The following is a 45,600-nucleotide window of genomic DNA, read 5'->3' on the forward strand; positions in this document are numbered from 1 at the left end:
ACTAATCGATCGAGGACTTAATCTAAACGAAAAAGCGGAGGCACCAAGGTGCCGGAGCTGGATTGAACATGATCCTCGGTATAATCTTCTCTTATCTGGTTTTGAAGGAATGAATTCCTTTAAAAATAAATAGTCTGGTGGCGATAGCGAAGAGGTCACACCCGTTCCCATCCCGAACACGGAAGTTAAGCTCTTCAGCGCCGATGGTAGTGAGGGGCTTCCCCTTGCGAGAGCAGGACGCCGCCGGGCAAAGACAGAACGTGGGGCCAGAAGGCTTCATGTTTTTTTATTTCTAACTGATCCGACCATAAAGAGATTAAAGGGGATCATATGGCATCTGTTTCGGCTCATACCCGTTGGTTCAATGATCATAAAAAGCCCATACCGGATCATAGCTCATTTATTTCCGGTCATAAAACGGCAAACCCGGATCATATTCCTTTGAATCTCATGCTATTTCCCAAACATTCCGTTCAAACCGCCAATTCTGCCCCCATTAAGCGATCATCGTTTTCAATTGACCTTTGGCAAGTTCAATATTGCAATCGTGCAATTCCCCATAAACTCGTCAATCGTGTTTTGTCCATAATTTTTGTTTAGTCTACTCCTTACCTAGGAACCCTAATTTTTCCATCAAGAAATGGTAAATCATCCACGGACATTTTATCTCTGTTATTTCCAAAAATGTATAGATGAATGGGTAAGTATCGTCAGCAGCCGTTTTGATCAAATCGAACCACCACTCAGTTTCATACCTTGCAATCATGCTCAAATTATATAATAGTAAGTAATGGATCATGAGATCCGGAATGCAGCTGATCTGTTCAAGGGAAATATTGATTCCATAAAGTTTTTTAAAAAGGTGGTATCGAAAGGGCGGGTTCAGATTTGATCTGTTCCCATCAATCGCCAATTCACTCGGCTTCCAATGGATGTTCCCACCGTTTTTTTCTTCAAGAAAATATTTCAATCGTTCTTCGCTCATATGATAAGCGTGCGCCAATTCAGCAGGTATGTGCCAATTGCCATTCATATTATTGAACAAAATGATATTTCTTTTCCGGTGAACAAACAGATATAAATCATCCAGCTCCGGAACAAGGGCTAGCAAATCCCCCATTTTGAATTTTTCTCCTTCCAGATATTCCATCTGGAACATTTTCTCTGCAAAGTGTGTACATAGGCCGTTCTTTTGAATTTTCACTTCGTCATCAAAAAATTGGTAATTTCTTTTTTTCTTTTTTCTCGTTGTTACTCCATGGGCCAGGACGGAGGTCGAGCTTGGATAATACGGATCGACGGTGAGCAGCCCGGCCTTGATTAAATGTACAAAACCGTAAAACAGAAGTACGGGCTTTATCGAAAAAGGGGAGCAGGAAGCCTGCTTGTAGTAGGCTTGTGCCTGCTCCAAATAATACATGAAAGGGTAACAATTATCATAGCTCTTCCTCTCGGCTTCAGCGTTATCAAGGTAAAAATAACATTTTTTTAAATAAAATTGCACGGTGGAGGCAGATTGAAAATAACTGTATTGAAGCCATATTTCACGATGTTTCAGCAGAAAAATCACCTCCGAATAATTTGAAAAGTGGAACATAACCTGTATTCCTTGACAGTATTTTAACCAATTGATAACCTACTAATAATATTTTGGGCAGGGGGACGTTAAAATGTGGGAATCTAAGTTTGCTAAAGAAGGGTTAACGTTTGATGATGTTTTGTTAATCCCGGCAAAATCCGAAGTTTTGCCAAAAGATGTCGATATGAAAGTAAAGTTGACTGATACTCTTCGTTTAAACATTCCTATTATCAGTGCAGGCATGGATACTGTAACGGAAGCGTCCATGGCCATATCGATGGCGCGCCAAGGCGGAGTTGGAGTCATTCACAAAAATATGAGCATTGAACGTCAGGCAGAAGAAGTGGACAAAGTGAAACGCTCCGAAAGCGGAGTCATCACCGACCCATTTTTCCTCACCCCGGAACACCAAGTATTTGACGCGGAGCATCTCATGGCAAAATACCGAATTTCCGGCGTACCCATTGTAAATAATGAAGAAGACAAAAAATTGGTGGGTATTATTACCAACAGGGATATGCGTTTTATTCAGGATTATTCCTTGCCGATCACAGATGTCATGACGAAAGAAAACTTGGTGACGGCATCGGTCGGAACCTCATTGGAGCAGGCTGAAAAAATTCTTCAGGAGCATCGGATTGAAAAGCTCCCTCTTATTGATGATGACGGTGTGCTAAAAGGCTTGATCACCATCAAAGATATTGAAAAAGTGATTGAATTCCCGCATTCAGCAAAAGATGACAAAGGCAGGCTCCTCGTTGCTGCCGCAGTCGGCGTATCGAAAGATACGTTCAAAAGGATAGAACAGCTTGTAAGATCACAAGTCGATGCAATTGTGGTAGATACAGCGCACGGCCATTCAAAGGGCGTTATCGATACTGTCCGGGAAATACGAAAACAATACCCAAAACTGAATATCATCGCGGGAAATGTAGCAACAGCCGAAGCAACCCGTGAACTGTACGAAGCGGGGGCTGATGTAGTCAAAGTAGGAATTGGACCCGGATCCATATGTACGACACGAGTCGTTGCGGGAGTAGGTGTTCCGCAAATCACGGCAATCTACGACTGCGCCACTGAAGCCAGAAAACACGGTAAAACCATCATCGCAGATGGCGGCATCAAATATTCCGGCGATATTGTCAAGGCGCTTGCTGCCGGGGGACATGCCGTCATGCTTGGAAGCCTGCTTGCCGGAACCTCTGAAAGCCCGGGTGAAACTGAGATTTTCCAAGGCAGGAGGTTTAAGGTATACCGCGGAATGGGTTCCGAAGGCGCGATGGAAAAAGGTTCAAAAGACCGTTATTTCCAGGAGGACGCAAAGAAATTTGTCCCTGAAGGAATTGAAGGGCGTGTTCCATACAAAGGACCTCTTGCGGATACGCTGTTCCAGCTGACCGGCGGGCTCAGAGCGGGTATGGGCTATTGCGGAGCAGCCAGTCTCCATGATTTCCGCGAAAATGCGCAATTTATCAAAATGACGGGCGCAGGTTTGCGAGAAAGCCATCCACACCAAGTCCAAATTACAAAGGAAGCGCCAAACTATTCATTATCATAATGGCAGGGCGACTTGCCTTCCTAATAGAAATGACAGGACTCTTTAGCGGGTCCTGTCAATTTTTTTGTGAAAAGAGGTATAATTCCAGTTTTTCCCGTAATGGAAATGACATATTTACAAGCTATTCATCCATAACCAACTATGTTAAAATGACAAACGGGTACATAATATTTGGAGGGTCTACTTTTGAAAAAACAAGCGCATAAACGGTTTATAGCTTTCTTCGTCATGGCCATCATGTTCATCAGCACATTGAACATTCCTGCAAAGGCTTCCGCTGAAGATGCACTGAATATTCATGCAGACGCGGCAATTATTGTAGAAGCAAGCACAGGAAAAATTTTATATGCAAAAAATGAAGATACCGCACTCGGAATTGCATCCATGTCCAAAATGATGACCGAGTATTTAATGTTTGAAGCGATCAAAGATAAAAAAATCAAATGGGATCAGGAACAGACGATCAGTGATTATGTTCATGAAGTTTCCGTAGATACAAATCTATCGAATGTTCCGCTTGAGGCCGGAAAAAAATATACAATCAGGCAATTATATGAAGCTATGGCTATTTATTCGGCCAATGGAGCGACAATTGCCATTGCAGAAGCAATTGCAGGCTCTGAGAAAAAATTCGTGGATGTGATGAACGCCAAGGCCAAAGAACTTGGCTTGGAAAATTATAAATTTGTTAATTCTACAGGATTAAACAACAGGGACTTAAAAGGAAAGCATCCTGAAGGAACGGGTGCGGAAGATGAAAATATCATGTCGGCACGGGCCATGGCAAAGCTGGCTTCACGACTCTTGAATGATTACCCGGAAGTTCTTGAAACAACAAGCATTCCGGAAAAGGATTTCCCGGGGATGCCCGGAAAAATGAAAAACTGGAACTGGATGCTGCCATCCCTTATTTTCAGTTATGAGGGTGTCGACGGCTTAAAAACAGGGACAACGGACTTTGCAGGGTTCTGTTTTACGGGAACAGCAAAGAAAAACGACATGAGAGTCATTACCGTTGTCATGAATGCCAAAGGTAAAAACGGGAAAGGTGAATATGAGTCCCGTTTTGTCGAAACAAAAAAAATGTTGGACTATGCTTTCAACAATTATTCAATAAAAGAGGTCTATCCTGATAAATATAAAGTAAAAGGCCATGATGCTCTCCCTGTCGTCAACGGAAAAGAAAAGCAGGCTTCTATCCAATCGGACGCACCCATTCAGGTTGTTGTAAGAAATGGGGAAGAGAAGGCGTATAAGCCTGAATTCAAAGTGAATAAAAAGGTTTTGAATAAGGATGGCCAATTGACTGCACCTGTCAAGAAAGGTGAAAAGGTCGGGGTTCTGGAAGCAAAATATCAAGGAGAAACGGATTATGGATATATCGGAAAGCCTGCTTCCGCCGATATTGTGACAGCCGAAAAGGTAGATAAAGCAAATTGGTTTGTCCTATCCATGAGAAGTATCGGCGGCTTTTTCGGTGATGTTTGGCAAAGTGCCGCCAAGACAGTCAAGGGCTGGTTCTAGTTAATCAAGGCGCTTGCGCTTTTCTTACAGAGTAAGAAAGCATAAGAATTTTTAGCTTTAAAATTTTGAACAAAGCCTTTTGTTGTCTAGCTTCAGCGCCTATCGACTAGCAGACTTCGCACCTCCTCCTACGATAAGTCAACATCGGCTCGTTCCTCGCCGTGTTTCCTTTATCTCGTCGGAGGCACTCCAGTCTGTACGTCGATGGGCAAGGCGCTTGCGCATTTCTTTTAAAAAAATTTGCATTTAAGTAAAGGATATAGTATAGTATCAGAAAATTGATATAAGCGACAGTGTTGAAAGGAAATAGTAACAGGTGAAGCGTCTATCAGAGAGCCGGTGGCTGGTGAAAATCGGCGGCGCAGCCTGTGAATCCCTCCTTGAGCAAAATGCCGAATGCTCCGGCTAGTAAGCATTTTCGGGCCACACCCGTTATCCGATGAAGAGGAAAGCATGATTGCTTTCAATTTGGGTGGCAACGCGGGTAAACTCTCGTCCCTATTGGGATTGAGGGTTTTTTTGTTTTCTATCATAAAAAATAAAAATGGGAGGTTTTATAATGCTGGATATGAAAACACTTCGGGGTAACGTAGAGGAAGTGAAGAGGAAGCTGCAGCATCGCGGCGAAGACTTGGGGGACTTGGATAAATTTGAGCAGCTGGATCAAAGGCGCAGGGAAATGATCGTTGAATCAGAGCAGTTGAAAAGCAGGCGGAATGAAGTGTCAGAGAAAATAGCCCAGTTAAAAAAAGATAAGCAAAACGCTGATGATCTGATTGTTGAAATGAGGGAAGTAAGCCAGAAAGTCAAGGAGATTGACGGGGAGCTTCGTGGTATAGAAGATGAATTGCAAAAACTGCTGATGTCTATTCCAAATATTCCACATGAGAGTGTTCCGGTGGGAGAGACGGAAGACGACAACGTGGAAATCCGGAAATGGGGGGAGGTACGCGAATTTTCTTTCGAACCGAAGCCCCATTGGGATTTGGCTGCGGATTTGGATATTTTGGATTTTGAAAGGGCTGCAAAAGTGACAGGAAGCCGCTTTGTATTTTACAAGGGTCTGGGAGCCCGGCTGGAGCGGGCGCTGATCAATTTCATGATGGACCTTCATGTGGAGGAGCATGGTTATGAAGAGATGCTTCCGCCTTACCTGGTGAACCGGGCAAGCATGACGGGGACCGGACAGCTGCCAAAATTTGCGGAGGATGCGTTTCGTATTGAGAGCGAGGACTTTTACCTGATTCCAACCGCAGAAGTCCCGGTGACCAATTATCATCGGGATGAAATCCTTGACGGTGAACGCCTGCCTTTGAACTATGTAGCCTACAGCGCTAATTTCCGGTCGGAAGCCGGTTCTGCAGGACGTGATACACGCGGATTAATCCGCCAGCACCAGTTTAACAAAGTGGAGTTGGTCAAATTTGTTAAGCCGGAAGATTCTTATGATGAGCTTGAGAAATTAACCGGACATGCTGAAAAAGTGCTCCAGCTTCTTAACTTGCCATACCGAGTTATGAGCATGTGTACAGCGGACCTTGGTTTTACCGCAGCAAAAAAATATGATCTGGAAGTTTGGATACCGAGCTATGATACGTATCGGGAGATTTCTTCCTGCTCAAACTTTGAAGCATTTCAGGCCAGGAGGGCGAATATCCGCTTCCGCCCTGGACCGAAAGCCAAGCCCCAGCACGTGCATACGCTGAACGGCTCCGGGTTGGCAGTCGGAAGGACAGTTGCCGCTATCTTGGAAAATTACCAGCGTGAAGACGGCACAGTGGAAATTCCGGAAGTGCTCCGACCATATATGCGGAACAAAGAAGTGATTGGATAAGGGTAAAAAGTCCATTTTTGCTCGACAATTATCCGGAATATCGCATAATTAAGTAAAAAGCGGCTCCAGCATTAGGGGCCGCTTTATTTGCGGTTAAGAGAATAATAAAAGGTGCTTGCGCTTTTCTTATCTATTTTTTCACGACATTGAAGTTATCCGTAATCAGCAGCCAGTTTTGGGGAAAAGGAAGCCCGAGCTTCCAGTAGCCGACTCCGCGCAGGTTCAGTTCCTTCACAAGATCAAATTTTGCCTGAATGGACCGGGCATCTTCAAACCATACTTCATGCTGTTTTCCATCCTGGTCTGTATAATGGAAAAATGGTGCCTGTGCGATTGTATCATATTCGATTGCAGCGTTGTTTTCTGCAGCGATCTGGATGGCCCTTTGCGGGCTGACGGCTCTTGCTGTCGTCCCTTTTACAAAAGGGAGCGTCCAATCGTAGCCATAAAGATTCTGGCCCATCATCACTTTTTCGGAAGGGATTTCGGTAATGGCATACTCCAGTACCCGCCTTACAGGGCCGATCGGAGATACAGCCATGGCGGGTCCTCCGCTGTATCCCCATTCATACGTCATGATCAATGAATAGTCGGCAATTTCTCCGTGCGCTTTATAATCATGACCTTCATACCATTCACCTTTTTGTGCCGTACTTGTTTTGGGAGCCAAAGCTGTTGAAAGGATATACCCTTCCTTGTGAAAAAGATCCCTTGCCCTGCGAAGGAAATCATTATATGCTTCCCTGTCATCGCCGGAAATTCTTTCAAAATCAAAATGTATATCTGTAAATCCGACCCGTTTCGCCTCACTGACAATATTGTTTAGAAAAGTCGTTTGGATCTGTTCGTTTGTAAGGAGGACATGGACCAATTCCGTATTAAACTGTCCTTCTTCCTGATTGGCCAGCACCATGGCGAGAGATGTATTGTTTGTTTCAGCTATTTCAGGGAACCGGTTCAGCTTTGGGGGATCCAAAGACCCGTCCCGCTTTGGAAAATAGGCAAAAGGAGCGAGGTAGGTCAAATAGGGAGATGCTTGCCTTGCAGCAGATTCAAGCTGCGGGGAAACCTCTCCTGCGCGCCGCGGTTCCACATAGGCTAAAAACTCCCCATTTCTTTTCGGCCGTTGCGGAATGTAAAGCCGCATGCCGACTTGAATCGGATGATTCACATGAATACCGTTAATCCGTGCCAGTTCCTGATAAGAAATCCCAAACTTTTGGGCTATGGCCCAAAGGCTGTCGCCGGGCTGTACCCAATAAAAGCTGCCAAAAATGGGAATCACTAATGCTTGCCCAACGACCAGCTGCTCCCGATTGGGAAGCTGGTTTGCTTCGGCAATAATAGCAGAAGAGATATTATAGCGAGAGGCAATCGAGTTCAATGTCTCATTGGGCTCGACAACATGAATCTGCATGTTTTTCCTCCTTAGGCTGATCAAAATATATTATTCACCTTGTCCCATTGTATGTATTGTGTAAAAATAAAAGACCAATGAATGTTTTTAATTCAGAGTCAAATAGGGAGATACCAATGGAAAGAGAAGAAAGATATATGCAATTGGCGATTGCTGAAGCAAAGAAGGCCGAAAATATGCAAGAGGTTCCCATCGGAGCAGTTGTAGTGCTTAATGGTGAAGTGGTGGCAGCCGCCCATAACAGGCGGGAGACGGATCAAAACGCTGTAGCCCATGCGGAACTGCTGGCCATTGAAGAAGCTTGTAAAAAATTGGGAACCTGGAGACTGGAAGGGGCCGAGTTGTATGTCACATTGGAACCTTGTCCGATGTGCAGCGGAGCCATTATTTTATCACGGATTCAAAAGGTTGTATATGGTGCATCCGATCCGAAGGCCGGCTGTGCGGGAACGTTGATGAATCTGTTGGAGGATGAACGGTTCAATCATCAAAGCGAGGTCATAAGCGGCGTACTGGGTGAACAATGCAGCCGGCTTTTAAGTGATTTTTTTCGTAAGATCCGTGAAAAAAGGAGAAAGTCCTAATTCTTGGAAGCTTTTAACATACGCAGTTCAGACATTGATTTTAAAGTGAAAAAGTAGTAAAATAGGATATGCCGTGCTAGACGGGGAAGTAGCGGAGCCCTGTACCCGAAATCCGCTCCAGCGGGGTTGAATCCCTTCCAGAGGCTGCTGTTTTGTCTGGCCTGCCTCAAGTAAGTGGTGTAGACACCCGGGTCCCGCGCAATGGGAACCCACGAACCATGTCAGGTCCGGAAGGAAGCAGCATTAAGTGGAACCTCTCATGTGCCGCGGGGCAGCCTGGGTCGAGCTAACTGCTTGGGTAACGCAGATGAAGCACTGTCGAAGGAAGGTGCGCGGCATTAATCAATGAAATGGTCAAACCCATTCGCATGAAGCGGATGGGTTTTTTGTTGTCCAGGAAATTATAAAATGCTCAGGTTGTGAGGAACTTATTTGTCACTTAGTGCTGCGTCCGGCTCCGACGGACAGGAAGTCCTAGTCCGCCGGCGCCTATCGACTAGCAGACTTCATGCTTCTTCCTACGATAAGTCAACATCTCTCCGCTGCGCGTGTTGTCCGGCTGCGAGTGCCATCGGTTCGAGGTCATAAGCCAATCGCTGCTGAAGGCAAACTACGCCTTCTACAGCGCTCGTCTTATGCTTGTCGCCGATAAGCAGGCACTCTCCGCACTTCCTTATCCTTTATCTCGTCAGAAGCGCTCCAGTATGTACGTCGATAAACAGGCGCTTGCGCCTTTGTTCTGATTTGAAACCTAATTAGCTTTAAGTCCGTAACCAATATAAGCAGAGTGAGGTGAATAGTTTATGTTGAAAAAATTTATCTTTCCTACTTTAATCTTTTTGTTTTTGGCTCCTTCGTTTGCCTATGCCGTAGATTTTTCAATTCCTGATGTGAAAATTGATGCTTATTTGCAGGAAAATGGAGACATCAATGTCAACGAACGACATACTTATATTTTTGACGGAAAATTTAATGGCATTACCCGGGAAATATTCCCGAAAAAAGGTGCGGAAATAAGTGACTTTATGGCGAACGAGGGTGAAAAAAGTCTAAAGGTGGAAAGAGAGGGGGAACTGTATAAAGTTCACCGCAGCGGCAAGGATGAAACGATCCAGGTAGATCTGCACTATACAATCAAAAATGGGATGGAGAAGTATACCGATATAACGGAATTTTATTGGCCATTTTTTGATGACCGCAATGAAGCCGGCTACGGAAAAATGACTATTGCCATTCATCCTCCTCAACCGGCAGATGGGGCGATTGCATTGGGGTACGACTCTGCTTTTAAAACAGAGAGCGTGGCGGATGATGGAACCGTCGTTTTTTCAATGGGAGAAGTAGAAGCCGGGGAAAACGGGGACGTAAGGGTTGCTTACGACTCGACATTATTTCCTGCTATGACACTGACGTCAGATAGATCGGTGAAAGAAGAAATAGTCAACGAGAAAAAAACAATGGAAGAGAATGCAATCATCTATGCCCAGAATAAAAGGAAAACGGCCTCGGCTGCGATATGGGTTCTGGCTGGCCTAACGGCTTTATTTGTCGTCATTTCCATGAAGGAGTCTAACAGATCCAAAAGGAAAAGGAAGGCTGTCATGGATGATGTTTATAATCAAAAACGAAAAATTCCTGAGCAGCAAATGAGTATGCCGGCGACTATCTTTTTTACTGATTCTTTTCATAATGAAACGATAGCGGCAGCATTGATGGACCTTGTCCGTCAGGGATATGTCAAGCAGACGCGCGAAGGGCATTTTCAGTTAGTGAGCAGAGAAGCTGCTGAGGAACATGAAAGAATTCTGATCAGCCTTCTATTCGATAAGATTGGCAGGAACAATGCTTTCAGTATCGATGACCTGGAAGAATATATGGAGGATAAGAAGAACCACATAAAATACCGTGATGAAATCACCAGGTGGAAAGCAGCGGTTACAAAAGAAACAACGCAGCATAATTTATATGATCAAAGAAAAACGGTGAGAATTGCAGTAGGAATATTAAGCATTTTTCCGTTTTGGTTTATCATCATGTCAGCCAAGTATGATCTTTTTCTATATATGATTTTATTTATCTTCCTGTTTATAGTATATCTTGGATTTTCTATTTTTTATAAATCATTGGCAGAAAAAGGTATGCGCATGCGGGAAGAGTGGCGAAGATTGGTTGATGAATTTGAACAAATATCCGACTGGGACTGGAAGCTCTATAGCGAGGATGACCGGATGCGGGCTATAATTTATTCACTTGGAATCGGAGGCTCAATCTGTACCGAAACGAACAGATTTACAGCTTTCGGGGAATTTGCGGGTGAAGCAGCCGGTATTTCATCAGGCTTTTATCCGGTGCATTGGCCGCTCCTGGCTTCATCTTTTGACACGGCAGGAGAACAGGCAAAAGAAACGGCCGCTTCCCAATCAAGTGGAAGCTCTTCCACAAGTGGAGGGGTTGGGGGCGGCGGTGGCGGATCTGGGGCATTTTAGCCGCCCTGTTCATCTTCCTTTATATCTATTTTCGGTAATACTCTGTCTGTAATTTCCTTTCCGGTTAAGGTATAATAAATAGTAGAAAATTATTACTTAACAAGGAGGCAGAGCATGAGTTACCAAGCGTTATATCGAGTATGGCGACCGCAGGCGTTTGCGGATGTCATCGGGCAGGGACATGTGACGAAGACGTTGCAAAATGCTCTCCTCCAACAAAAAATATCGCATGCTTACTTATTTTCCGGTCCCCGCGGAACAGGAAAAACAAGTGCTGCCAAAATAATGGCCAAAGCGGTCAACTGTGAAAAAATGCCAATTGCGGAACCGTGCAATGAATGTCCCGCCTGCCTGGGAATCACGGACGGTTCGGTTCCCGATGTCATTGAAATTGACGCGGCTTCCAATAACGGAGTGGAAGAAATCCGTGATATCCGTGACAAGGTCAAGTATACGCCCAACGCGGTGAAGTACAAGGTCTACATCATTGACGAAGTGCATATGCTGACTATCGGCGCATTCAATGCTTTGCTTAAAACGTTGGAAGAACCGCCCAAACATGTCATTTTCATACTGGCTACGACGGAACCGCACAAAATTCCGTTAACCATCATTTCCAGGTGCCAGCGGTTTGATTTTAAAAGAATCACTTCGCAGGACATCGCCGGGCGAATGTCGCATATTGCAAATGAAACTTCGTTGGAATATGATGAGAAGGCGCTTCAAATCATTGCGAGAGCGGCTGAAGGCGGTATGCGGGACGCATTGAGCCTGCTGGATCAGGCCATCTCTTTCAGTACCGGGAAAGTCACCGTGGAAGATGCATTGACGGTTACCGGATCCATATCGCAAAACAGTTTGAACAGGCTTGCACGGGCCGTTCATAATAAAGATGTTTCCGAAGCACTCGGCACTCTTGAGGAGCTGCTCATGCAGGGGAAGGATCCTTCCCGGTTCACGGAGGATTTCCTCTTGTATTTCCGGGACCTGCTGCTTTATAAGACAGCCCCGAATTTGGATGAGATAGCCGAGCAAGCGCTTATTGATGAAGAATTTAAAACCCTTGCCGAAGAGATTCAGCCGCAGCAAATTTATGAATACATTGATATATTAAGCAAAACCCAGCAGGAAATGCGGTTTTCCAATCATGCGCGTATTTATTTGGAAGTATGCCTGGTGAAACTTTGCCAGACAGAAAGAATTCCGGCCCAGGCAGATGGACCGCAACTCCAGGAATTATATAAGAAAATTGAAGCGCTGGAAAAAGAAATCAAATGGCTGAAAAACAACAGCCAACCGATTGACAAGACCCAAAGCAAGCCTGCTGCACCTTCAAAAAGACCGGCCAGAAATGCCGGAAAGGAATTCCGGGTCAATGCAGGCACCGTTACCCAGGTTTTGAAGGAAGCTACAAGGAAGCATCTAAATGATGTCAAAAGCCATTGGGGAGAATTTTTGAATATATTGAATCAGCGGCACTTGCCTTCGCAGGTTGCCCTGCTCAATGATGCCGAACCGGCTGCAGCATCGGCTGATGCGATTGTCCTGAAATTCAAATATGATATGATTTGTAAAATGGCCATGGAAAATCAAACATTTATCCAAACAATCTCTCAGATTTTAGAGGAGCAGATGGGAACCGGATATAAAATCATTGGTGTTCCTGAAGCCCAATGGAAAGAGATCCGGGAAGAATTTTTACAATCAGGCAAGAGTGACGGGGGCGAAGGCACTGCAGAGGAGCAGGACCCGATCGTGTCCGAAGCTCTAAAACTCGTTGGGAAAGATCTTTTGGAAATTAAAAACTAATCATGGTGGAGGTCGTACGATAATGCGAGGAATGGGAAATATGCAAGGCATGATGAAACAAATGCAGAAAATGCAAAAGAAGATGGCGCAGGCGCAAGAGGAGCTTGGAGAAAAAAGAATCGAAGGCACAGCAGGCGGCGGAATGGTAAAAGTGATTGTATCCGGCCATAAGGAAGTGCTGGAAGTTCAAATTGACGAAGAGGTTGTGGACCCGGAAGATATTGAAATGCTCCAAGATCTTGTGTTGGCGGCTACCAATGATGCCTTGAAGCAGGCGGAAGAATTATCAAGCCAGACGATGGGACAATTTACAAAAGGATTAAACCTTCCTGGCTTCTAGGAGGTTACCATTATGCATTACCCAGAACCAATATCAAAGCTGATCGACAGCTTTATGAAACTGCCGGGAATCGGGCCGAAAACAGCAGCCCGCCTGGCGTTTTTCGTTCTTAATATGAAAGAAGACACCGTTCTTGATTTTGCAAAGGCCCTTGTCAATGCAAAAAGGGATCTCGGCTACTGCTCAGTATGCGGCCATATCACCGACAAGGATCCATGCTACATTTGTGAAGACCAAAGACGGGACCGCAGCGTCATCTGTGTCGTGCAGGAGCCGAAAGATGTCATCGCCATGGAGAAGATGAAGGAATACAACGGCTTGTATCATGTCCTTCATGGATCCATTTCCCCTATGGAAGGCATCGGGCCGGAAGACATCAATATTCCCGATCTGCTGAAAAGACTTCAGGACGAAACCGTCCAGGAAGTGATCCTGGCGACAAATCCTAATATTGAAGGGGAAGCTACGGCCATGTATATTTCCCGCCTTCTCAAGCCGTCGGGCATCACCGTCACAAGGATTGCCCATGGCCTGCCTGTCGGAGGAGATCTTGAATACGCAGATGAAGTGACTCTCTCAAAAGCGTTGGAAGGCCGAAGAGAAGTTCTTTAAGGAGAGGTCCCATATGTTACGGAAACAAAAAATGCGTAAAGAATTTGATCAAAGGCTAATAGGCCTCATGGGAAATATTAAAAAAGAATGGGATCAAAAAAGCGATTTGCTCAAATTGAGCTATGAGCCGAATGATGAATTGCAGTATCGGTTGCGGCTGGCAAAGGCCAAATATATTTTCCTGTTCAAGGAAGCGAAGATACGAAAAATTTCGATAAAGGATCATTGACTCCCTTGTCAGTTCTTTTCGGACAATCCTCTCATACAATTTAAATAAGGACGAGAGGGCAGGAGGGGGAACATTTGGATTCAATCTTGATCATTTCTTCGCTGATCGGCCTGATCATTTTTTTACTGATGGCGGTAAAACCCGGGAGCGTTTTTAAAGTGATCGGCCAATCATTTATAAAATTGATGATCGGAGCTTTGTTTTTATTCTTTTTAAATGCTTTCGGGAATCAATTCGGGCTGTATATCCCCATTAATTTTGTGACTGCCGCCATTTCCGGGCTGCTCGGTCTGCCGGGGGTTGCGGCATTGTCAGTCATCCAATTATGGATTATTGCGTGAAACATCCGGATTATGCGGATGTTTCATTTTTATTTTGAAAAAATACCCGAGACAAACACGGCATCCGATTTTAGGGCATAGAATGAAACAAATGGTTTCCAACTGCTCAAATGTTGTTAATTGTGTATACAATTGACCGGCAGTGGCCATAATAAAAATGTGTGGAGGTGGAGAGATGGAAAAGTGCATAATTTGTAAAAAAGCACAGAATGCGGGGATTCATCTTTATACATCTTTTATTTGTGCCGGCTGTGAGCAGGAGATTATCCATACAGAGACGGATGACCCGAGGTACAAATATTTTGTGGAACAGATGAGGGTCATTAAAGAAACAAAAATTGTCACATAAAACCGGGCTGCCGCTTATGGAAGCCTGGTTTTTTGTATTTTTGGATCAAAAACAGCCAAACCTGACAATGAGGGCCACTATTTTTATTAGTATCCCGATGTTATACTATACGCTGTAAACATTAGGGATCGGGGGAAGAGAATGGATGAGCGGATTGTTTATCACATTGGAAGGGCCCGAAGGGGCGGGCAAAACAACAATGATTGAAAAACTGGCGGAAGACCTGGCCGATGATGGAGTGGAGGTATTGGCCACTAGAGAGCCGGGTGGAATCGGCATAGCAGAAAAAATCAGGACAATCATCCTTGATAAAGAGCATACGATGATGGACCCGCGTACGGAAGCTTTGTTGTATGCCGCTGCACGACGCCAGCATTTGACGGAAAAAGTTCTGCCGGCGCTCCGGGAAGGAAAAGTTGTCCTGTGTGACCGCTTTATTGACAGTTCCCTCGCCTATCAAGGATATGCAAGAGGGCTTGGAATCGATGAAGTGTATGCCATCAATGAATTTGCCATCCAAGGTGCCATGCCGGATGCGACACTGTATTTTGATATAGATCCTGAAATTGGTTTAAAGCGGATCGCCCGGAATGCAGGGCGGGAAGTGAACAGGCTTGATCTGGAAAAAGTCGGGTTCCATCATAAAGTAAGAAAAGGCTATCATCTATTGCTGCAAAGATTTCCGGATAGAATAATCTTAATCGATGCCTCTGCCCCAGTAGACTCGGTGTACCAGAAGGCAAAAAAGGTGATTGACGGGCGGCTGGTGCAAGCTGGAATACTGAATAAAGATTGACTATTTATAGTACGTGTTCAATCCTCTTAAAATAAATGTCGTTTTTTCGATGGAAAGTGGACGGATTGATACACGAATAACAATGTCACATATTCGATTAGCTGATATAATAAGAATAGTAACAAATTTGTTTTTCACTTTATTACGGGGAGTGAGCAAAATGAAATTAATTATGGCAGTAGTTCAGGACCAGGACAGCAACCGTCTCATGAATGCCTTGGTTGAAAATAATTTCAGGGCAACAAAATTGGCAACAACCGGTGGTTTCTTGAAGTCCGGAAATACGACTTTTATGATAGGTACAGAAGATATCCGCGTCGAGAAAGCGCTTGAGGTCATAAGGGAAAGCTGCAAGTCACGTGAACAGCTGATGGCGCCCGTTTCCCCTATGGGAGGAAACGCTGATTCGTATATTCCTTATCCAGTGGAAGTTTCGGTAGGAGGAGCAACTGTGTTTGTTCTCCCGATCGAGCAGTTCCACCAGTTTTAGGAGATGTCCATGAAGGTCAATGATTTGGCCGGATCAAGAACGGGGCAATTTTCATCCCTTCCCAGATCCGGCAGTACCGGGGCAAAATTTTCCGAAGTCATCTCCCGTCAGGAAGTCCAGCTTTATAAAGATCATCTGGACAGGCTGCTCGCGGATATCCATAAGGCGGGGGAGCGGCTTGGGAAATCAAGGAATTTCCGTGACTTGGCAAAATATAAAACACTCGTGAAGCAGCTTGTAAAGGAAACGGTTGAAACAGGGATGGAGCTTAAGCAGTCGCACAGCTGGAACAGGTTTGCAGAAGGAAGAGTCCATCAGACTGTTGAACTGATTGATGAGAAACTGGTTGAATTGACCGAAGAAGTTTTGAAGGAGGAAAAGCAGTCCATCGATATTTTAGGAAAAATCGGTGAGATAAAAGGGCTGCTGATCCATTTATATACGTAGGCGGGTGAATACCGGAAGATATGAATTGGGATCAATTTGAGCATGAGCAGCCGATTGCGGCCAGGCTCTTAAAAAACAGTCTGGTCCATCGCCGGGTCGCCCACGCCTATTTATTTGAAGGTGAGCGTGGGACCGGCAAGAAAGCAGGCAGCCTGTTAATGGCGGAAAGCCTCTTCTGCGAGGAAAATGGACAAGATGTGAATCCTTGCGGACAATGTGGAAACTGTAAAAGAATCAAAAGCGGAAACCATCCGGATGTTCATCTCGTTGAACCGGACGGGCTTTCCATTAAAATAGATCAAATTCGTTCGCTGAGAACGGAATTTAGCAAATCGGGCATGGAATCGAAGAGAAAGCTGTATATTATTATGGATGCCGAAAAGATGACAGTTCAGGCGGCGAACAGTTTATTGAAATTTTTGGAAGAACCTCATTCCGGAACGACAGCCGTTCTTGTCTCGGAGCAGCCGCAGCAATTATTGCCCACCATCATCTCGCGCTGTCAATCGGTACCTTTCTATCCATTGGGACCTGACATTTTTGCTGAAAAGCTGGAACAAGCAGGTGTGCCGAAAGGAAAAGCAGCCCTTCTGGCCGCCCTCACAAACGATCTTCAGGAAGCCGTAAGACTGAATGATGATGATTGGTTTGCACAAGCCAGAAAAATAGTGTTAAAATTATATGAAGTGCTTAGAGAAAACCCGCTCTATGCGATGACTTCACTTCAAACCGACTGGATGGGGCATTTTAAAGAGAAAGGCCAGCATGATCTGGGACTGTCTCTTTTATTATATATATATAAAGATATACTGAACATACAATTGGGGAAGGATCGGCAGCTCGTCTATCCTGATCAGCGGCAGACGCTTGAAAAGGATGCTCTTCACACCTCAATGGAACGGCTGTCGAAACAAATGACTGCAATTTTGGAAGCCAAAAGAAAATTACACGCAAATATGAATCCTCAGCTGTTAATGGAACAGCTTGTGCTGAATTTGCAGGGGGGACCTTCTTTTGTATAATGTTGTAGGAGTCCGGTTTAAAAAAGCCGGTAAAATATATTATTTCGATCCAATGGATCATCCCGTCCGCAAAGGCGATTACGTCATTGTAGAAACTGCACGCGGCATCGAATTTGGAAAAGCTGTGACCGAAAAGAAGCAGGTCAGCGAACATGATGTAGTGCTCCCATTGAAAAAAATTGTCCGGATTGCAGATGGACAGGACCAGCAGAATGTTGAATCGAACAAGGAAGCGGCCGAGGAGGCTTACCAGGTCTGTTCGGAGAAAATCCTGGAGCATCAGCTTGATATGAAGCTTGTTGATGTAGAATACACATTCGACCGCAACAAGGTGATTTTTTATTTTACAGCTGACGGGCGCGTTGATTTCCGTGAGCTTGTAAAAGATTTGGCCTCCATTTTCAGAACAAGAATTGAACTGAGGCAAATAGGAGTAAGGGATGAAGCGAAAATGCTCGGAGGAATCGGTCCGTGCGGGCGTATGCTATGCTGCTCTACTTTCCTGGGAGATTTTGAACCTGTATCAATCAAAATGGCCAAAGATCAAAATCTCTCCTTAAACCCGACGAAAATATCCGGCTTATGCGGCAGGCTGATGTGCTGCCTGAAATATGAAAATGATGAGTATGAAGCAGCGAAGGCTGCGCTTCCTGATGTGGGCGAGACCATCCATACACCGAACGGTTCAGGAAGAGTGGTCGGCTTAAATATACTGGAGCGCATTATGCAAGTGGAATTGTCTGACCAGGAGCGGGTCTTGGAATATACACTGGAAGAGATCATGAGTGAAAGTGTAACGTCTGTCCAGGCCACGGAATAATGAGGTGGTAAGGTGAAGGATAAAAAGGAGTTCTTCGATTCAGTAAGCAATATGGAAATGCAGATCGGCCAATTGTATCAGCAGCTTGGCGAGTTGAAGCAGTATATGGTCGAGTTGATCGAAGAAAACCATGCGTTGAAGTCGGAAAATGACCAACTGCGCCGACATCTGGATCAAGGGATGGAAAAGCCCGGTCTCATACTGCCTGATGGAGAGGAAGACGAGCGCACTGCTTATGATCAATTGACTGAAATTGATATTGGAGAGGGTTATGATAATCTGGCCCGCCTTTATCAAGAAGGCTTCCATATTTGCAATGTTCATTTTGGCAGCCCGAGAAGAGATGAAGACTGCCTGTTCTGCCTTTCCTTTTTGAATAAAAAATAATTTGCTATATAAGGCCTTCCTTAGAATGGGGAAGGCTATTTTATTGGAGTGTTTGGATATGATTGAATTAATTGGTGACGAGCGCCTGGATTATTTGCTGGCGGAAGATTTGCGTATTATCCAAAGCCCGTCTGTTTTTGCTTTTTCCCTTGATGCCGTGCTGCTGGCCCGTTTTGCCTATGTACCGATCCAAAAGGGAAATATCATTGATTTATGCAGCGGCAATGGGGTCATTCCCCTTTTATTAAGCAGCAAAACAAAAGCAGCCATTACGGGCGTGGAAATTCAGGAGCGCCTGTATCATATGGCGGAAAGGAGCATCCAATATAACCGCCTGGAAGATAGGATCCGGATGATCCATGGAGATGTCAAAGAGATTGCCCAAACGCTCGGCCATGGAAAATATGATGTCGTTACGTGCAATCCGCCGTATTTTACTTCAGCAGAACCGTCCATTATCAATGAAAATGAATATTTGGCCATCGCCCGCCATGAGCTTCTCTGTTCGCTTGAAGATGTCATACGGACAAGCAGCCAACTTCTCCGCCAAGGCGGTAAAGCCGCTTTCGTCCACAGGCCCGAGCGGCTGATGGATATTTTGACGCTTATGAGGCAGTATCGCTTGGAGCCGAAGCGGCTTAGATTCGTTTATCCGAAGGCAGGGAAAGAAGCGAATACGATTTTGGTAGAGGGGATCAAAAACGGGAATTCTGGCCTGAAGGCACTCGCGCCCCTGTTTGTCTATAACGATGAAAACGAGTATACTCCGGAAGTAAGAGAGATACTGTATGGAAAAGAAGAATAAACATTATTTTTATGTGTTGGAATGCAGGGACGGCTCCTATTACGGCGGCTATACAGTGGACCCTGCCCGGAGGCTTTCCGAGCATAACAGCAAAAAGGCATCCAAATATACCCGGACGAGGACGCCGGTATCGATGATCTATGTAGAAGAATTTGAGGAAAAAGGTGATGCGTTGAAGGCGGAATATGCTTTCAAGCAGCTGACGAGGCTAAAAAAAGAACAATTTTTACATGAGGCCGGTGAACGTAATGCGAAGCCAGAAAAGCAATGAGGCAACAGATCAGGGCACGCTATTTTTAATACCGACGCCGATCGGCAATTTGGAAGATATGACCTTCCGGGCAATTCGCCTGATGCAGGAAGCCGATCTGATTGCTGCGGAAGATACACGGAACACAAAAAAGCTGTGCAGCCATTTTGACATTTCAACACCGCTTGCAAGCTATCATGAACATAACAAGGAGACAAGCGGCCGCCAGCTTGTCGAGCGGTTGTTAAAAGGGGACAATATAGCGCTTGTCAGCGATGCAGGGATGCCTTGCATTTCTGATCCGGGTTATGAAATCGTCCGGGCGGCCATCGAAGCGGATATAGCGGTCGTGCCTGTTCCAGGCCCAAACGCTGCGTTGACCGCTTTGATCGCTTCAGGCATCAATCCCCAGCCTTTCTATTTTTGCGGATTCTTGCCAAGAGGGAAAAAAGAGAGGAAAGCGGAGCTCGAAAGACTGAAACGGCAGGATGGGGCGCTCCTTCTTTATGAAGCACCACATCGATTGAAAGATACATTAAAGGATATGGCTGCCGTCTGGGGGGACAGGAAAATTGTTTTATGCAGGGAGCTGACGAAGAAGTTCGAAGAATTTTTGCGTGGAAGGCTTTCCTCGGCGGTCGAATGGGCGGAGAAGGAAGAAATCCGGGGAGAGTTTTGCCTTATTGTGGAGGGCAACAGTGACCCCGATTCCAGTGAAGGGCCGCCATGGTGGGCGCTGCTTGGATTGAAAGAACATGTGGAACATTATATCGAAAACGAAAACCTTACATCAAAAGAGGCCATCAAGCGGGCGGCAAGCGACCGCAAGGTGCCCAAACGCGAAGTTTATGAGGCATATCATATTCATGGCAAGTAGCGTGAGCCCGGGTTAAAAAGGGCTTGCGCTTTTTTTATATTTTCTTGCTTTTTTCAAAAACAAGTGATAAATTAAGTCATAATTCAATTCCGATTATTTTTATATGAAAAGGGTGGATAACATGGCAAAAAATTTCAATGATCTGTTTGATGCCTGGTCCGAAACGTATGATCAAACTGTCGTTGGTTCCGACGTAGAATATAAAGAAGTATTTGCTCATTACGAACAAATTCTTGATGAGGTGGCAAAAAATTCAAAAGGGTTTATTGTTGAATTTGGAGTTGGAACAGGGAATTTGACAGAAAAATTTTAAAAAAATGGGTTTGAAGTATACGGTATAGAGCCTTCTGAAGGAATGAGGAACAGGGCGAAAGGAAAGCTTCCGAATGTTCCGATTGTCGATGGTGATTTTTTGGCTTTTCCCATGCCGGAAAAAAATCCGGATACGATCGCAAGCACGTATGCTTTTCACCACTTGACCGATGAGGAAAAAAGGAAGGCAGTCGCGCTGTACAGCGACATTCTCAACGAGTCCGGGAAAATTGTTTTTGCTGATACGGTTTTTATCAATGATGCTGCCAAACAGGCTATAATAGAAGAAGCACTGCGAAACAATCATCACCGTCTTGCAGTTGATTTGCAGACGGAATATTACACAACTATTCCAGTTCTAAGGAAAATATTTGAAGAAAACGGCTTCCGGATCACATTCAAGCAAATGAATGCATTTGTGTGGCTGATAGATGCCGAGAAAAGGAGAGGGAATCAATGACTGAACAAAAGATGAACGTGGAGAGCTTCAATTTGGATCATACGAAAGTGAAGGCCCCTTATGTCCGTCTGGCGGGCGTGGTGGAAGGAGAAAACGGTGATATCATCCGGAAATACGACCTTCGGTTCTGCCAGCCGAACAAAGAGCATATGGAAATGCCTTCGATCCATTCATTGGAGCACATGATGGCGGAATTCAGCAGAAACCATTCGGATAAAATCGTCGATATCAGCCCGATGGGCTGCCAGACCGGCTATTATTTATCCCTTGTCAACCACGATGACTATGAAGACGTATTAAATATTCTGGAAAAAACATTGAACGATGTACTGGAAGCAACCGAAGTTCCGGCCTGCAATGAAGTGCAATGCGGATGGGCAGCAAGCCACTCATTGGAAGGCGCCAAAGAACTGGCCAAAAAAATGCTCGCCCACAGGGATGAGTGGACGGAAGTATTTGCATAGAAAAGCGGAGGGCGGCGTTAAGCGACTGAGATGTAAGGCGGAAACGCTTGTGTAACGCACCCGAAAACAAAAAAGCCTCTTCATATTGTTGAAGGGGCTTTTAAAATTCTATTAATTATTCACTTTATCAAAACTGAAGGATTCACGGATTTCCTGTATTAATTGCTCGGCTCCTTCACGGCTTAAGACCAATTTCCCACCGGCAAAAAAGGCATTTTCATCGGATACATTGCCTGTAATATGGCAAGTCATGCTCGGTTTATATTTCTTCAGGATAATCTTTTCATCATCTACGTATATTTCAAGTGCGTCTTTTTCTTCAATCCCCAAGGTGCGCCTTAATTCAATAGGTATGACTACCCGTCCAAGTTCATCGACTTTTCGCACAATTCCAGTAGATTTCATACTACTTTTCTCCTCTCAAAGAAACTTGTTTATATCAAAAAACATACTTTTTGTCACATTTATAATCAGATTTATCGTACCAGTCTTTCCTATTCCCGTCAATTAGAAGTTAAAAAAATGTCAATTTATTAGATAGAAATTCCTACGGATTCGTATCCATTCAATTGAATCGTCATTCAAAGGACCGATTTTCATGTTCCCTTAGTAATAGGCACAAGTTGCAGGAATCGTTGATTTCACGTATATTTTTAGTGTAGAAGAGGACAAGATGCAAAGAGTGGGTTTTGATGTTTAACGGCATCCTGTTAGCGAGAGGGAGGAAACATGGTGAAAGAAAAACTCAAAACGTTTTATTTAACAACCCCCATTTACTATCCAAGCGGGAATTTGCATATCGGCCATGCTTATACGACGGTAGCGGGTGATGCAATGGCACGCTACAAGCGGATGCGCGGTTTTGACGTCATGTATTTGACCGGAACGGACGAACATGGACAGAAAATCCAAAAAAAGGCCAAAGAAGAAAATGTTACCCCAAAGGAATATGTTGATCATATTGTCAGCGGGATTCAAAGGTTATGGAAGAAACTTGATATTTCCTATGATGACTTCATTCGTACAACCGAAGACCGGCACACAGTTGTTGTTCAAAAGATTTTTAAGCAGCTGTTGGATCAAGGCGATATTTATCTGGATGAATATGAAGGATATTATTGCACACCTTGTGAATCTTTCTTCACAGAACGGCAGCTTGACAATGGAAACTGTCCTGATTGCGGACGCCCGGTGGAGCTGGTAAAAGAGGAGTCCTATTTCTTCAGGATGAGCAAATATGTAGACAGGCTCCTGCAATATTATGAAGATAATCCCGGTTTCATCCAGCCCGAATCAAGAAAAAACGAAATGATCAATAACTTCATCAAACCGGGGCTGGAAGACTTGGCAGTCTCCAGGACGACATTTGACTGGGGCATCAAAGTTCCCGGCGATCCGAAACATGTCATCTATGTCTGGATCGATGCATTGACCAACTATATCACTGCGCTTGGCTACGGAACAGATGATGATTCCAAATATCTGAAATACTGGCCGGCGGATGTCCATATCGTTGGAAAGGAAATTGTCCGCTTTCATACTATTTACTGGCCGATCATGCTCATGGCGCTTGATTTGCCGCTTCCGAAAAAAGTTTTTGCCCATGGCTGGCTGCTTATGAAGGACGGAAAAATGTCCAAGTCCAAAGGTAATGTTGTCGATCCGGTTATGCTGATCGACCGCTACGGCCTGGATGCAGTACGTTATTATTTATTGAGAGAAGTGCCGTTTGGATCCGATGGTGTATTCACTCCTGAAGGGTTTGTCGAAAGAATCAATTATGATCTCGCCAATGACCTTGGAAACCTGTTGAACAGGACTGTTGCGATGATCAATAAATATTTTGGCGGAGAAATTCCTTCCTACGAAGGGATTGTTACACCGTTTGACAAAGACCTCCTTGGTGTGAACACCGAAACAGTACAAAAATATGAAGAAGCAATGGAAAACATGGAGTTTTCTGTAGCCCTTTCTTCCGTGTGGCAGCTAATCAGCAGGACAAATAAATACATTGATGAAACAGAACCTTGGATTCTTGCAAAAGACGAGGAAAAACGCCGTGAATTAGGCAGCGTGATGGTTCATTTGGCAGAGTCGCTCAGAAGGGCAGCTATTTTACTTCAGCCGTTCTTGACACAGACGCCGAAAAAGATCTTTGAACAGCTAAATATTACGGACGAGCAATTCCAAACATGGGAAAGCCTTGAAACGTTCGGTAATATCCCCTCCCAGACAAATGTCGCAGCAAAAGGAAAGCCGATTTTTCCTAGACTTGAGATGGATGAGGAAATTCAATATATTAAAGATCAAATGAAAGGCCCTGCCGCTCCGGAAAAAGAGAAGAAAGAAGAGAAGGAAGAAAACATAGAGCAGGCTCCTGAAATCACAATTGATGATTTTAGGAAAGTGGAGCTGAGAGTGGGCCAGGTCATCGATTGCGAACCGGTTAAAAAGGCGGATAAATTGCTCAAATTGCAGCTTGATCTCGGCTATGAAAAGAGACAGGTTGTTTCGGGCATTGCTGAATTTTATAAGCCTGAGGAATTAATAGGGAAAAAATTGATTGTCGTTGCAAACCTGAAACCGGTGAAATTGCGTGGAGAACTTTCGCAGGGAATGATCCTTGCGGGAGAAAAAGACGGCGTTTTATCGGTCGCATCGGTTGATCAAAGCCTTCCTAACGGGGCGATTGTAAACTAACTTTAATATAAAGTAATATTCAGATAAATTTATAAACATTGATAACATAGAGGGTATGGCGCATTAAACGTGGAGTTTAGGCCATTTCTCTATGTTCTTTTTTTGTAATCTAAATGTTAGCTTGCTGTGACTTATGTTACTTTAAAATACTTTATACTCTATGAAGGAGATTGAGCCATGCTATTTGACACACATGTCCATTTAAATGACGAACAATTTAATGAAGATCTTCAGGAAGTGATCGAGCGCGCCAAGGAGGCAGGTGTCTCCCATATGGTCGTTGTCGGTTTCAATAGGCCGACGATAGAAAGAGCCATCGATCTGGTGGAGGAATATGATTTTCTTTATGCGAGCATCGGGTGGCATCCTGTGGATGCTATTGATATGACAGATGAAGACCTGGCCTGGATTGAAGAGATGGCAGCTCATCCAAAGGTTGTGGCCCTCGGTGAAATGGGGCTTGACTACCACTGGGATAAATCACCCCATGATGTTCAAAAAGAGGTATTCCGCAGGCAGATCGGCCTGGCTAAGAAATTAAAGCTTCCGATCATCATACATAACCGTGATGCGACTGAAGATGTTGTTCAAATTTTAAGGGAAGAAAACGCCGAAGAAGTCGGAGGCATTATGCATTGCTTCAGTGGCAGCGCAGAAACCGCCAAAGAGTGCGTTGAAATGAACTTTCACATTTCACTGGGCGGGCCTGTCACTTTTAAAAATGCCAAGAAGCCGAAAAAAGTGGCCATGGAAGTTCCGCTTGACCGGCTGCTGATAGAAACGGACTGCCCTTATCTCGCTCCACACCCCTTTAGGGGAAAAAGGAATGAACCGGCGTATGTCAAGCTGGTTGCTGAACAGATTGCCGAGCTGAAGGACATCAGCTTTGAGGAAGTAGCGAAAGTGACGACAGAGAATGCAAAGAAACTGTTCGGCATTCGCTGACTAAAAACAATAAAATTTTACTTCTTCATCACGGTGAATGCCGATGAAGGAAGAAGGAGGAGTTTTTCTTTGAGTACAGAATTGAGAAGTCGAAGAAAATTAGGGTTGGTAGTGGCCAGTTTTCTCGTATTTACTGCTACCCTGATGATTTTAATAACGGAAGGAACGAAAAAGACGGTTGCTGTTACACTTGATGGTGAGCAGGTTGTAGTAAAAACCCATGCGGAAACGGTTGGCGAAATGCTTGAAGAAATGGATGTCAATGTAAAAGAGACAGATTACTTGTCACATGAGCCGAATTCGGTAGTCCAAAACAATCAATCTCTTATATGGGAGCCGGCAAAGCCGGTGACACTGACGGTTGGGGATGATTCAGAGAAAGTCATGACCACCGCCAGAACAGTACAGCAGCTTTTGAATGAGGAAGATATAAAGCTAGGCGAACATGATAAAATCAACATATCTCCTGCAAAAAATATCTTTCCCAATATGACAATTGAAATCGAAAAAGCGTTCCAGGTTGTTTTAAACAACGGAAAGGACGAAGAAAAGGTATGGACCACTTCGACTACGGTCGCTGATTTTTTACAACAGCAGGACGTGGAGCTGGGAGAATTGGATCGTGTGGAACCGGGATTGGATGAAATGGTATCCCCTGACCAATCCATTGACGTCATAAGAGTAGAAAAGGTCACCGATGTAGTGGAAGAGCCAATCGATTATGACGTTGTCACGAAAAAAGACGGGAACCTTGAAAAAGGTACAGAAAAGGTTATCCAAGAGGGCCAGGAAGGTTTAGTGAAAAAAGAGTTTGAAGTAACAAAAGAAAATGGAAAAGAAGTCAAACGTTCACTTGTCTCCGAAGAAAGAACCAAAGAAAGCAAAGATAAAATCGTAGCCGTCGGAACGAAAGTCACTGCTGCTCCGGCTTCCCAAAGGAAATCTTCAGCAGGTTCCCAAGCTTCAACTGCCGCCGCACCTGCCAGCGAAAGAAAAGAAATCTATATGAATGCCACCGCCTATACAGCGGATTGCAGCGGCTGCTCCGGTGTCACTTCCACCGGCATCGATTTACGCGCTAATCCAGATGCAAAAGTAATTGCGGTGGACCCAAGCGTCATTCCGTTGGGATCAAAAGTATGGGTGGAAGGATACGGCTATGCTGTAGCAGGAGATACTGGCGGAGCGATCAAAGGGAACAGGATCGACGTTCACGTCCAATCAAAAGGGCAGGCAAGCAGCTTCGGCAGAAAACAGGTCAAAGTGCGTATCATCGACTAAGCAGAGGAAAATGCTCCTCTGCTTTTCCTTTTTTTATCCATAACAGGTTATAATAAGACATTAGTAAAACTGTTTTACCGGAGGAAACATGAAGATCAAGGAAATCATTGTAGTGGAAGGAAAAGACGATACAAGAGCCATCCAGCGTGCGCTGGATGCAGATACGATTGAAACGAACGGCTCGGCCGTTTCCGCAGAAACGCTGGAAAAAATCAGATTGGCCCATCAAAAAAGGGGGGTCATTATTCTGACTGACCCGGACTTTCCGGGGGAAAAGATCCGCAAGACAATCACCGAGCATGTACCTGGATGCAAGCATGCTTTTATCGATAAAAAAGATGCGCGGCCGAACAACGGGCGTGGCATTGGCGTGGAGCACGCTTCTCCTGAAGCGATCCGGCTGGCATTGCAGGATGCCCATCCCATGCTGGATACAGAAGCCGAAGTTATCACAAGGGAAGACTTGATTGATGCGGGGCTGATTGGAGGGCCGGAGGCCGCAGGCCGAAGGGAAAGGCTTGGGGAGCTGTTGAAGATCGGCTATACAAACGGAAAGCAGCTCCACAAACGGCTGATGATGTTCCAAATATCCCGCCAGGAGTTTGCGGAAGCCCTCGAAGCCGTACTACGGGAGGAAAAACAATAATGCAAAAAGACATCGCGACACCGGTCAGAACAAAAGAAATTATGGAGAAACACGGTTTTTCTTTTAAGAAAAGCCTTGGACAAAACTTTTTAATCGATCCGAATATTTTACGTAATATAACAGAGTATGCGGGGCTGACTAAGGAAACGGGTGTCATTGAAATCGGGCCGGGAATCGGGGCATTGACAGAGCACCTGGCCAGGACGGCCAAAAAGGTTGCTGCCTACGAAATAGATCAACGCCTTCTGCCGATTTTGGCAGACACCCTCTCACCTTATGACAATGTGAAGATTATTCATGAGGACATTTTGAAAGCGGACATCCAGCAGATGATTGAAGAAGAGTTTGCTGATGTAAAGGAGATCATGGTGGTGGCCAATCTCCCTTATTATGTAACGACGCCGATCATTTTAAAGCTTCTTGAGGAAAAACTGCCCATTCGCGGAATCGTCGTCATGCTGCAAAAGGAAGTGGGGGACCGGATTGCAGCGAAGCCGGGAACGAAGGAGTACGGGTCCCTTTCGATTGCCATCCAGTATTATACAACGGCCGAAACCGTCATGATCGTTCCCAAATCGGTCTTTATTCCACAGCCGAATGTAGACTCCGCGGTCATCCGGATGCTGTTGAGGGAACGTCCTGCTGTGTCTGTCAGAGATGAGGTGTTTTTCTTTCAAATTGCAAAAATGTCATTTGCCCAGCGGAGAAAGACGCTGATGAACAATTTAACGAGCGGGCTGCCTGATGGGAAGAAGAGAAAATCAGATATTGCCCATGCACTTGAATTGGCCGGCATAGAACCGTCAAGGCGGGGAGAAACTTTATCAATGAATGAATTTGCCGCGCTGAGCGATGCGCTTTTTCCTCTGTTTGGCGACTCGGAATGAAACAGACACCATGAGCGGGTAAACAGCATAGCCTATGACAGATAGATAAATAGCGCTGTTTATTGGAGTTGACGACCGTGATATCAATAAATACGATTGTCGGCCGCTTGTCTCACCAATGCGATCTTTTATTTCGAGTCATCGACATCCAGGAGATTGACGGTCAAACAACAGCAATCCTTTATGGGGAGGATTACCGCCTTATTGCTAATGCGCCTGTTGAAGACCTTGTCCCTTTTACAGAGGAAGAGCAGCTGACAAGGTCTTCCAAAGTACGATCCCTTGAAGAACAGTCCTGGGAACTGTTTCAACAGGACCTTGATCTTGTAAGATCCCAGCAGGAATACACAGCTACAGAAGGATATAAAAGGGAATACAATTACTTTCAGATGCCCGGCCGCGTCCTTCACCTTGATGGGGATCCGAATTATTTGAAGAGATGCATGGAGCTGTATTCGAAAATTGGAGTCGCAGTCAAGGGAGTGCACTGTAATGAAAAAGAAATGTATAAGCACATCCCTTCCTTGATCGACCAATATCGTCCGGATATTCTCGTCATTACAGGGCACGATGCCTATTCAAAAGCAAAAGGAAAAAAAATAGATTTAAATGCCTATCGCCATTCAAGATATTTTGTAGAAGCTGTAAGGGAAGCGAGGAAGAAAGTCCCGCATCTCGATCAGCTTGTCATTTTTGCCGGCGCCTGCCAATCCCATTTTGAGTCTCTTATATTTGCAGGGGCAAATTTTGCAAGCTCACCCCAGCGTGTCAATATCCATGCATTGGATCCGGTCTATATCGTCTCGAAAATCAGCTTCACGCCTTTTACGGAAAGGGTGAATGTATGGGATGTCCTGCGAAATACATTAACGGGACAAAAAGGGCTGGGGGGACTTGATACAAAGGGAGTACTAAGGAACGGGATGCCTTTTAGGCCTCCGGGAGAAGATGAGTAGCTTGTAACTTGAGCATTGGGACTTTGCCAATGCTCTTTTTTTTCGTTCATTTATTCTGGCTTACCCGGCGCTTCCATAGCCTCCCAGCCCCCTGCCCATAGGCTTTCCTAAAGTCAGTACATATTATCTTTTTTGTGAGATATACTACTATTGTTGAAAAATGGGTGATCTTGTAGAAAAAAAATGATTGACAAAGATGAGGATTCATTGATAAAATTGTAAATTTATTTGACATTTATCCAGCCGCGTGTTATAATGAAAACCAGTGAGGTGGAGCGAAAAAATGCCGAAAACTTTAGCGAGCATTAAAAAATCCCTTGATTCAAATTTGGGCAAGAGATTAATGTTAAAGGCCAACGGGGGACGAAGGAAAACAATCGAACGTTCCGGCGTATTGGCGGAAACATATCCATCAGTTTTTGTAGTTGAGTTGGATCAGGACGAAAATGCATTTGAACGGGTATCTTACAGTTATGCAGATGTTCTGACCGAAACGGTTGAACTTACTTTTTACGATGAAACATCAGGAAATATAGCAATAGGGCAGCAGTAAACCCCTGGGTTTACTGCTGTTTTTACTTTTACCGGATATTCGCTTTCCTTCTGCACAAAATACAAAAGCGGATGCAAAGGGGGAAATGGCTTTGGGAAGAAGAAGAGGAGTCATGTCGGATCAATTGAAAGTAGAGTTGGCAAAAGAGTTGGGCTTTTATGACGTCGTCCAGGAAGAAGGATGGGGCGGCATCAAGGCCAGGGATGCAGGAAATATGGTAAAACGTGCAATTGAAATAGCAGAACGTCAGCTCAGCCAATCAGACAATCGTGAAGAATGATTACTTTGGACCTGAAGACAATGAACAAAAACCATCCGCACAAGCCGGGGCGAAGAAAAGCCTCGGCTTTTCTTGTTGTATAGTCTGTACGTCGATGGGCAAGGCGCTTGAGCTTTTCTTAAAAGTAAAAGAAAGTATAACCTGATATGAAAACTTTTTTCAAAAGAAGCCTTTCTTTGTCCCGCTCCAGCGCCCAGCGACTAGCAAACTCCACACTCCTCCACTACGATAAGTCAACATCGGCTCCTTCGTCGCCGTGTTTCCTTTATCTCATTGCGGAGTGCTCCAGTTTGTACCTCGCTAAACGGGCGCTTGAGCTTTTCTTACTCCCACTCTTGGAGTTCATGAATTGTTCGTGGTAAAATGAACAATATGTATGGAATTGAGTCGAAAATAGGTGCCTGGGAACATCCTTTCCCTGTTTAAAAGGGAGGAAGCCGGAGGCCTTTGTTACTCAGTTAAATGAAGCAGGTGAGTGTGAATTGAAGCTTTTGGTGAAGGCACCGGCAAAAATCAATCTATCTTTGGACGTGCTGGGAAAGCGGGATGATGGTTATCATGAAGTGGAGATGGTCATGACAACAATCGACCTCGCTGACCGCCTGGAATTGGCCGAAATCAGGGAAGACCGTGTGGCCATCCTTTCCCGAAATCGTTTTGTGCCGGCCGACGAACGGAATCTGGCCTACCAGGCGGCCAAATTATTGAAAGAAAGATACAAAATTGACCAAGGTGTAGAAATTTCTATAAATAAAATTATACCGGTTGCAGCCGGATTGGCGGGAGGCAGCAGTGACGCTGCTGCAACCTTAAGAGGTTTGAACGAACTTTGGGGCCTTGGTTTGACTTTGGATGAGCTTGCCGAACTCGGCGCGGAAATTGGATCGGACGTTTCTTTTTGTGTATACGGAGGAACGGCTTTGGCTAAAGGAAGAGGAGAAAAAGTGACGAAGCTCCCGGCACCCCCGGCCTGCTGGGTGGTCTTGGCCAAGCCTGCCATCGGGGTATCCACCTCCGAAATATACCGTAACCTGGATGTCGGCAGTATACGACACCCGGATACGAAGGGCATGATACAGGCACTTGAAAACAATGATTATGAAGGTGTATGTGAAAACATGGCCAATGCCTTGGAGAGTGTCACCCTTCATATGTATCCGGAAGTCTTGCAAATTAAAAAGCAGATGGAAAGATTCGGAGCTGATTCCGTGCTGATGAGCGGCAGCGGCCCCACCGTATTCGGCCTTGTGCGCCACGATTCCAGATTGCAAAGAATATATAACGGACTTCGCGGATTTTGTGACCAGGTGTTTGCAGTGAGAATGCTGGGGGTGTAAGAAAAGCGCAGGGCGACGTTTAGCGACGTACAGACTGGACGAAACTTTAAAATTTTTTCAGCACATACTTGCCTAAATACGTACAATTGTGTATATTTTCTTTAATAATATTCGCGTTACGTTGCACGGGAGGTTACATAATGAAGTTTCGCCGTAGTGAGCGGCTCGTTGATATGACACATTATTTAATGAATCACCCTCGGGAGCTTGTTTCCTTGACGTGGTTCGCCCAAAGGTACCAGTCTGCCAAATCTTCCATCAGTGAGGACCTAGTGATTATCAATGATATATTTAAGCACCAGGGCATCGGCATGCTGCAGACGGTTCCGGGCGCAGCAGGCGGTGTCAAATACTTTCCGATGGTCCAAAAGGAACAGGCTTCTGAATTTGTGGACAACCTATGCCGTTCCATTGCCGACCCTGATCGTTTATTGCCCGGCGGGTACCTGTACATGGGAGATCTTTTGGGCGACCCGAAAATTTTAAATGAAGTCGGCAGGCATCTGGCTGCAGCGGTGGCCGGCAAAAAAGTGGATGTCATCATGACGGTCGCGACGAAAGGGATCCCGATTGCCCAGGCAGTCTCCTCTTTTTTAAACGTTCCATTTGTGATTGTCAGAAGAGATACAAAAGTGACGGAGGGACCGACGGTGACGATCAACTATGTTTCCGGTTCTTCAAAACGGATCCAGACGATGGTCCTGTCCAAAAGAAGCCTGAAAGAAGGGGCGAATGTCCTGATTGTCGATGATTTCATGAAGGCCGGCGGAACAATTAACGGCATGGTCAATCTATTGGAGGAATTCCAAGCTTCCGTAGCCGGTATTGCTGTATTGGTGGAATCTGAATATGAGGAAGAAAGATTGGTCGAGGATTATATTTCCTTGGTCAAATTAACGGACGTAAACACAAAAGAAAAACAGATCAATGTCGTCCAGGGCAACTACTTTTCTAAAATGACAAATTTTCTATAGAAGGGACCGTTACATATGCGCAAAGTAGAAACGAACAAGGCACCGGCTGCCATCGGGCCGTATTCACAGGGAATCATCGTCAACAATATGTTTTACAGCTCCGGCCAAATTCCATTGACACCAGAGGGTGAACTTGCCGGAAGCAGTGTCGAGGAACAGGCACACCAAGTCTTCCGCAACATCCAAGGGGTATTGGAAGAAGCTGGCGCATCATTGGAGACCGTTGTCAAAACTACTCTATTTATTAAAAATATGGATGATTTCGGTACAATCAACGAGATTTATGCCCAATATTTTTCGGAACATAAGCCGGCACGCTCCTGCGTAGAGGTAGCAAGACTGCCAAAAGATGTTCTCTTAGAGATGGAAGTCATCGCTTTAGTAAAATAATAATGAATCGCCGTAAGAAGGCGGCGATTCTATTTTGATTTTCCAAGCAAGCGCTTTGACAGATTTTTTTTAAAAAGTCTTATGCCGCAAATGACAGCGCTTGCGTTTTTCTAGTAATAGGAAAGATTCTAAAAAATTTCTCTAATTAAGAAGGAGAATACCAAAGTTTGTTGAATACATAGATATAGTATTTATTTAGAGCGAGAAGGTGGTGAACACAATGGAAGTAACTGATGTCAGACTGCGCCGTGTTAATACGGAAGGCAGAATGCGAGCGATTGCCTCAATTACCCTCGATGATGAATTTGTTGTTCACGATATTCGTGTAATTGACGGAAATAATGGGCTCTTCGTGGCTATGCCAAGCAAGCGGACTCCCGATGGAGAATTCAGGGATATCGCCCATCCGATCAATTCGAACACCAGAAACAAAATTCAGGACGTCGTTTTGGCAGAATACCACCGTTTGGGTGAAATAGAAGAACCTGAATTAGAAGAAGCCGGCGCTTCCTAATCATATAAAAAAGCATCAAGAGCCTACCTTTGGAGTATGGCTCTTTTTATTGTGGCCACCTTACAGCGATTAATCTATTCCTCCCTAAATTTTACAAGGTTATTTCCCTTCTCGTTTTCTTGAAAAAAACCGAATTTTAAGCTATATTCATAATGGAAAAAAATTATTGGGGGACCTTTTATGAATAGATTCGCTGTAATATTGGCAGCGGGGCAGGGCACCAGAATGAAGTCCAAGTTATATAAAGTGCTTCATCCGGTTTGCGGTAAACCGATGGTAGAACACGTAGTGGATCATATTTCACAGCTCGAAGTGAACAATATAGTTACGGTTGTGGGATACGGTGCAGAGATGGTTAAAGAGCAGCTGCATGGAAAAAGTGAATTTGTGATTCAGGAAGAGCAGCTGGGAACAGCCCATGCTGTAATGCAGGCGAAGGAAGCGTTAGGCGGCCAAAAAGGAACGACGTTGGTCATCTGCGGAGACACCCCGCTGATTTCAGTAGAAACGATGTCAGCTTTGATGAAACAGCATGAAGAAACTGGAGCAAAAGCGAGTGTTTTGACAGCTCTTGCCAAAGACCCAACCGGTTATGGAAGAATCATCCGGAATGCGAAAGGCGAAGTCGAAAGAATTGTCGAGCATAAGGATGCGAACGAGGAAGAATTGACAGTCAAAGAAATCAATACAGGTACATACTGCTTTGATAATGAAGCCCTGTTTGAGGCCCTTGACAATGTGTCCAATGAAAATGCACAGGGGGAATATTATCTTCCTGATGTGATAGAAATATTAAAGGCGAGAAGAGAGCTTGTGACGGCTTATATGACGGAAGACTTTGAGGAGACTCTCGGAGTCAACGACCGTATCGCGCTTGCTGAAGCTGAAAGAATCATGAGAACCCGCATTAACAGGGAACATATGAAAAATGGCGTAACCATTACCGATCCGGCCAATACGTACATTGATTCAGATGTGATCATTGGAAGTGACACCGTTATTTTGCCTGGAACCGTCATTCAGGGAAAGTCAAAAATAGGTGAAGGCTGCAAAATCGGTCCCAATACTGAAGTGAACAATTGTGAAATTTCTCACAATACTATCGTGCAACAGTCCGTTCTTTCCGACAGCTCCATCGGAAGCAATGTCAAGATTGGCCCATTTGCCCACATCCGTCCTGATTCAGACATACAGGATGAGGTTAAAATAGGAAACTTTGTTGAAATTAAAAAGACCTATTTTGGAAAAGGCAGCAAGGCTTCACATTTAAGTTATATCGGAGATGCAGAAGTAGGCAGAAACGTTAACATCGGCTGCGGCTCGATTACGGTCAATTATGATGGTAAAAATAAATTTTTAACGAAAATAAATGATGATGTATTCGTTGGCTGCAACACAAATCTGGTGGCGCCGGTTACTGTCAAGGAAGGTGCCTATATTGCTGCCGGCTCTACGATTACAGATGATGTTCCGGAATCAGCGCTGGCAATCGCGCGTGCACGCCAAGTAAACAAAGAAAACTATGTAGAAAAGCTAAAATCTAAAAAATAAATGGAGGCTCCTCATGTCGAACCAATATCTTGACCCTACATTAAAAGTTTTTTCTTTAAATTCCAATCGCACCCTATCGGGGGAAATTGCAAAGGAAATCGGGTTAGAGCTCGGAAAATGTACGGTCAGCCAATTCAGCGATGGAGAAATTCAAATTAATATCGAAGAAAGCATCCGCGGCTGTGATGTGTATGTCATCCAATCAACAAGCAAACCGGTAAACAAAAACTTGATGGAGCTTCTCATCATGATTGACGCTTTAAAACGGGCGTCCGCCAAAACGATCAATATTGTCATGCCTTATTATGGCTATGCGCGCCAGGATCGGAAAGCCCGTGCAAGGGAACCGATCACGGCAAAACTTGTTGCCAACTTAATTGAAACAGCCGGCGCAACGCGTGTCATCACACTTGATTTGCATGCTCCGCAAATTCAGGGTTTCTTTGACGTGCCGATTGACCACTTAATGGGTGTTCCAATTTTAGCTGATTATTTCAAAGAAAAAGAAATGGTAGATGGCGATCTTGTGATCGTATCCCCTGACCACGGCGGAGTTACCCGTGCAAGAAGGCTGGCGGACCGTTTGAAAGCCCCGATTGCAATCATCGACAAGCGCCGCCCGCGTCCGAATGTAGCGGAAGTAATGAATATCGTGGGAAATGTAGAAGGGAAAACGGCCATTTTAATAGACGATATCATCGATACTGCCGGTACGATCACTTTGGCAGTCAATGCGCTGAAAGAGGCCGGGGCAAAGGATGTCTATGCCTGCTGTACACATCCAGTCCTTTCCGGACCTGCTATTGATCGCATCCAAAACTCCGAATTGAAAGAACTGATTGTGACAAATTCTATTCCGTTGCCGGAAGAGAAGAAAATCAGCAAGATCAAGGAGCTTTCGGTTGCGTCGCTTATTGGAGAAGCCATTATCAGGATTCATGAAAACAAATCTGTAAGCACTTTGTTTGATTAAAGCGGAAGTCACTCAGCTTTAGATGGCCGGCGCGCCCCGGGCTGATTGGCTTGTGAACTTGAGAACCAGTGCGTAAAATTTAAATAAATTAGAAAATTGATTTTCTTCCCGCCTAGAGGTTTAACTGAATGTATGTTAAGGTATATATATGGATAGTGTACTTTTGACAACATTAGGTTAGGAGAAGGTGCTAAATGGTAAATGTATTAAAGGCAACAGAAAGGACAAGCGATCGACGTTCCCAATTGCGGGAACTGAGGGAGCAGGGAGGTATTCCGGCTATCATTTATGGTTATAAGACGGATAACACTCCCATTTCCATCGACAGCGGCGAATTTATTAAAACGATGCGCGAGGTTGGCCGAAACGGTGTCATCAGCCTCGATGTCGAAGGGAAAAAGCTAAATGTCGTCTTGCATGAATACCAGGAAGACCCGATCAAAAAAGAAGTGATCCATGCCGACTTTTTAGCCGTCGATATGTCTCAGGAGATCGAAGCGAATGTCCGTGTCGAACTATCCGGAGATGCAGAGGGTGTAAGAGACGGAGGGGTACTTCAACAAATCCTCCACGAAGTTGTTGTTACAGCAAAGCCCGATGAAATTCCGGAAGCCATCAGTGTTGATATTTCCGGGCTTGGAATCGGGGAGACGATTTCCATCGGTGAAATCCGCGGAAACTATTCTATCACGATTAACCATGAGGATGATGAAACAATTGCAACAATTCTGGCTCCAAGAGTAGAGGCGGAAGAAGGTACAGAGCCATCAGAAGCCGAGTCAGAAGAAACAGGTGCGGAAGAGGAATAAATCAACGAATACCAGGCGCAGCCAAAGCGGTTGCGCTTTTTCCCCGCTTGAATAAGAAAAGCGGAGGCCGCCTGTTTATCGGCGACAAGCGCTGGAGCTGGACAGCCATTTTTTGAGAAATAAACCATCTGCTGAAAATGTTTGGGGTGTGTTGGATGAAGTTGATAGTTGGACTGGGCAATCCCGGTTCCCGTTATGAAAGAACAAGGCATAACATCGGGTTCGAAGTGATCGATGAGCTGGCTTCCCGTAATGGAGTAAAGTTAAATGAATCCAAGTTTAACGGGCTGTTTGCCAATATTCACAAAAACGGCGAAAAAGCCATATTATTAAAGCCATTGACATATATGAATTTATCAGGGGAAAGTATCCGGCCGTTGGCGGACTATTACAAAATCCCCGCAGAAAATGTACTTGTCATCTATGATGACCTTGATTTGCCGGTCGGTAAAATCAGGCTGAGGCAAAAAGGGAGTGCAGGCGGCCATAACGGCATGAAATCGACCATCCAGCATTTGGGCACATCTGAATTTAACCGGATCAGGATCGGGATTAACCGGCCGCCGGAGGGAATAGCCGTTCCAGATTATGTATTGGCAAGGTTCACCGGCGATGAATGGGACAAAATGCAATCAGTCATTCAAACATGTGCGGATGCATGCGAGGAATGGCTCGAAAAACCTTTTCTTGAAGTCATGAACCGATTTAACTCCAATGGATGAATAACTCCGGGCACAGGCGTTCATACTAAAAAGTAAAAATTGCCTGGCCGAGGAGTGAATGGAATGACTGTCCATTATTTTTGCCGCCATTGTTCGGCAAAATTAGGCACTATAGAAAATCATATAATACAATCCCAACAATTGGGTTTACACAAACTAACGGAAGAAGAGAGACAGGAAATGGTGACATATCAAACGGATGGAGATCTTCATATTCAAGCGATTTGCGAAGACTGCCACGAAGCTTTCTCACGCAACCCCGACTTGCACCAATATGACTATCTGATCCATTAACAGCTTTGGCTTCGACCAAAGCATTTTTCCGTTTGGTCTGAGTCCCATTTTCTGGAAAGAGGAGAAAGTCATGCATGGTTTACGAGATCTGATTTTACAGCAAAGTGAACTGCAGTCAGTGATTGCCGGTGTAAATGAAGGAATCCGGGAACAGCTTGTGGCTGGCCTTTCGGGGTCCGTACGGGCCTTGTTCGTAGCTGCAGCGGCAAAGGAAACGCGTAAATCGCTGATCGTTGTCACACATAATTTGCTTCAAGCACAAAAACTTTATGAAGACCTTTTACAATTGGTGGATGAAGATCAATTGTTTTTATACCCTGCGAATGAATTGATTGCATCCGAGCTTGGTGTAGCAAGCCCGGAGCTCAGGTCACAGCGGATTGAGGCGCTGAATTACATGGTGTCCGGCCGCCGGGGTATTTTTGTCATACCGATGGCCGGGCTTAGAAAAACATTGCCGCCTTCAGACGTATGGAAAAAACTGCAGCTTCATATTGAAACCGGTTCAGAGCTGGACCTTGATAAGCAGCTGCCCCTGCTGGTTCAAATGGGGTATGCCCGGGTGGATATGGTCAGTGCTCCGGGGGAATTCAGTATCCGGGGAGGAATTTTGGATATTTACCCGCTGACTGAAGCTGATCCCATCAGAATTGAACTTTTTGATGTGGAAGTCGATTCCATCCGGACATTTTCAATTGAAGATCAGCGTTCAAAGGAAAAACTGGCGCATGTGCTTATTGGGCCTGCAACAGAATCCCCCGTTGATGCAGGTGGACTTTCCCATGCAGCGGATAAGCTCGAAAAAAGCCTTGGCAGCTCGTTAAAAAAGATAAAAAAAGACTTAACAAAAGAGCAGTTGATGCAAAATATCGGCGCCGACATCGAGCAGATGCGAAACGGCCAAAAGCCCGAACAATTTTTCAAATATATGAAATTGGCCTATGATCCGGCTGAAAGTTTGCTAGACTATGTTTCTCGCGACTCCCTTTTAATATTGGATGAATTGAGCCGGATCCAGGAAATGAATGAACGTCTCGAAAAGGAAGAGGCGGAGTGGTTCACGTCTGTCCTTGAACATGGAGAGGTTACCCATGACCTGGAAATTGCTCACTCCTTGAACGGGCTGTTGGCGGATACTTCATTGCCAAGGATTTATTTATCGTTGTTTTTGCGGCATATTCCAAATACAAGCCCCCAAAACATCGCAAATGTTCCATGCAAGTTGATGCAAAATTTTCATGGACAGATGCATTTGCTTGCATCAGAGGTGGAACGATGGAGAAAAAATGGCATGTCGGTCATTTTTCTTGCCCCGGATGAAGAGCGCAGCCAAAAAATGCAGTCTGTTTTGCGCGACTATGGGGTGGAAGCCGCCATTGCAGATGACCCGGGGAAGTTTGCCGGTACTCAAATTGTCAATGGCGCCTTGAACACGGGATTTGAACTTCCGTCATTGAAATTGGCAGTGGTGACTGAGGAAGAGGTTTTCAATAAGAAAACAAGAAAAATGAAACGCCGGCAAAAGCTTTCCAATGCGGAGCGGATCAAAAGCTATTCCGAATTGAACCCCGGTGATTACGTAGTCCATGTCAATCATGGAATCGGCAAGTATTTAGGTATTGAAACTTTGGAAATCAAGGGAGTCCATAAGGATTATCTGCATATTTCCTACCAGGGGAACGATACTTTGTACGTACCGGTTGACCAGATTGATCTTGTCCAGAAATACGTCGGTTCTGAAGGCAAGGAACCGAAAATGTATAAGCTGGGCGGAAATGACTGGAAGCGGGTTAAGAAAAGAGTGGAATCGTCGGTCAAAGATATTGCCGACGAACTGATAAAGCTGTACGCCGAACGTGAAGCGACAAAAGGGTATGCTTTTTCCCCGGACAGCGATATGCAGCGGGAGTTTGAATTATCTTTCCCTTATCAGGAAACAGAAGACCAGCTTAGGTCGATTGCGGAAATCAAACGCGATATGGAGAGGGAACGCCCGATGGATCGGCTGCTTTGCGGAGATGTCGGCTACGGAAAAACGGAAGTCGCCATCCGTGCGGCTTTCAAAGCGATCATGGATGGAAAACAGGTGGCCATTCTGGTCCCGACCACCATTCTTGCCCAGCAGCATTTTGAAACAATAAAAGAAAGATTTAACGGCTATCCCATCAATATCAGTCTGCTCAGCCGATTCAGGACAAAGAAAGAACAGACAGAAACTGCCAAAGGTTTGAAAAATGGGACAGTAGACCTTGTGATCGGTACCCATCGCCTTTTGTCAAAAGATATTAAATTTGCAGATCTCGGTCTGCTTATCGTTGATGAAGAACAGCGCTTTGGCGTCTCCCATAAGGAAAAAATCAAGCAGCTGAAAACGAATGTGGACGTGCTGACTTTGACGGCAACCCCTATACCGCGGACGCTTCATATGTCCATGCTTGGAGTACGGGATCTGTCCGTCATTGAAACCCCTCCGGAAAACCGCTTTCCTGTCCAGACATATGTGATGGAATATAACGGGACATTTGTAAAAGAAGCGATTGAACGAGAGTTGGCCCGCGATGGACAGGTGTACTTCCTATATAACCGCGTAGAAGACATTGAAAGGAAAGCGGAGGAGATTTCCATGCTTGTCCCTGATGCACGTGTTGCCTATGCTCATGGACAAATGGGAGAATCGGAGCTCGAAGCCGTCATTTTGAGCTTTTTGGATGGTGAATTTGATGTGCTGGTAACGACAACGATCATTGAAACAGGCGTTGATATACCAAGTGTCAACACATTGATCGTTTATGATGCAGACCGCATGGGGCTTTCCCAGCTGTATCAGCTCAGGGGACGGGTCGGCCGTTCCAACCGCGTGGCCTATGCCTATTTTACGTACCGGAAAGATAAGGTTTTGACTGAAATTGCGGAAAAAAGGCTTCAGGCGATCAAAGAATTTACCGAGCTCGGCTCAGGTTTTAAAATTGCGATGCGGGATTTATCCATCCGGGGCGCCGGTAATCTGCTTGGAGCCCAGCAGCACGGATTCATTGATTCTGTAGGATTTGATTTGTATTCTCAAATGTTGAAAGAGGCAATCGAAGAGCGCAGGGGAGGCGCTCCTTCCGATATGGCTCCGTCCTTTGAGGTGGAATTGGATTTGGATGCCTATATACCGGATGCCTATATTTCCGACAGTCAGCAGAAAATTGAAATGTATAAGCGATTCCGCAATATAGATTCATTGGAAGAAGCGGAGGAGCTCAAGGAAGAAATGATCGACCGCTTCGGCGATTACCCGGAGCAGGTGGGCTACTTGTTCACAGTTGCGGAAATGAAAATATACGCCCGGTCCATCAAGCTCGAATTGATCAAACAGTCCAAAGGAGAAATTGCCATATACTTTTCGGAGGAAGGCACGAATGAGATTGATGGAAGGAAAGTATTCCAGGTGACAAACCGCCATGGAAGGATTGTGGGTCTTGGCATGGAAGGCAGCCAATTGAAAATAACCCTGCAAATCAGCAGGCTTTCGACGGATGAATGGCTGTCCATTGTAACAGATATCATTAAAGAATTAAATACGGCCAAGAAAGAGCAAGCGCCCGTTTAAGGGCAGCGGGCAATTGATTGGGTGCAAGTTGCCGCCCGCCTGAAAAAGCCGATTCCAAAGCCGGACACTCATTTCATCAGAAAAAACTAAAAAAGAAATTTGATCCAAAAATGAACAGTTTATGTATAGAACCTATTTTTTTGAAAGATACTATTTCCAACAACCTCAGGCAATGTATTGAATAAAAGGTTTTTGCAGGAAAATGAAAAAGAGGACTGCCCTATGAAGGGCAGCCTCAAGTTCAAATGGATTTTCCGGAAATCATCTGATGAAAGAGAGGCAACTTTGTGATGAAGGCAACAGGAATAGTTCGTCGTATTGATGATCTGGGAAGAGTAGTGATACCGAAAGAAATTCGAAGGACGCTCAGGATCCGGGAAGGAGACCCGCTCGAAATTTTTGTAGACCGGGAAGGCGAAGTCATACTTAAAAAATACTCCCCGATTAATGAATTGGGTGATTTTGCAAAAGAATATGGCGAAGCACTATTTGACAGTCTCGGCAGCTCCGTCCTGATTTGTGACAGAGATGCAGTTATAGCCGTAGCCGGCAGCTCGAAGAAGGATTATATGAATAAAAATAACAGCGAAATGATTGAGCAGGCTATGTCCAACCGGCTGTCCAAGCTGGAAACGACCGCCGGCACACTGGAACTTGTGGAGGGTGTTGAGGAAGAGATTGCCTCTTATGCGCTTGCCCCTATCATTGCAAACGGTGACCCGATCGGCGCGGTTGTTATTTTTTCCAAAGATAAGACCATCGGGGAAGTTGAGCAAAAATCGGCAGAAACCGCAGCAAGCTTTTTGGCAAGACAAATGGAATCCTGAATTAATATCTTTATAGCAAGGAACGGGCTTGGCTTCTGCCGGGCCCGATTTCATTTTGTATAGAAAATGCAATTGATTTGGCTCCTGATTCTTGACTTTCTTCTTATGTGATATAATGGCTACCGGATGAAATTATTGAAGAAAGGCGAGGGAGAGCTTGCCGGATGATTCAAGGCAATTGATGAAAGGCGCTGTCATTTTGACATTGGCCGCCTTCATCATTAAGATTCTAAGCGCGGTATATCGTGTTCCTTTTCAAAATATTGTAGGCGATACAGGTTTTTACATATATCAGCAGGTATATCCGTTGTATGGCATCGCTTCTGTCCTGGCGGTTTCCGGTTTTCCGGTTGTCATTTCGAGGTTTGTAGCAAAAAATGCCGCCGAAAAAAGAGAAAACCAAGAGGATTTGCAGCGGGTTTTGCAAACAATATTTGTTGTACTGCTTATTGTCGGGGTAAGCCTGTTCCTGTTTGTGTTTTTCGGTGCCAATTCCATTGCCGGCTGGATGGGTGACCCTTTGCTGGCACCTGTTGTCCAGGTGGTCGCCTTTCCGTTTTTGCTTCTTCCGTTCCTTTCTCTTTGGAGGGGTGTCTTCCAGGGTTACGGGAATATGGCCCCGACAGCGGCCAGCCAGGTAACGGAGCAGTTCGTCAGGGTGGCTGCCATTTTGGCTATCTCCTATTTTCTTGTCCGTGAAGGTTTTTCTCTTTATGATACGGGACGGGGAGCCTGGACAGGAGCAGTCCTTGGCGGTTTGGCGGGCCTTATCATACTGGGTGTTTATACACGTAAAACAGGATTGCATCTATTTGCATTTCAACGGGTCTCCATCCGGGAATTGCTGTCTGTAGGGAAAATAGTGGTTATCCATGGGACAGCCATTTGCTTCAGCGGACTTCTATTAATTTTGTTCCAATTGGTCGATTCGTTGAACTTGTACTCACTTCTTGTTCAAGCAGGCTGGCAAATGGAAGAAGCGAAGTCACTGAAGGGAATTTTCGACCGGGGACAGCCGCTGATCCAGCTTGGGACAGTGGCGGCGACATCGATATCCCTTGCGCTTGTTCCGGCAGTAACGGCAGCCTGGACGAAAGGGAGCGCAGACATGCTCCAGAAGAAAGTGAACACTTCATTGAAGGTAAGCCTGGCTGTCGGACTGGGGGCAGCAGCAGGGCTTATGAACATCATCAAGCCGACCAACATCATGTTGTTTAAAAATGCAGATGGTTCCGGTGTTCTGGCTGTTCTGGCGGCGGCTATTTTTTTTGCGTCGGTCGTTATCACTTTTTCGGGAATCTTACAGGGGATCGGCCAGATGATGGCTCCGGCTAAATATATATTACTGGGTACCGTTTGCAAGTATATAGGAAACCTTATCCTCGTTCCTGTTTTTGGATTGGCGGGTGCCGCCTGGGCGACAGTCATCGGCTTAGCAGCAGTCTGTCTGATGATTACATGGAAATTAAAAAGCTTTTTTTCCATTCGGCCCGTACTTCGGGCTTCACTTGTCCGCCTTTCTTTGGCGGCTGTTGTCATGACCATTGCTTTGCAGGGGTGGCTGTATATTTTTGACCATATCGGCATGCAGGGACGTCTTTTCAATACTGCTGCAGCGTTGACAGGAGTTGTCATTGGAGGCCTCGCCTATCTTGCAGTCATCATGCGAATGAACTTGTTTACGGAAGAAGAAATCAGCCACGTTCCATATTATTCGAAGCTAAAAAGGTTCAAAACCGTAAGAAAAGAAAGGAGGCAAAAGTGATGAACAACATTCGGGTTGCGGGACTTGGTGCGGGTGATCTTAACCAGCTTCCCCTTGGCATCTATAAACTTTTAAAAGAGACCGATCATTTATTTTTGCGGACTAAAGAGCATCCGGTCATCAAACAATTGGAAAAGGAAGGGATTTCCTGCCAATCCTTTGATGATATATATGAAAAGCATGATCAATTCGAGGCTGTATATGAAGAAATTACGGAGTTGCTGCTTGAGGAGGCATCGAAAAGAGATATTGTCTATGCGGTGCCGGGGCATCCGCTGATCGCTGAAAAAACGGTCCAGCTCTTGTTGGACAGAAGTGATGCACGCGGAATTAGCGTAACGGTGGAAGGGGGGCAAAGCTTTTTAGATGCTTTGTTCACTGCCGTCCGGGTAGATCCGATTGATGGTTTTCAGCTGCTTGACGGGACAATGATGAAGCGGGAGGATATACAAATCTCACAGCACGTCATCATTGCGCAGGTATATGACCAAATGGTCGCGTCAGATGTTAAGCTCACATTGATGGAAAAATACCCGGACGATTATGAAATCACCGTTGTGACAGCGGCAGGAAGCTCTGATGAGAAGATCAGGACGATTCCATTGTTCGAATTGGACAGGCAGCCTTTTTTGGATAATTTAACAAGTGTGTATGTTCCTCCGGTTACATCAAGGGAGCTTTCTTTAAAAGAATTTTCAACATTGAGGGGGATAATTGCCGATTTGCGCGGCCCGGAAGGCTGTCCTTGGGACAAAAAGCAGACGCATTTTTCTTTGAAAAAATATTTGATTGAAGAATCGTATGAGCTGCTTGATGCCATTGACCGCGATGACATTAACGACATGATCGAAGAGCTCGGGGATGTGCTGCTGCAGGTAATGCTTCATGCGCAGATCGGCGAGGATGACGGGATGTTTTCCATTGAAGATGTTCTTCAAGGCATTTCGGAAAAAATGATCCGCAGACATCCTCATGTGTTTGGAGAAACAAAAGCGGAAAATGCGGATGAAGTCGTTGCCAACTGGGAACAGATCAAAGCGGAGGAGAAGGGGAAACCAATAAACAGCGGCTCTCTCCTTGACCAGATCGAAAAGGGCCTCCCGGCTTTGCTGCGCGCCTATGAAGTCCAAAAGGCTGCGGCAAAGGTGGGTTTTGACTGGGGCAATGCGGCAGAAGCCATGGAAAAAGTAAAGGAAGAAACAAAGGAATTTGAGGAAGAGCTGGCGAAAGTAGAAAAGAAGAGCCAATTGGAGGAAATGGGGGACCTGCTTTTTGCGGTTGTCAATGTGGCCCGTCTCGCTAAAATCCATCCTGAAGAGGCATTGCAGGCGGCCAATGAAAAGTTTTACAGACGGTTCGCTTTCATAGAGGAAAAAGTAAAGGAAAGCGGGCTGCCATTTGCCGATTTTTCGCTGGAGGAATTGGACAAGTATTGGAATGAAGCAAAAAAACAAGGGAAATAGAGGGTGAAAAATGGCAACGATGCGGCTGGATAAATTTTTAAAAGTGTCACGGCTGATCAAAAGACGCCCCCTTGCCAAAGAAGTTGCGGACAAGGGGAGGATCTCAATCAACGGCCAGCAGGCGAAGGCAAGCTCCAATGTGAAGGTCGGTGACGAGCTGTCCATTCGTTTCGGGCAGAAGATTGTCACGGTCAAGGTGGAAGAATTGCAAGATTCCACGAAAAAGGAAGATGCGGCCAACATGTACCGTCTGTTGAAGGAAGAGCGTGTAGAGGAAGAATAACGAAGTGGATCGGGTGCGGATAATAAAGCACCCGATTTTTTAATGGTTTAGAAAACCCCTGGC

At 45.1% G+C, this 45,600-nt stretch carries 46 protein-coding genes, 1 rRNA gene, 1 other RNA gene, 1 pseudogene and 1 other annotated feature; of the genes and pseudogenes, 46 read left to right on the forward strand and 3 right to left on the reverse strand.

Annotation, left to right across the window (positions count from 1 at the left end):
* Positions 1 to 133: 133 nt before the first annotated feature.
* Positions 134 to 249 (forward strand): 5S ribosomal RNA (gene rrf, locus D4N35_RS13170).
* Between the two features lie 352 nt (positions 250 to 601).
* Here rrf and D4N35_RS13175 read toward each other — a convergent pair.
* Positions 602 to 1,597, reverse strand: coding sequence for a YaaC family protein (locus D4N35_RS13175; protein WP_120074405.1), 996 nt, complete (start codon positions 1,595 to 1,597; stop codon positions 602 to 604).
* 73 nt (positions 1,598 to 1,670) lie between these two features.
* Here D4N35_RS13175 and guaB point away from each other — a divergent pair, with 73 nt between their 5' ends.
* The 3 genes from guaB (at position 1,671) to serS (ending at position 6,495) form a co-directional block, all read left to right on the forward strand.
* Entirely contained in the window at positions 1,671 to 3,137 is a 1,467-nt protein-coding gene (gene guaB / locus D4N35_RS13180) for an IMP dehydrogenase (RefSeq protein WP_120074407.1), read from the forward strand.
* 228 nt (positions 3,138 to 3,365) lie between these two features.
* Entirely contained in the window at positions 3,366 to 4,661 is a 1,296-nt protein-coding gene (locus D4N35_RS13185) for a serine hydrolase (RefSeq protein ID WP_235870391.1), read from the forward strand.
* Positions 4,662 to 4,948: 287 nt separating this feature from the next.
* Positions 4,949 to 5,164, forward strand: a binding site (T-box leader).
* Positions 5,165 to 5,220: 56 nt separating this feature from the next.
* The gene (gene serS / locus D4N35_RS13190) at positions 5,221 to 6,495 is read left to right on the forward strand and encodes a serine--tRNA ligase (protein ID WP_120074411.1); all 1,275 of its coding nucleotides are present in this window, start codon (positions 5,221 to 5,223) and stop codon (positions 6,493 to 6,495) included.
* Between the two features lie 130 nt (positions 6,496 to 6,625).
* On the opposite strand, the gene D4N35_RS13195 is transcribed toward serS, so the two are convergent.
* Positions 6,626 to 7,912, reverse strand: coding sequence for a glycoside hydrolase family 18 protein (locus D4N35_RS13195; protein WP_120074413.1), 1,287 nt, complete (start codon positions 7,910 to 7,912; stop codon positions 6,626 to 6,628).
* 116 nt (positions 7,913 to 8,028) lie between these two features.
* Here D4N35_RS13195 and tadA point away from each other — a divergent pair, with 116 nt between their 5' ends.
* From tadA to D4N35_RS13295, 20 genes and pseudogenes are all read left to right on the forward strand, one after another.
* Entirely contained in the window at positions 8,029 to 8,496 is a 468-nt protein-coding gene (gene tadA, locus D4N35_RS13200; protein ID WP_120074415.1) for a tRNA adenosine(34) deaminase TadA, read from the forward strand.
* Between the two features lie 71 nt (positions 8,497 to 8,567).
* An RNA gene (ffs, locus tag D4N35_RS13205) (signal recognition particle sRNA large type) lies at positions 8,568 to 8,832 on the forward strand.
* Positions 8,833 to 9,299: 467 nt separating this feature from the next.
* Complete coding sequence (locus D4N35_RS13210; RefSeq protein WP_120074417.1) at positions 9,300 to 10,982, forward strand: DUF2207 domain-containing protein; 1,683 nt, start codon at positions 9,300 to 9,302, stop codon at positions 10,980 to 10,982.
* A gap of 114 nt (positions 10,983 to 11,096) precedes the next feature.
* On the forward strand, positions 11,097 to 12,791 hold the full coding sequence (gene dnaX, locus D4N35_RS13215) for a DNA polymerase III subunit gamma/tau (protein WP_120074419.1): 1,695 nt from the start codon (positions 11,097 to 11,099) through the stop codon (positions 12,789 to 12,791).
* Positions 12,792 to 12,813: 22 nt separating this feature from the next.
* The gene (locus D4N35_RS13220) at positions 12,814 to 13,131 is read left to right on the forward strand and encodes a YbaB/EbfC family nucleoid-associated protein (protein ID WP_120074421.1); all 318 of its coding nucleotides are present in this window, start codon (positions 12,814 to 12,816) and stop codon (positions 13,129 to 13,131) included.
* A 12-nt stretch (positions 13,132 to 13,143) separates the two neighbouring features.
* Positions 13,144 to 13,743 (forward strand): recombination mediator RecR, encoded by a 600-nt coding sequence (gene recR / locus D4N35_RS13225; RefSeq protein WP_120074424.1) that lies wholly within the window; start codon positions 13,144 to 13,146, stop codon positions 13,741 to 13,743.
* Between the two features lie 13 nt (positions 13,744 to 13,756).
* Positions 13,757 to 13,972: a YaaL family protein gene (locus tag D4N35_RS13230; RefSeq protein WP_120074426.1), complete on the forward strand. Its 216-nt coding sequence runs from the start codon at positions 13,757 to 13,759 to the stop codon at positions 13,970 to 13,972.
* 74 nt (positions 13,973 to 14,046) lie between these two features.
* Positions 14,047 to 14,313, forward strand: coding sequence for a pro-sigmaK processing inhibitor BofA family protein (locus D4N35_RS13235; RefSeq protein ID WP_120074428.1), 267 nt, complete (start codon positions 14,047 to 14,049; stop codon positions 14,311 to 14,313).
* Positions 14,314 to 14,488: 175 nt separating this feature from the next.
* Complete coding sequence (locus D4N35_RS13240) at positions 14,489 to 14,662, forward strand: sigma factor G inhibitor Gin (RefSeq protein ID WP_120074430.1); 174 nt, start codon at positions 14,489 to 14,491, stop codon at positions 14,660 to 14,662.
* Positions 14,663 to 14,807: 145 nt separating this feature from the next.
* The gene (tmk, locus tag D4N35_RS13245; RefSeq protein ID WP_120074432.1) at positions 14,808 to 15,458 is read left to right on the forward strand and encodes a dTMP kinase; all 651 of its coding nucleotides are present in this window, start codon (positions 14,808 to 14,810) and stop codon (positions 15,456 to 15,458) included.
* 160 nt (positions 15,459 to 15,618) lie between these two features.
* On the forward strand, positions 15,619 to 15,948 hold the full coding sequence (darA, locus tag D4N35_RS13250; protein WP_018708571.1) for a cyclic di-AMP receptor DarA: 330 nt from the start codon (positions 15,619 to 15,621) through the stop codon (positions 15,946 to 15,948).
* 9 nt (positions 15,949 to 15,957) lie between these two features.
* Positions 15,958 to 16,395 carry a YaaR family protein gene (locus D4N35_RS13255; RefSeq protein ID WP_120074435.1) on the forward strand — a complete coding sequence of 146 codons (438 nt, stop codon included), beginning with the start codon at positions 15,958 to 15,960 and terminating at the stop codon, positions 16,393 to 16,395.
* A gap of 20 nt (positions 16,396 to 16,415) precedes the next feature.
* The gene (gene holB / locus D4N35_RS13260; RefSeq protein WP_120074437.1) at positions 16,416 to 17,417 is read left to right on the forward strand and encodes a DNA polymerase III subunit delta'; all 1,002 of its coding nucleotides are present in this window, start codon (positions 16,416 to 16,418) and stop codon (positions 17,415 to 17,417) included.
* Positions 17,410 to 18,237 (forward strand): PSP1 domain-containing protein, encoded by an 828-nt coding sequence (locus D4N35_RS13265; protein WP_120074439.1) that lies wholly within the window; start codon positions 17,410 to 17,412, stop codon positions 18,235 to 18,237. The genes holB and D4N35_RS13265 overlap by 8 nt, the downstream gene beginning before the upstream one ends.
* Before the next feature lie 51 nt (positions 18,238 to 18,288).
* Positions 18,289 to 18,624 (forward strand): DNA replication initiation control protein YabA, encoded by a 336-nt coding sequence (gene yabA / locus D4N35_RS13270; RefSeq protein ID WP_235870392.1) that lies wholly within the window; start codon positions 18,289 to 18,291, stop codon positions 18,622 to 18,624.
* A gap of 58 nt (positions 18,625 to 18,682) precedes the next feature.
* Entirely contained in the window at positions 18,683 to 19,429 is a 747-nt protein-coding gene (locus tag D4N35_RS13275; protein ID WP_120074443.1) for a tRNA1(Val) (adenine(37)-N6)-methyltransferase, read from the forward strand.
* Positions 19,413 to 19,700 (forward strand): GIY-YIG nuclease family protein, encoded by a 288-nt coding sequence (locus D4N35_RS13280; protein ID WP_120074446.1) that lies wholly within the window; start codon positions 19,413 to 19,415, stop codon positions 19,698 to 19,700. Before D4N35_RS13275 ends, D4N35_RS13280 begins: the two co-directional genes overlap by 17 nt.
* Positions 19,678 to 20,556, forward strand: coding sequence for a 16S rRNA (cytidine(1402)-2'-O)-methyltransferase (rsmI, locus tag D4N35_RS13285; RefSeq protein WP_120074448.1), 879 nt, complete (start codon positions 19,678 to 19,680; stop codon positions 20,554 to 20,556). Before D4N35_RS13280 ends, rsmI begins: the two co-directional genes overlap by 23 nt.
* Before the next feature lie 121 nt (positions 20,557 to 20,677).
* A pseudogene (locus tag D4N35_RS13290) lies at positions 20,678 to 21,328 on the forward strand (class I SAM-dependent DNA methyltransferase).
* Positions 21,325 to 21,792: an S-ribosylhomocysteine lyase gene (locus D4N35_RS13295; protein ID WP_120074450.1), complete on the forward strand. Its 468-nt coding sequence runs from the start codon at positions 21,325 to 21,327 to the stop codon at positions 21,790 to 21,792. The pseudogene D4N35_RS13290 and the gene D4N35_RS13295 overlap by 4 nt, the downstream one beginning before the upstream one ends.
* A 111-nt stretch (positions 21,793 to 21,903) precedes the next feature.
* Here the strand turns inward: D4N35_RS13295 and D4N35_RS13300 are convergent, their stop codons facing one another.
* Positions 21,904 to 22,197, reverse strand: coding sequence for an AbrB/MazE/SpoVT family DNA-binding domain-containing protein (locus tag D4N35_RS13300; protein WP_120074452.1), 294 nt, complete (start codon positions 22,195 to 22,197; stop codon positions 21,904 to 21,906).
* A gap of 327 nt (positions 22,198 to 22,524) precedes the next feature.
* On the opposite strand from D4N35_RS13300, the gene metG reads away from it, so the two are divergent.
* The 22 genes from metG (at position 22,525) to D4N35_RS13410 (ending at position 45,537) form a co-directional block, all read left to right on the forward strand.
* Positions 22,525 to 24,492: a methionine--tRNA ligase gene (metG, locus tag D4N35_RS13305; protein WP_120074454.1), complete on the forward strand. Its 1,968-nt coding sequence runs from the start codon at positions 22,525 to 22,527 to the stop codon at positions 24,490 to 24,492.
* A gap of 177 nt (positions 24,493 to 24,669) precedes the next feature.
* Complete coding sequence (locus D4N35_RS13310) at positions 24,670 to 25,437, forward strand: TatD family hydrolase (protein WP_120074456.1); 768 nt, start codon at positions 24,670 to 24,672, stop codon at positions 25,435 to 25,437.
* Between the two features lie 69 nt (positions 25,438 to 25,506).
* Positions 25,507 to 26,718 (forward strand): G5 and 3D domain-containing protein, encoded by a 1,212-nt coding sequence (locus D4N35_RS13315; protein ID WP_120074458.1) that lies wholly within the window; start codon positions 25,507 to 25,509, stop codon positions 26,716 to 26,718.
* 88 nt (positions 26,719 to 26,806) lie between these two features.
* The gene (rnmV, locus tag D4N35_RS13320; protein WP_120074460.1) at positions 26,807 to 27,364 is read left to right on the forward strand and encodes a ribonuclease M5; all 558 of its coding nucleotides are present in this window, start codon (positions 26,807 to 26,809) and stop codon (positions 27,362 to 27,364) included.
* Entirely contained in the window at positions 27,364 to 28,251 is an 888-nt protein-coding gene (rsmA, locus tag D4N35_RS13325) for a 16S rRNA (adenine(1518)-N(6)/adenine(1519)-N(6))-dimethyltransferase RsmA (protein WP_120074463.1), read from the forward strand. The genes rnmV and rsmA overlap by 1 nt, the downstream gene beginning before the upstream one ends.
* An 80-nt stretch (positions 28,252 to 28,331) precedes the next feature.
* Entirely contained in the window at positions 28,332 to 29,207 is an 876-nt protein-coding gene (yabG, locus tag D4N35_RS13330; RefSeq protein WP_120074494.1) for a sporulation peptidase YabG, read from the forward strand.
* Positions 29,208 to 29,490: 283 nt separating this feature from the next.
* Positions 29,491 to 29,760, forward strand: coding sequence for a biofilm formation stimulator Veg (gene veg, locus D4N35_RS13335; protein WP_018708554.1), 270 nt, complete (start codon positions 29,491 to 29,493; stop codon positions 29,758 to 29,760).
* A 91-nt stretch (positions 29,761 to 29,851) separates the two neighbouring features.
* A complete protein-coding gene (locus D4N35_RS13340; protein WP_120074465.1) occupies positions 29,852 to 30,040 on the forward strand; it encodes a small, acid-soluble spore protein, alpha/beta type in 189 nt (62 codons plus the stop codon).
* A 482-nt stretch (positions 30,041 to 30,522) separates the two neighbouring features.
* The gene (gene ispE / locus D4N35_RS13345; RefSeq protein ID WP_120074468.1) at positions 30,523 to 31,377 is read left to right on the forward strand and encodes a 4-(cytidine 5'-diphospho)-2-C-methyl-D-erythritol kinase; all 855 of its coding nucleotides are present in this window, start codon (positions 30,523 to 30,525) and stop codon (positions 31,375 to 31,377) included.
* 140 nt (positions 31,378 to 31,517) lie between these two features.
* Positions 31,518 to 32,351, forward strand: a complete 834-nt coding sequence (gene purR / locus D4N35_RS13350) for a pur operon repressor (RefSeq protein WP_120074470.1) — start codon at positions 31,518 to 31,520, stop codon at positions 32,349 to 32,351.
* A 15-nt stretch (positions 32,352 to 32,366) separates the two neighbouring features.
* Complete coding sequence (locus D4N35_RS13355) at positions 32,367 to 32,741, forward strand: RidA family protein (protein WP_120074472.1); 375 nt, start codon at positions 32,367 to 32,369, stop codon at positions 32,739 to 32,741.
* 220 nt (positions 32,742 to 32,961) lie between these two features.
* Positions 32,962 to 33,255: a septation regulator SpoVG gene (gene spoVG, locus D4N35_RS13360; RefSeq protein WP_018708548.1), complete on the forward strand. Its 294-nt coding sequence runs from the start codon at positions 32,962 to 32,964 to the stop codon at positions 33,253 to 33,255.
* A 180-nt stretch (positions 33,256 to 33,435) separates the two neighbouring features.
* The gene (gene glmU, locus D4N35_RS13365; protein ID WP_120074474.1) at positions 33,436 to 34,806 is read left to right on the forward strand and encodes a bifunctional UDP-N-acetylglucosamine diphosphorylase/glucosamine-1-phosphate N-acetyltransferase GlmU; all 1,371 of its coding nucleotides are present in this window, start codon (positions 33,436 to 33,438) and stop codon (positions 34,804 to 34,806) included.
* 13 nt (positions 34,807 to 34,819) lie between these two features.
* The gene (locus D4N35_RS13370; protein ID WP_120074476.1) at positions 34,820 to 35,779 is read left to right on the forward strand and encodes a ribose-phosphate diphosphokinase; all 960 of its coding nucleotides are present in this window, start codon (positions 34,820 to 34,822) and stop codon (positions 35,777 to 35,779) included.
* Positions 35,780 to 35,973: 194 nt separating this feature from the next.
* Positions 35,974 to 36,588: a 50S ribosomal protein L25/general stress protein Ctc gene (locus D4N35_RS13375; protein ID WP_120074479.1), complete on the forward strand. Its 615-nt coding sequence runs from the start codon at positions 35,974 to 35,976 to the stop codon at positions 36,586 to 36,588.
* Between the two features lie 155 nt (positions 36,589 to 36,743).
* Complete coding sequence (gene pth, locus D4N35_RS13380) at positions 36,744 to 37,310, forward strand: aminoacyl-tRNA hydrolase (RefSeq protein ID WP_120074482.1); 567 nt, start codon at positions 36,744 to 36,746, stop codon at positions 37,308 to 37,310.
* Positions 37,311 to 37,373: 63 nt separating this feature from the next.
* Positions 37,374 to 37,604 (forward strand): anti-sigma-F factor Fin, encoded by a 231-nt coding sequence (gene fin, locus D4N35_RS13385; RefSeq protein ID WP_120074484.1) that lies wholly within the window; start codon positions 37,374 to 37,376, stop codon positions 37,602 to 37,604.
* A 70-nt stretch (positions 37,605 to 37,674) separates the two neighbouring features.
* A complete protein-coding gene (gene mfd / locus D4N35_RS13390) occupies positions 37,675 to 41,199 on the forward strand; it encodes a transcription-repair coupling factor (protein WP_120074486.1) in 3,525 nt (1,174 codons plus the stop codon).
* A gap of 290 nt (positions 41,200 to 41,489) precedes the next feature.
* Complete coding sequence (gene spoVT / locus D4N35_RS13395; RefSeq protein ID WP_120074488.1) at positions 41,490 to 42,026, forward strand: stage V sporulation protein T; 537 nt, start codon at positions 41,490 to 41,492, stop codon at positions 42,024 to 42,026.
* Between the two features lie 157 nt (positions 42,027 to 42,183).
* Complete coding sequence (locus tag D4N35_RS13400; RefSeq protein WP_120074490.1) at positions 42,184 to 43,791, forward strand: putative polysaccharide biosynthesis protein; 1,608 nt, start codon at positions 42,184 to 42,186, stop codon at positions 43,789 to 43,791.
* A complete protein-coding gene (yabN, locus tag D4N35_RS13405) occupies positions 43,788 to 45,254 on the forward strand; it encodes a bifunctional methyltransferase/pyrophosphohydrolase YabN (protein ID WP_208646305.1) in 1,467 nt (488 codons plus the stop codon). Before D4N35_RS13400 ends, yabN begins: the two co-directional genes overlap by 4 nt.
* A gap of 19 nt (positions 45,255 to 45,273) precedes the next feature.
* Positions 45,274 to 45,537, forward strand: a complete 264-nt coding sequence (locus D4N35_RS13410) for an RNA-binding S4 domain-containing protein (RefSeq protein WP_120074496.1) — start codon at positions 45,274 to 45,276, stop codon at positions 45,535 to 45,537.
* Positions 45,538 to 45,600 lie beyond the last annotated feature (63 nt).

The sequence above is a fragment of the Siminovitchia fortis genome (assembly GCF_003605365.2).
Taxonomy (GTDB): Bacteria; Bacillota; Bacilli; order Bacillales; family Bacillaceae_C; genus Siminovitchia; species Siminovitchia fortis.

Bases quoted from the DNA above. Each gene is read 5' to 3' on its own strand.
- D4N35_RS13175 (WP_120074405.1), bottom strand. From the start codon at position 1,597: ATGTTCCACTTTTCAAATTATTCGGAGGTGATTTTTCTGCTGAAACAT.
- guaB (WP_120074407.1), top strand. From the start codon at position 1,671: ATGTGGGAATCTAAGTTTGCTAAAGAAGGGTTAACGTTTGATGATGTT.
- D4N35_RS13185 (WP_235870391.1), top strand. From the start codon at position 3,366: ATGGCCATCATGTTCATCAGCACATTGAACATTCCTGCAAAGGCTTCC.
- serS (WP_120074411.1), top strand. From the start codon at position 5,221: ATGCTGGATATGAAAACACTTCGGGGTAACGTAGAGGAAGTGAAGAGG.
- D4N35_RS13195 (WP_120074413.1), bottom strand. From the start codon at position 7,912: ATGCAGATTCATGTTGTCGAGCCCAATGAGACATTGAACTCGATTGCC.
- tadA (WP_120074415.1), top strand. From the start codon at position 8,029: ATGGAAAGAGAAGAAAGATATATGCAATTGGCGATTGCTGAAGCAAAG.
- D4N35_RS13210 (WP_120074417.1), top strand. From the start codon at position 9,300: ATGTTGAAAAAATTTATCTTTCCTACTTTAATCTTTTTGTTTTTGGCT.
- dnaX (WP_120074419.1), top strand. From the start codon at position 11,097: ATGAGTTACCAAGCGTTATATCGAGTATGGCGACCGCAGGCGTTTGCG.
- D4N35_RS13220 (WP_120074421.1), top strand. From the start codon at position 12,814: ATGCGAGGAATGGGAAATATGCAAGGCATGATGAAACAAATGCAGAAA.
- recR (WP_120074424.1), top strand. From the start codon at position 13,144: ATGCATTACCCAGAACCAATATCAAAGCTGATCGACAGCTTTATGAAA.
- D4N35_RS13230 (WP_120074426.1), top strand. From the start codon at position 13,757: ATGTTACGGAAACAAAAAATGCGTAAAGAATTTGATCAAAGGCTAATA.
- D4N35_RS13240 (WP_120074430.1), top strand. From the start codon at position 14,489: ATGGAAAAGTGCATAATTTGTAAAAAAGCACAGAATGCGGGGATTCAT.
- tmk (WP_120074432.1), top strand. From the start codon at position 14,808: ATGAGCGGATTGTTTATCACATTGGAAGGGCCCGAAGGGGCGGGCAAA.
- darA (WP_018708571.1), top strand. From the start codon at position 15,619: ATGAAATTAATTATGGCAGTAGTTCAGGACCAGGACAGCAACCGTCTC.
- D4N35_RS13255 (WP_120074435.1), top strand. From the start codon at position 15,958: ATGAAGGTCAATGATTTGGCCGGATCAAGAACGGGGCAATTTTCATCC.
- holB (WP_120074437.1), top strand. From the start codon at position 16,416: ATGAATTGGGATCAATTTGAGCATGAGCAGCCGATTGCGGCCAGGCTC.
- yabA (WP_235870392.1), top strand. From the start codon at position 18,289: ATGGAAATGCAGATCGGCCAATTGTATCAGCAGCTTGGCGAGTTGAAG.
- D4N35_RS13275 (WP_120074443.1), top strand. From the start codon at position 18,683: ATGATTGAATTAATTGGTGACGAGCGCCTGGATTATTTGCTGGCGGAA.
- D4N35_RS13280 (WP_120074446.1), top strand. From the start codon at position 19,413: ATGGAAAAGAAGAATAAACATTATTTTTATGTGTTGGAATGCAGGGAC.
- rsmI (WP_120074448.1), top strand. From the start codon at position 19,678: ATGCGAAGCCAGAAAAGCAATGAGGCAACAGATCAGGGCACGCTATTT.
- D4N35_RS13295 (WP_120074450.1), top strand. From the start codon at position 21,325: ATGACTGAACAAAAGATGAACGTGGAGAGCTTCAATTTGGATCATACG.
- D4N35_RS13300 (WP_120074452.1), bottom strand. From the start codon at position 22,197: ATGAAATCTACTGGAATTGTGCGAAAAGTCGATGAACTTGGACGGGTA.
- D4N35_RS13310 (WP_120074456.1), top strand. From the start codon at position 24,670: ATGCTATTTGACACACATGTCCATTTAAATGACGAACAATTTAATGAA.
- rnmV (WP_120074460.1), top strand. From the start codon at position 26,807: ATGAAGATCAAGGAAATCATTGTAGTGGAAGGAAAAGACGATACAAGA.
- rsmA (WP_120074463.1), top strand. From the start codon at position 27,364: ATGCAAAAAGACATCGCGACACCGGTCAGAACAAAAGAAATTATGGAG.
- veg (WP_018708554.1), top strand. From the start codon at position 29,491: ATGCCGAAAACTTTAGCGAGCATTAAAAAATCCCTTGATTCAAATTTG.
- purR (WP_120074470.1), top strand. From the start codon at position 31,518: ATGAAGTTTCGCCGTAGTGAGCGGCTCGTTGATATGACACATTATTTA.
- D4N35_RS13355 (WP_120074472.1), top strand. From the start codon at position 32,367: ATGCGCAAAGTAGAAACGAACAAGGCACCGGCTGCCATCGGGCCGTAT.
- spoVG (WP_018708548.1), top strand. From the start codon at position 32,962: ATGGAAGTAACTGATGTCAGACTGCGCCGTGTTAATACGGAAGGCAGA.
- glmU (WP_120074474.1), top strand. From the start codon at position 33,436: ATGAATAGATTCGCTGTAATATTGGCAGCGGGGCAGGGCACCAGAATG.
- D4N35_RS13370 (WP_120074476.1), top strand. From the start codon at position 34,820: ATGTCGAACCAATATCTTGACCCTACATTAAAAGTTTTTTCTTTAAAT.
- D4N35_RS13375 (WP_120074479.1), top strand. From the start codon at position 35,974: ATGGTAAATGTATTAAAGGCAACAGAAAGGACAAGCGATCGACGTTCC.
- pth (WP_120074482.1), top strand. From the start codon at position 36,744: ATGAAGTTGATAGTTGGACTGGGCAATCCCGGTTCCCGTTATGAAAGA.
- fin (WP_120074484.1), top strand. From the start codon at position 37,374: ATGACTGTCCATTATTTTTGCCGCCATTGTTCGGCAAAATTAGGCACT.
- mfd (WP_120074486.1), top strand. From the start codon at position 37,675: ATGCATGGTTTACGAGATCTGATTTTACAGCAAAGTGAACTGCAGTCA.
- spoVT (WP_120074488.1), top strand. From the start codon at position 41,490: ATGAAGGCAACAGGAATAGTTCGTCGTATTGATGATCTGGGAAGAGTA.
- D4N35_RS13410 (WP_120074496.1), top strand. From the start codon at position 45,274: ATGCGGCTGGATAAATTTTTAAAAGTGTCACGGCTGATCAAAAGACGC.